Consider the following 53,119-nt stretch of genomic DNA (forward strand, 5'->3'; position numbering starts at 1 on the left):
CGTCCTGCTGGCCGCGCTGGCCGGGCCGGCGTTCCGCAGCTGGGCGATCGTGCTGGGCGCCGCGCTCTGCTTCAGCGCGGTACCCGACCACCTCGGCGGCACGGTGTGGAGCGTCCTCGCGGTGCCGCTCTGCCTGACGATCGTGGTCGTGGACGCCGTCCGGACCGCGATGCCGGCCCGGGTGAGGAGTTGGGTGGTCGAATCCGCGGCCGTGGAGCGCGCGTAGGGTTTGCGGGTGCAGACCGTTCCGCTCGCGCCGACCCTTGCCCGCGCGGTGCGCCGCCTCACCGAAGCGGGCGTCTCGTCACCGCGATTCGACGCCGAGGAGCTCGCCGCGTTCGTGCTCGGCGTCCCGCGGAGCCGGTTGCTGCTGGCCGACGGGTTCGACCGCGACCGGGCCGCGCGGTTCGACGAACTCGTCGGCGAACGCGCCCGCCGGGTGCCGTTGCAGCACCTCACCGGCGTCGCGGGGTTCCGGCATCTGGAGCTCGCGGTCGGCCCCGGTGTGTTCGTGCCCCGGCCGGAGACCGAACTGCTGGCCGGCTGGGGGATCGCCGAAGCGAGCCGGCTGAACGGTCCGGTCGTCGTCGACCTGTGCTCGGGTTCGGGTGCGATCGCGCTGGCGATCGCGAACGAGTGTCCGGCCGCGACGGTCTACGGCGTCGAGCGCGAGGAGATGGCGCTGGCCTGGGCGCGCCGCAACGCCGAGAGCCGGGCCGCGGCCGGCGACCGACCGGTGACGCTGGTCCATGGCGACGCGACCGCACCGGACGTCCTGGCCGCGCTGGACGGGACCGTGGACGTCGTCGTGACGAACCCGCCGTACGTGCCGGACGGCTCGACGGTCAGCCCCGAGGTCGCCGACCACGACCCGGCCGCCGCGCTGTGGGGCGGCCCGGACGGTCTGGACGTCGTCCGCCGCCTCCTCACCCGGGCCGCGGCGCTGCTGAAGCCGGGTGGCGTGATCGGCATCGAGCACGCGGACGTCCAGGGGGAATCGCTTCCCGCGCTGGTCCGGCGCCATGCCGCGTTCGAGGACGCGGTCGACCACCGGGACCTCGCCGACCGTCCCCGGTACACGACCGCGCGCCGCCGTAAGCTGGCCGGGTGACCCGGACTTTCCAGTGCTCCGACCCGGCCGAGCGGACGGCGGGTGTCGCGGCGGCGGTCGACGCCGTGCGCCGGGGCGATCTGATCGTGATGCCCACCGACACCGTCTACGGCATCGGCGCCGACGCGTTCACCCCCACCGCGGTGGACTCGCTGCTGACCGCGAAGCAGCGGGGCCGGGACATGCCGGTACCGGTGCTGGTCGGCAACCGCCGGACGCTCGACGGCCTGGTGATGGCCGTGCCGCCGGCGGTGCACGACCTGGTCGACGCGTTCTGGCCCGGTCCGCTGACGATCGTCGTCGAACAGGCGCCATCGCTGGCCTGGGATCTCGGTGACGCCGACGGCACGGTCGCGGTCCGGATGCCGCTGCACCCGGTCGCGCTCGAGGTGCTGGAGGCCACCGGCCCGATGGCGGTCTCCAGCGCGAACGTGTCCGGGCAGCGGGCCGCCACCACCGCCGAGGAGGCCCGCGACCAGCTCGGCTGGCTCGTCGAGGTGTACCTGGAGGCCGGTTCCTGCGGCGATCCGGTGGCCTCGACGATCGTCGACGTGACCGGCGAGGTGCCGCGGGTGCTCCGCCAGGGTGCGCTCGACCTGGCCGCGCTGCGTGCCGTCGTGCCCGCTGCTCTCGACAAGGACGGCCGCGGCCCGGACGAGGAGCCGGCCGTCCCCGTGGTCACCGAGGCATGACCGACCGCTTCAGCGTCCTGATGGTCTGCATGGGCAACATCTGCCGGTCGCCGATGGCCGAACGGCTGCTGCGGTTGCGCCTCGACGAACGGCTCGGCGACAGCGACCTGGTCGAGGTGCACGGAGCCGGCACCGGGGCATGGCACGAGGGCGAGCCGATGCACCGCCGATCGGCCGACGAGGTGCTGGCTCGCGGTGGCGACCCGTCCGGCTTCCGGGCCCGGATGCTCACCGAGGAGATGCTGGCCTCCGATCTCGTGCTCACCGCGACGATCGAGCAGGTGTCGTTCGTGGCCGAACTGGTTCCCTCGGCGGCGTCCAGAACGTTCGTGCTCGGAGAGTTCGCCCGGCTGGCCGCGCAGGCCGACGACGACGGCCTGCCCCCGCCCACGGACCTCGCGGCCCGTGGACGCGCGCTGGTCGCGGCGGCCGACCATCTGCGCGGCGGCGTCCCGAGCGGTACCGCCAGGTATTCCGACGAGGTGCCCGACCCCTGGGGGCGGGCGCCGGAGTACTTCACCGCGGTAGCCGATCAGATCGACGAGGCGGTCACGGTGCTGGCCGATCGCCTCACCGCGGAGTGAAGGGCCCGTCCCCCCACGAGTAGCGCGGGGCGAGTACGGTGGCCCGAGCCACTCGCGAGAGCGGTCCTCCGGCGTGCCCGGGGACCCCCCGAAAACACGGTACGAGCGTTCGTGATACGTTTCACGAGCTAGTCAGCTACGCGATTTGGCCCGCTGAACGCCGCCCTGACGACCCCGACCGACGAACTCGGCGCACTGGTGCGCCGCGCCGACCGGAGCCGCCCTATGTCTCGCACCGAGCCGTCCCCGTCCCGGGGTCCCCGAACGACCCGACCGCTGCTCATCGCGGCGGTTGCTGCCGTTTTCGTGCTGGTGCTGGCGCTTGTCCTCGGTGGCACCGAATCGCTGGCCGGCGCTGCCGTCGGGTTGGTACTGGTGACGCTTTTCCTGATCGCCGGTCGGCTCCCCTTCGTCGTCGACAATCAGCTCGGCCCCGGCATCGCATATCTCGTACTCGGCATCAACTACCTGTTCCGGGTCGTCCTCCTTCTGGTCGCGCTCGTCGCGCTCAAAGACCAGCCGTGGTTGGACGCCCGGGCGCTCGGACTCGTCGTGATCTCGGGCGCGCTCGTATGGAATGCGATAGCGCTCCGGAAGCATCTCGACGGGCTCGGAAAAGTGAACTCCAGTGAAACGGAAACGGGCTCCGACGAGAGCATTCCGTCCGCTAGTCAGACCGGAGGGAGTAGCCGATGACGGCCTCCGCCGATCACGAAGAACGGTCACCGAAGGTCGCACCCGTACCTGCACAGAGTGATGCGCCGGAAGATGCACGTAATCGCTGGTCAACGCAGGACGACGTACCTCACGTCGACCCTTGGGCCGTGGTCAGCTATCTCATTTCCGGCGTGACGCTTTGGGGCCTGATCGGATGGGCGGCGGCGCGTTGGCTGGACATTCCCGCACTCATCGGAGTCGGATTCGTCATCGGGGGGGTGCTCGGAATCTGGCTGACATACATCCGGTACGGTAGGCCGCAATCCGGGTCATCATCTTCGATGGCCCCAGCCAAGCCTGATCTGCCCCGCGCCTCGGCATCGTCCCCCTCGCAGAACGCCGAGGGAGCACAGCGCGAGCAGCGACCGTCAGGGCCGCCGTCGTCGTCAGACACCACCGCCGAGGAGGAGAAGCCGTGAGCACCCAGCTCCTTGCCGCCGGCCCCGGATTCGAAGCGCCGGGCCCCGGCGACTTCGAGTTCCCGCCGCTTTTCGGCGAGGGCACGTTCGTCACGAAGCCGATGCTGATCGTCGTACTCGGCTCGATCGTGGTCGCGGCGTTCTTCTACGCCGCCGCCCGTAACCCGAAGCTGGTTCCGGGCAAACTGCAGTTCGCCGGTGAGTCGGCCTACGGGCTGGTTCGCAACAGCATCGTGATCGACTCGATCGGCACCAAGTACGGCAAGAAATTCGTGCCGTACATCGTCACGCTGTTCTTCTTCATCCTGGCGCTGAACATCTCCGGCATCATTCCGGTGCTGCAGTTCCCGGCATCGTCGAAGATCGCCATTCCGGCGTTCCTCGCGATCATCAGCTGGATCATCTACAACTGGGTCGGCATCCGCAGGCAGGGCTTCGTCGGCTATTTCAAAGCGATGATGTTCCCGCCCGGCGTCCCGTGGCCGATCTACTTCCTGCTGGCCCCGCTGGAACTGTTCTCCACGTTCATCATCCGGCCGTTCACGCTGGCCCTCCGTCTCGCGATGAACATGTTCGCCGGCCACCTGGTGCTGCTGCTCTGCATCCTCGGTGGCGAGTACATGCTCACCGAGGGCACCGGCGCACTGCCGTTCCTGAGCCCGATCGGGTTCCTCGGCGGGATCGTCCTGACCTTCTTCGAAGGCTTCATCCAGATCCTGCAGGCTTACGTGTTCGCGCTCCTCTCCGCGTTGTACATCGCCGGCGCGATGGAAGCCGAGCACTGATCTGACCTCCCCGCCGCCGCGGTCCACCTGAAGTGGCGGCCTATTACCCATCGAGAAGGGAACGCAGTTATGGACGGCAGTCTGAACATGGTCGGTTACGGCCTGGCAGCCATTGGCCCGGGTATCGGTATCGGCCTGATCTTCGCCGCCTACATCTCCGGTGTGGCACGCCAGCCCGAGGCCCGCGGCACGCTCCAGGGCATCGCGATCCTGGGCTTCGCCCTGGCTGAGGCGCTCGCCATCATCGGTATCGGTCTCGCGTTCGCGCTCTGACGACCATGTCTGCGACGACGGAGATCGTGACGACCTTCCTCGCGTCCGAGGACGGCGAGGTCAATCCGCTCCTCCCGCACACGTCCGAGCTCATCGTCGGACTCGTCGCTTTCGCTCTGCTGTTCTGGTTCCTCTCGAAGTTCGTCTACCCGATGTTCGAGAAGACCTACACCGAGCGTTCGGAAGCGATCGAAGGCGGGATCAGGCGGGCCGAAGAGGCCCAGGCCGAGGCCAAGGCGACGCTCGAGCAGTACCGGGCGCAGCTGGCCGACGCACGGGCCGAAGCGGGCCGCATCCGCGAGGAGGCGCGCGCCGAGGGCGCTCGCATCGTCGAGGAGATGCGCGCCGAGGCTCAGGAGCAGTCCGCTCGCATCGTCGAGCGCGGCGAAGAGCAGCTGGCCGCCGAGCGTCAGCGCCTGGTCACCGAGATCCGGGCCGACATCGGCCGTATCGCGGTCGACCTGGCCGGTCGCATCGTCGGTGAGTCGCTGGCCGACGAGGCCCGGCGGGCCGGGACGGTCGAGCGCTTCCTCGACGACCTCGACACCACGACCAGCAGTGGAGGGCGGAGCTGATGCAGGGCGCTAGCCGGGAGTCCCTGGCCGGTGTCCGGGCGCAGTTCGCCGAGACGATCAGCGCTGTCGGCTCCGGCAGTGCTGATCGCGCGGCGCTCGCCGCCGACCTGCGGGCGGTCGCCGACCTGCTCGGGCGCGAGCCCGGGCTGCGACGCGCGCTCGCCGACTCCAGCAAACCGACGGAGAACCGCACCGGTCTCCTCGAGGCGCTGGTGGGCTCGCGGATCGGGGCCGGTGCTCTGGACGTGCTCAAGAGCGCGGTTTCGGCCCGCTGGAACAGCGCGCACGACCTGGTGAACACCGCCGAGCTGCTGTCCGTGGACGCCGAACTGGCCGACGCGGCCGACCGCGACGCGCTGTCCGACGTCGAGGATCAGCTGTTCCGGTTCGGACGGATCGTCGAGGGCACACCGCGGCTCTCGCGGCTGCTGTCGGACTCGTCGGCGCCGGTCGCTCAGCGCACCGAGCTGGCGACCGGGCTGCTCGAAGGACACCAGGCCGATCCGGTGACCGTGCGCCTGGTGGGCGCCGCCGTCCACGGGCTCGGCGGCCGGTCTTTCGACGGCTCACTGCAGAGGCTGATCGAGCTGACGGCCGCGCGCCGTGACCGCGAGATAGCGTATGTGGTAGCGGCCGCACCACTCTCTCCTGCTCAGGAAGAGCGGTTGGCCGCACGTCTCGCCGCCATCTACGGGCGAACGGTCTCCTTGAAAGTCGAGGTCGACCCTTCGCTGCTCGGTGGGGTGACGGTGCGGGTCGGCGACGACCTGTACGACGGGAGCGTTGCCCGCCGGCTGGAACAGGCGCGCGGCGCGCTCACGAACTGACCCACCGCAGCACCCCACTACTTGATGTGCTGGCTCGGTCAGCGCAGTTGCTGACCACAAGACGAGATCGAGGACCTATCAGATGGCCGAGCTGACCATCTCCTCCGAGGAGATCCGCGGCGCGATCGAGCGTTACGTCTCTTCCTATTCACCCGAGGTCTCCCGCGAGGAGGTCGGTGTGGTCGCCGATACCGGCGACGGCATCGCCCACGTCGAGGGCCTCCCCTCGACGCTGACCAACGAGCTGCTGCAGTTCGAGGACGGCACCCTCGGTATCGCGCTCAACCTCGAGCCGCGCGAGATCGGTGTCATCATCCTCGGCGAGTTCGGGGGCATCGAGGAGGGCCAGACGGTCCGCCGTACCGGGCAGATCCTGTCCGCTCCGGTCGGCGACGGCTTCCTCGGCCGGGTCGTCGACCCGCTGGGCAACCCGATCGACGGCAAGGGCGAGATCCAGGCGGAGTCGCGCCGGATCCTGGAGCTGCAGGCCCCCTCGGTGGTGCAGCGCCAGCCGGTGAAGGAGCCGCTGCAGACCGGCATCAAGGCCATCGACGCGATGACCGCGATCGGCCGGGGCCAGCGGCAGCTGATCATCGGTGACCGCCAGACCGGCAAGACCGCGGTGGCGATCGACACGATCATCAACCAGAAGGCCAACTGGGAGAGCGGCGACCCGAAGAAGCAGGTCAAGTGCATCTACGTCGCGGTCGGCCAGAAGGGTACGACGATCGCTTCGGTGCGCGGCGCCCTCGAAGAGGCCGGCGCGATGGAGTACACGACGATCGTCGCGGCTCCGGCGTCCGACCCGGCCGGCTTCAAGTACATCGCTCCCTACACCGGTTCGGCCATCGGCCAGCACTGGATGTACCAGGGCCAGCACGTCCTCATCGTCTTCGACGACCTGACCAAGCAGGCCGAGGCCTACCGCGCGGTGTCGCTGCTGCTGCGCCGCCCGCCGGGCCGCGAGGCGTACCCGGGTGACGTCTTCTACCTGCACTCGCGGCTCCTCGAGCGTTGCGCGAAGCTCTCCGACGCGCTCGGCGGCGGTTCGATGACCGGCCTCCCGATCATCGAGACCAAGGCCAACGACATCTCGGCCTACATCCCGACGAACGTCATCTCGATCACCGACGGGCAGGTCTTCCTCGAGACCGACCTGTTCAACTCGGGTGTGCGTCCGGCGATCAACGTCGGTACCTCGGTCTCCCGGGTCGGTGGCTCGGCGCAGGTCCGCGCGATGCGGTCGGTCGCCGGCCGTCTCCGCCTCGACCTGGCCCAGTACCGCGAGCTCGAGGCGTTCTCGGCGTTCGGCTCCGACCTCGACCGCGCGTCGCGGAACCAGCTCGAGCGTGGCGCCCGGCTGGTCGAGCTGCTCAAGCAGCCGCAGTACACGCCGTACCCGGTGAACGAGCAGGTCGTCTCGGTCTGGTCCGGCACGACCGGTCAGCTCGACGAGATCCCGGTCGCCGACATCAGCCGCTTCGAGTCGGAGTTCCTCGACTTCATGCGGCGGAACAAGGCCGACATCCTCAGCACCATCGAGACCACCGGCAAGCTCGAGGACGACACCGTCGCTTCGCTCACCGACGCGATCGGTGAGTTCAAGCAGCAGTTCGAGGTCGGCGCGAGCAGCGACCAGGTCATCGAGGCGAAGGACGAGGACTCGTCCGAGACCGTCACCCGGCACACCGACTCGGAGGGCTGATCCTTGGCCGCCTCGCTTCGGGTGCTGCGTCGCCGGATCAAGTCCGTCCGGCAGACCCAGAAGATCACCAAGGCGCAGGAGCTCATCGCCACCTCGCGGATCGCGAAGGCGCGCGCCCGGGTCGAGGCGTCCCGTCCCTACAAGGACGAGATCACCCGGGTGCTGACCGCGCTGGCGACGAACTCCTCGGAGCTCGATCACCCGCTGCTGACCGCTCGTGAGCACGTCAAGCGGGTCGGGATCCTGGTCATCACCAGTGACCGCGGCCTGGCCGGCGGGTACAACGCGAACGTGCTCCGCCGGGCCGAGCAGCTCGTGGCCCAGGTCCGGTCCGAGGGCCAGGAGCCGGTGCTGTACGTGATCGGCCGCAAGGGCGCCGCGTACTACCGCTTCCGCAACCGCGACATCGAGCGGTCGTGGACGGGCTTCTCCGAGTCGCCCGACTTCGACGACGCCAAGGAGGTCGGCGAGTTCCTCGTGCAGACCTTCGTGGCCGGTGCCGACGACACGCTCGACGGCCCGGGTCTCGACGGCGTCCAGGGGGTCGACGAACTGCACCTGGTCTCGACCGACCTGGTTTCGATGATCACCCAGCGTCCGGTCGCGCACCGGTTCGCGCCGATGGACGTCTCGGAACAGGAACACCCCGAGGGTCCCCGGCCGATCTACGAGTTCGAGCCGGAGCCCGAGCAGCTGCTGTCGGCTCTGCTCCCGAAGTACCTCAACACCCGCATCTACGCGGCTCTTCTGGAGTCCGCGGCCTCGGAGTCGGCAGCACGCCGGCAGGCGATGAAGTCGGCGAGCGACAACGCCGACGACCTCGTCAAGAGCCTCAGCCGCGAAGCCAACGCGGCACGCCAGGCCCAGATCACCCAGGAGATCAGCGAGATCGTTGGTGGCTCCAACGCCCTCGCTGCTGCAGGAAGTGACGACTGATGACTGCCACCACTGTTGAGAACACGGCCGGGACGCAGTCCGAGGCCGCCAGCGGCCGCGTCGTAAGCGTGCGCGGCCCCGTCGTCGACGTCGAGTTCCCCAAGAACGCGATTCCCGACCTGTTCAACGCTCTGAAGGTCCAGGTGGACGCGGAGAGCATCGAGAAGACGCTGACCCTCGAGGTCGCCCAGCACCTGGGTGACAGCGTGGTCCGGACGATCTCGATGCAGCCGACCGACGGCCTGGTCCGCGGCGCCGAGGTCATCGACACCGGCGACGCGATCACCGTCCCGGTCGGCGACATCACCAAGGGCAAGGTGTTCAACGCCCTCGGCGAGTGCCTCAACCTCGAGGAGGGCGAGACGCTCGAGGTCACCGAGCGCTGGGGCATCCACCGCGACCCGCCCCCGTTCGACCAGCTCGAGAGCAAGACCGAGGTCTTCGAGACCGGTCTGAAGGCGATCGACCTGCTGACCCCGTACGTGCGAGGCGGAAAGATCGGCCTCTTCGGCGGTGCCGGTGTGGGCAAGACGGTGCTCATCCAGGAGATGATCATCCGCGTTGCCAACAACTTCGGTGGTGTGTCGGTGTTCGCCGGTGTCGGCGAGCGCACCCGCGAGGGCAACGACCTCATCCTGGAGATGGACGAGAGCGGCGTGCTCGAGAAGACCGCGCTGGTCTTCGGTCAGATGGACGAGCCGCCGGGCACCCGTCTCCGGGTCGCGCTGGCCGCGCTCACGATGGCGGAGTACTTCCGCGACGTCCAGAACCAGGACGTGCTGCTGTTCGTCGACAACATTTTCCGGTTCACGCAGGCCGGTTCCGAGGTGTCGACGCTGCTCGGACGCATGCCGTCGGCCGTCGGTTACCAGCCGACGCTGGCCGACGAGATGGGCGAGCTGCAGGAGCGCATCACGTCGACGCGTGGTCACTCGATCACCTCGATGCAGGCGATCTACGTCCCCGCGGACGACATCACCGACCCGGCGCCGCACACGGTGTTCGCGCACCTCGACGCGACCACCACGCTGTCACGGGCGATCTCCGACAAGGGCATCTACCCGGCCATCGACCCGCTGGACTCGACGTCCCGGATCCTCGACGCGCGTTACGTCGGCGAGGAGCACTACCGGGTCGCGAGCCGCACCAAGGAGATCCTCCAGCGGTACAAGGAGCTCCAGGACATCATCGCGATCCTCGGTATCGACGAGCTCTCCGAAGAGGACAAGCTCCTCGTCGGCCGGGCCCGCCGGATCGAGCGGTTCCTGTCGCAGAACACCTACGCGGCCGAGCAGTTCACCGGTATCCCGGGCTCGACCGTTCCGGTCAAGGACACCATCGAGGCCTTCAAGGCGATTGCCGCCGGCGAGCTCGACAAGTTCCCGGAGCAGGCGTTCTTCATGTGCGGCGGTCTCGAGGACGTGGAGAAGAAGGCGGCCGAGCTCGCCAAGGAGTGAGACTCGCTGTTTCACCGCGGGTCCCGGGCTCCGGCCCGGGGCCCGCACCCCCACGAACGTTAAGGAGCAGTGGTGGCCGAGCTTCACGTCGAGGTCGTGTCGGTCGAGGAGCAGATCTGGTCCGGTGAGGCGTCGATCCTGATCGCCCGCACCACCGAGGGTGAACTCGCGATCATGCCGGGGCACACACCGCTGCTCGGCGAACTCGTCGATCCCGGTGAGGTGCTGGTGCGCAGCGCCGACGGCGAGCACCGGTGGACCGTTCACGGCGGGTTCCTGTCGGTCTCGAACGAGGGTGTCTCGGTACTGGCGGAGAACGTGAGTACCCCCGAGGGTTCTCGCGCCGGGCAGTACTGAGGCCCGGAGCAGGTACGGGGAGCGCGTTCCATGGCCACCGTGTTCGAAGCGGTTGCTCTGCTACTCGCGTTGGTCTTCGTCTTGCTGGCGGTGCTGTTCGTCCGCCGGTTGCTCATCGCCAGGAGCGGCGCGGTCGAGCTGTCGGTCCGTCTCTACCGGGCGCGTATGGGCCGTGGGTGGGCGCTCGGGCTGGCGCGGTTCGCCGGTGACCAGCTCCGGTGGTACCGCCTCTTCAGTTTCAGCCCGTGGCCGCGGCGGGTGCTGACTCGTCGCGAACTCGTCGTGGTCGGCCGCCGCGACCCCAGCGAGCAGGAGACGCTCGCGTTGCTGACCGGCTCGGTGGTGCTGGAGTGCACCGATCGAACCGGCCCGGTGGAACTCGCGATGAGCGGTTCCGCGCTGACCGGGTTTCTCTCGTGGCTGGAATCCGCCGCGCCCGGCTCGTTCCCCACGCGTTAGCTGTACTCGGCGGCCCGGCCAGGGCGCCAGGTCACGGCGCGGTGGCCCCGCCGGGACGCCAGAGCACGTCGCCGCCGGGGTTGGCGATCCGGGACAGGATGAACAGCAGGTCGGAGAGCCGGTTGAGGTACTTGGCCGGCTTCTCGTGGGTGGTCTCCGGCTCGGCTTCCAGCAGCGTCCAGGTCGAGCGCTCGGCGCGCCGGACGACAGTGGTGGCCTGGTGGAGCAGCGCCGCGCCGGGCGTCCCGCCGGGGAGGATGAAGCTGTCGAGTTTGGGCAGCCGTCCGTTGAACTCGTCGCACCAGCCTTCGAGGCGCTCGACCTGCGCCTCGGTCACCCGCAGCGGCGGGTACTTCGGCGTCTGGGCGACCGGCGTCGCCAGGTCTGCTCCGACGTCGAACAGATCGTTCTGCACTGCCTTGAGGACGTCGCCGACCTCGCCGGAGAGCTGCCCCAGCGCCAGGGCGACGCCGATCACCGCGTTGGATTCGTTCACGTCGGCGTAAGCCCCGATCCGGGGATGCGTCTTCGGCACCCGGCTCATGTCGCCCAGGTTGGTCGTACCGGAATCGCCGGTTTTCGTATAGATGCGGGTCAGGTGTACGGCCATCCTCCGAGCATAGGCACTGGTCATCCTCCGGACGGTCGGACCGTTGTGGACATGACACGGACCACTCCCTCGGGACCCGTACGATGGCCGGGTGGAGCTTTTTCGTGTGACAGGTGGGACCCCACTTATCGGTGAGGTCACGGTCAGCGGCGCCAAGAACAGCGTCCTCAAGCTGATGGCGGCATCGCTGCTCGTCGAGGGGCAGACCGTTCTGACGAACGTTCCCCGCATTCTCGACGTCACCATCATGAGCGAGGTGCTCCGGCGTCTCGGCTGCGAAGCGGCGCTCGAGGGCGACACGCTGACGATCGACGTGCCCGCCGTGCCCGGTACCGAGGCCGACTACAATCTGGTCCGGCGGATGCGGGCGTCGATCAACGTGCTGGGCCCGTTGCTGGCCCGCCGGGGCGAGGTGCGGGTGCCGCACCCGGGTGGTGACGCGATCGGTTCGCGTGGTCTCGATTACCACATCGCCGGTCTCGAGCGGATGGGCGCCGAGATCACCAGCGAGCACGGCTTCGTCGTGGCCCGGGCGTCCCGGCTGCACGGCGCGCGCATCTGGCTCGACTTCCCGAGCGTCGGCGCGACCGAGAACATCCTGATGGCCGCCGTCCTGGCCAAGGGCACCACGGTGATCGACAACGCGGCCCGCGAGCCCGACATCGTCGACATCTGCTCGATGCTCAAGGAGATGGGCGCCGAGATCTCCGGGGCGGGCACGTCGACGCTCGAGATCGAGGGTGTCGAAGAACTCCGTCCGGTCACCCACCGCACGGTGCCCGACCGCATCGTGTCCGGTACCTGGGCGTTCGCCGCGGCGATCACCCAGGGCGACATCACGGTCCGGCGGGGCGAGCCGCGGCATCTGGAGATCGCGCTCGACAAGCTCAACCAGGCCGGTGCGCACATCGATCTGCTCGACCCGATGCAGCCCAACGAGGGCTTCCGGGTCCGGATGGACCGGCGCCCGAAGGCCGTCGACATCGTCACGCTGCCCTACCCCGGCTTCGCGACCGACATGCTGCCGATGGCGATCACGCTGGGCGCGGTGGCCGACGGCCCGTCGATGGTGACCGAGAACGTGTTCGACGCCCGGTTCATGTTCATCAACGAGATGCTGCGCCTCGGTGCCGACGTGCGCACCGACGGCCACCACGCGGTCGTCCGCGGGAAGCACTGGCTGTCGGGTGCCCCGGTGAAGGCCACCGACATCCGGGCCGGCGTCGGGCTGGTGATCGCGGGTCTGCGTGCGGACGGCGTCACCGAGGTGGCGGACGCGTTCCACATCGACCGGGGCTACCCCGACTTCCTCAGCCAGATGCGTGGCCTGGGCGCGACGATCGAGCGCATCAAGGTCGAAGACGAGGAGTTCACGACCGTCTGAGCCGGTCTCAGTAGGTGCCGGGCCCGACCAGGGCCCGGGCCTGCTCCACATCAGCGGCGAACACGAGTACCCGGACGCGACCCCGCCCGGCATCGGCGGTGGTGGATCGGATGTTGGCGTCCGACAACACGGCGCGCAGCGCGTTTGCCTCGCCCCGTGAGGGCGCGACCGCGACCTCGTGGAGGAGACCGTAATCGGTGCTCTTCCCGTCCGGAGACGGGCCGATGGCCCGCTGGGTTCCGTACGTCCACCGCAACAGCAAAGCCAGGAACGCCACCACCAAGAGAGCGACGACTGGAGCCACGACACCCGTCACGCCCCCAGTGTGCCAGCCGGGAGCCGTGCTGACGACGGCCAAGAGGCTGCAGTTACGTACACCCGTATTGTCGTGAATAGGTGATAATGCGTGCTGACACGCTGTTCGCGGAGGGGATTCCGGATGGACCAGATCGTCACCGCCGGCTCCCGGCTCGACGCGACCACGGTGGGGGCGTTGCGTGGTCGTCTGGACGAGGCCATCGGCTCCGGGTCCGGCCCGCTCGTCCTGGATCTGGGTGCGGTGCAGACCGTCGACGCCACCGGGCTCGGCATGCTGCTCGGGGTGGAGCGCCGGGCCGCCGGAGCGCAGCGGGAACTGCTGCTCCGGGACGTCCCGCTGCGGGTGGCCCGGCTCCTGCGGGCGACCGGCCTGAGCCGCGTGTTGCGCCACGAGGTGCCCGCGGTGTTCATCTGATCCGATTCACCTGGCCGCTTGTGGCGTGCGTCATCGCCGCGGATCGGTTACCCGTCAGTAGAATTCGCGGCACCGACGTCGGAGGTGCCTGATGCCGTACCCGTCCTCGCCGGAGCGCGATCGCCCGTGGGTGATGCGGACGTACGCCGGCCACTCGTCGGCGGCCGCCTCCAACGCGCTGTACCGGCGCAACCTGGCCAAAGGGCAGACCGGTCTGTCGGTCGCGTTCGATCTACCGACGCAGACCGGCTACGACCCCGACCACGAACTGGCCGCCGGGGAGGTGGGCAAGGTCGGCGTGCCGATCTCGCACATCGGCGACGCCCGGGCGCTCTTCGACGGCATCCCGCTGGACCGGATGAACACGTCGATGACGATCAACGCGACCGCGATGTGGCTGCTCGCGCTCTACGAGGTCGTCGCGATCGAGCAAGGCGCCGCCCTCGACGACCTCACCGGCACGACCCAGAACGACATCATCAAGGAGTACCTGTCCCGCGGCACCTACGTGTTTCCCCCGGCGCCGAGCCTGCGGCTGATCACCGACACGATCGCCCACACGGTCGTCCACCTGCCGAAGTGGAACCCGATCAACATCTGCTCGTACCACCTGCAGGAGGCCGGTGCGACGCCGGTGCAGGAGGTGGCGTACGCGCTGTCCACCGCGATCGCCGTGCTCGACGCGGTCCGCGACTCCGGCCAGGTGCCGCCGGAGCGGATGGGTGACGTCGTCGCGCGCATCTCGTTCTTCGTGAACGCCGGCATGCGGTTCGTCGAGGAGATGTGCAAGCTGCGGGCGTTCGCGCAGCTCTGGGACGAGATCACCCTTTCGCGGTACGGCGTCGAAGATCCCAAGCACCGGCGGTTCCGGTACGGCGTGCAGGTGAACTCGCTCGGCCTCACCGAGGCCCAGCCGGAGAACAACGTCCAACGCATCGTGCTGGAGATGCTCGGCGTGACGCTCTCGCGCAACGCGCGGGCCCGGGCCGTGCAGCTGCCGGCCTGGAACGAGGCGCTCGGCCTGCCCCGGCCCTGGGACCAGCAGTGGGCGCTGCGCATGCAGCAGGTGCTCGCGTTCGAGAGTGACCTGCTGGAGTACGAGGACCTGTTCGACGGCTCCCGGGTCGTCGAGGTGAAGGTCGCGTCGATCATGGACGGTGCGCGGGCGGAGATCGCCCGGGTAGAGGACCGGGGCGGCGCGGTCGCGGCGATCGAGTCCGGCTACATGAAGGGCGAACTCGTGCGCTCGCTGGCCGAGCGCCGGGCCCGGGTGGAGGCAGGCGAAGACATCATCGTCGGCGTCAACGAGTACACCGAGACCGAGCCGAGCCCGCTGACGGCGGGAGGCGGTACCGAGAAGGCGATCTTCACCGTCGACCCCGACGTCGAGGAGACGGCGCGCGACCGGCTCGCGGCCTGGAAGGCCGACCGTGATCGAACCGCGGTGGACGCCACGCTGGCGGCGCTGGCCGACGCGGCGAAGAATGGCACGAACCTGATGGAGCCGACGATCGCCTGCGTGCGGGCGGGCGTCACGACGGGGGAGTGGGCCGACGTGCTCCGTGACGTGTTCGGCGAGTACCGGGCGCCGACCGGCGTGTCGGCGGCGGCCGCGTCGACCCCCGGCGCGGAGACGGCGTCGGCACTGGGCGCGGTGCGCGAGCGGGTACGGCGTACCGGCGAAGAACTGGGTGGGCGGCTGCGGATGCTCGTCGGAAAGCCCGGCCTGGACGGGCACTCCAACGGCGCCGAGCAGATCGCCGTTCGAGCCCGGGACGCCGGGTTCGAGGTCGTCTACCAGGGCATCCGCCTGACCCCGGCGCAGATCGTCGCGGCCGCGGTCGCCGAGGACGTGCACGTGGTCGGGCTGTCGATTCTGTCGGGCGCGCACGCGCTGGCGGTACCGGCCGTGATCGACGGCCTCCGCGCGGCCGGTCTGGACGACGTCCCGGTGATCGTCGGCGGCATCATCCCGGCGGACGACGCGGTGATGCTGAAAGCCGCGGGCGTCGCGCGGGTGTTCACGCCGAAGGACTACGGGCTCAACGAGATCATGGACGAGATCGTGACGGTGATCGCGGAGGTTCACGGGCTCGCTACGGTCTGAGGCTCCTCGTCGTTGGATCGTTCGGCCAGCGCGTCCAGTGCGGAGCCCCGGAGCATCCCGTTGCTCGCGGACGCGACCCGGCCGGACGGGGGAAGCGCGCTGACCGTCTCGACCAGGTAGTCGGCGAGCGCGGCCGCGCTGCGCCGCTCGTAGTCGGAGTCGGGGTTGTAGCCGGCGACGCTCCATCCGACCAGGCCGGGCGCCCCCAGCGCGGCTCTGGTCAGCGCGGCGAGCTGCTCCCAGTTCAGCCCGCCCGGCAGCGGCCGGTCGGTGGCCGGCAGGGCCTGCTCGGAGAGCACGCTCAGGTCGACGTGGAGCCACCACTGCTGGCCGGTGCGCCGGATGTGCTCGATCGCCTCGATCGCGTGCCGGACCAGCGCCGCACCGGGCACCGGGTGCGGGCCGGCCAGCCCGAGGTCTTCGCCGGACCGGATCCGGATGCTGCCGGAGAGCGACGGGATGCCCGCGGCGGCGAGTTCGGCGCCGTCTCGGGTGCCCAGGACCGCGACGGCGCCCGGTGGCACCAGCGGCAGCCGCCGGGACAGTCCGTTGGAGAGCACGGCGTTCGTCTGCGCGAGCAGGGCCAGGCCGAGCGTGCAGTCGGACGCGACGCCGGTCGGCGACTTGTCCGGCGGCCACGCACACTCGCGCCCGGACAGCACGAAGAGCCCGGTCGGCCCCTCGGGACGGTGCCCGGTCGCGACCAGACCGCCGAGCAGGATCGGGTTGTCGCCCCCGAGCAGGAGCGGCAGGTTGCCCTCGGCGTGGCTCGCGGAGACCGCGTCGGCGACGCCGTCGATCATCGCGGCGAGAGCCAGCTCGTTGAGCAGACCGGTTTCGACGTTGCGGGTCAGCGACCGATCGCCGACCTCGACCGGCTCGGGCTCGTGCGGCGTCCAGCCGGACGGCAAGGCCGCACGGACGCGCCCGACCAGGCCCTGGGCGTGGACGGCTGCCGGCGCGGCCGAGGCGCCCCCCGCGCGCCCGGATGCGCTGAACGGCACGCTGACGATGTCGATCTCCATCGGACCCCCCTGCCGGTTCTGACCGGGCACGCAGTACCCGGCCAGCTGACCGTGACACGTCGATTCCGCGGCGGCTACACCTCGAGGAATGAGCTGTCCAATATGTTACCTAAGCGAGGTATCGGTCCGAATAGTGGCACTCTGGGCGGCCAGATTCCGGGCGGTCTTGCGGCGGCGCCGGGCGCGGATCTTCCGGAACGCCCAGACGAAGACCGCCACCATCGCGGCCAGCACCACGACGACGAGCAGCGGCGCGAGCAGCGCCAGCAGCGAGAGCCCGATGCTCGCGACGTCTTCCAGGACGCTCACCACCGGTGCGGCGAAACCGGCGCTGGCCCCGTTGAGCGCGGGGCGGGCAGTGGCCTTTCCGGCGTGGACGACGAGCGCCAGCACGACGCCGACCGCGATCGGCACCCAGGCGCCGTGCGCGACGAAGCTGCCCGGGTCGCTGACCGTGACCGCGTCGGACGTGGCGGTGGCGCCGAATGCCAGGCCGCCCGCGGTGGGGCGCACGACCGTCTGCAGGACGTCGTTCAGCGAGTCGACGACCGGCACCTTGTCGGCCACCGTCTCGACGGCCAGCAGGAGCGCGAGGACCAGCAGCGCCCAGCCGCTGTCGAGCCACTGCCAGCCGGCCGGCAGGCTGACGGTGTCGGTGAAGCGGGAGAGCACCCCGAGCGTCAGCAACGGGATGTAGGCGTTGAGACCGGACGAGGCCGCGAGCCCAGTACCCGTCAAGAATTCCAGCACGCTTCCACAGTTGCACGGCCCGTCCAGAACGACGCTGCCGAGCGGGCGCGACGACTTGAGTATTCAGGCTATACGCGGCGTCATCGCGCCCGATCGGCAGCGTCGTCCTGGACGGGCTCCAGGTCAGAACCTAGGACGGGGGCGGGACCGGCTCGGGGTTGGGCTGGGGCTCCGGGTCGGGCGGGAGCGGTGACGGTCCGGGCTCGGGCGAGGGCTCCGGCCCGGGACCCGGGAACGGCCCCGGACCGGGTGGGGGCACCGGGACCGGCGCGGGTGCCGGCGGCGGCACCGGCGGGCCGGGCATCGGCAGCGGAGGCACTCGGCTCTGGAACGGATCGGACGTCATGCGCACGAGCGTGGCACGCCCGCGTCCCGGTGTCGACGCGACCGGCCCCGGCCCGCGCCCCTCACTCGGACGGTACGATCTCCGCCGGGAGGCGTCCGAGCCGCACCGCGGCGGCCAGCGCGTCGTGGTCGGCTTCGGTCTGATCGGCGTAAGCGACCGCGAACGACGCGACCGCGTCGTCGAACGGCTCGCCGTCGCCGGCGCCCAGCGGACCGTCCACGTAGCCGCTCAGCAGCCGCGGATCGGCCGATTGCGCGTGCGACCGCGCCAGCACGGCCCCGACCACGCGGGCGTAGTCGTCGAGCTGGTTCGGCTTGAGCAGCACCGGGTCGATGCTGCCCTTCATGTCACGGAACTGCCGGACCAGGAACGGCCGGCCGTCGACCGTCGTCCAGCCGAGCAGGATGTCGCTGACCGTCTGCATCCAGCGTTGCCCGCGGACGATCCGCTCGCCGTTGTGGGCGTACGGCGTCGCGGCCACGTACGGCGCCAGTGCGGACGGACCGGCCTCCTTCACCTGCAGGACGAGCGCGTCCTCGCCGTTGCCGTGCAGCAGGACGATGTAGCTGCGCCTGCCGACGCTGCCCAGCCCGACGACCCGGTGCGCGATGTCGGCCACCGAGTACCGCTGGAGCAGCGCCTTGAGCTCGTCGTCGAGGCAGCCGTCCGCGTACTCCTCGAGCCCGTCCAGCACCGACTGCTCGACCGCCGGGCTGACGTGCGTCAGGATCGGCGGGGCGTCGACGAACCGCCACTGGGCGGTCTCGGCCTTCTCGGCGAACTTCTCGACGACGCGACGGCTGGTGTTCTTCCGGGCCTTCTTACCGATCCGCTTGAACACCTCGCCGAGCTGATCGACGTCGAAATGATCGATCGTCTTCTCGTCGGTGGTCAGGTAGAACGCGTCCAAGATAGGTAGTTGGGAGAGCTCGCGCAGAGCGGCGCGGTAGGTGCGGGCCGCGTCGGAGGCGGCCTCCCGGGCCCGGTCTTCGCCGACGCCGGCCTCGCGGCCGGCCACCACCAGGCTGGCCGCCAGACGCTTGAGATCCCACTCCCAGGGTCCGACGACGGTCTCGTCGAAGTCGTTGACGTCCATCACCAGCCGACGCTCGGGAGAGGCGTACAGGCCGAAGTTGGACGCGTGCGCGTCACCGCAGATCCAGGCGGTGATGCCGGACGTGGGAGTCGGGGCCAGGTCGGCGGCCATCAGGCCGGCGCTGCCGCGGAGGAACGCGAACGGGGACGCGACCATCCGCCCGACGCGCAGCGCGATCAGGCGGTCGTCCCGGCCCTCGTTCGTGCGCTCGACGAACTCGACCGGGTCGGGCCGGTCGTGGCGGCGGCCGTAGCGGGAGTGCGTGGTGATCGGGGTCTTGTCGCGCAGTGCGACGCCGGTGGCGTGCACCTCCAGCGGGTCGGCCCAGGTTCCGAAGACGTGACTGACGAATCTACTGGTTGGTGCGCTCACGGACATGACCGTAGCGCTGGCGGGGTTGCTGCCTGCAGTGATGTCCGCCTCCCGACTCGCCGCGTCCTGAGTGGGGCGCGCGGGCGCGCCCGGGCGGGCCCGGCGGCTGTGGCCGGGCGGCTGTGGCCGGGCGGCCTGGCGGCTGTGCCCGGGCGGTCGACAAGGACTAGCGTGTCTCGCCGTGCGCCTGGTCATTGCCCGTTGCTCCGTCGACTACATCGGTCGGCTCACCGCCCACCTGCCTCCCGCGACGCGGTTGCTGCTGGTCAAGGCCGACGGGTCGGTGTCGATCCACGCCGACGACCGGGCCTACAAGCCGCTGAACTGGATGAGCCCGCCGTGCCGGCTCGAGGAACAGCCTGGCGTCTGGACGGTCGTCAACAAGGCGGGCGAGGAACTGCGGATCACGATCGACGAGGTGCTGCACGACTCCTCGCACGAGCTGGGGGTCGACCCCGGGCTGGTGAAGGACGGCGTCGAGGCCGATCTGCAGCGGCTGCTGGCCGAGCACATCACGACGCTCGGCGAGGGCTACACGCTGGTCCGGCGGGAGTACCCGACCGCGATCGGGCCGGTCGACATCCTGTGCCGGGACGCAGCCGGCGGGACCGTCGCGGTCGAGATCAAGCGGCGCGGCGAGATCGATGGTGTCGAGCAGCTCACGCGGTACCTCGAGCTGCTCAACCGCGACCCACTGCTGGCGCCGGTGAGCGGGGTGTTCGCCGCCCAGCAGATCAAGCCCCAGGCGTCCGTACTAGCCCTGGATCGCGGTATTCGCTGTGTTGTTTTGAATTACGACGCTTTGCGGGGGATCGACGACTCGGACGGAAAGTTGTTCTAGCCGGGCGGTGTCGAGAAGGCGCTGCCTGGGTTGTTTGTCGCTCATGGTGATGGCGTCCGCCGGGTAGTTCCGCGCGTAAAGGTCCGCATCTGCCGATAGCGGACGTTCGTCGAGATCGGTCGTTCGCTGATTGTGGACGCGCGCGGCGCGCAGCGGGCCTGGTCGTTGACTCTCGAGTTCTCTCTGCGCCGGATTGACAACCATTGCCTGTGGTGCGGCGTGTAGGGAGGAGGAGCAGGCGACGGCGATGAGGCGGGTGGATGGCGCGGGATGCCGAGTACGTGGCGTTCGTCGAGGCGAACTGGGAGCGGTACCTGCGGCTGGCTCGGCTGCTGAGCGGTGACCGCCATCGCGGCGAGGAATTGCTGCAGGACTGTCTGGTCCGGCTCTACGTGCGATGGGCCGGCGCCGCGGTCAAGGGAGATCCTCATCCGTATCTGCGCCGGATCCTGGTCAACGCGAACATCAGCTGGTGGCGGGGCCGGCGCCGCGAGTACCTGGTCGAGACGCCGCCAGATCAGACGCAACCGGAAACGACGGGCGACGAGTACCGCGAGGACCTCCGCCGGGCCCTGCTCCAGCTGCCCGCCCGGCAACGTGCCGTCGTGGTGCTGCGCTACTACGAGGACCTGACCGAACGGGAAACGGCCGCCGCCATGGGCTGCACCGTTGGCACCGTCAAGAGTCAGAACGCGCGGGCGCTGCGCCGGCTCCGCGAACTGCTGGACGCACACGAGCCGCCGAGAAAGGTGTTCCTACGATGATTGGCGAGAAGGCGCTGTCAGACGCGTTGCACGATCTGGCTGACGCGGATGCGGCCGGGGTGGCTCCGGTCGCAGGCTTGTTGCGCCGCGGCCACCGCGCGCGGCGCGGCCGACACGCCCGCGCGGCCTTGGTGACCACAGCGGTCGCCGGCCTGGTCGCGACTCTTACGGTCGCGTCCAGGCCGATGTCCGACGGTCTCCGTCCAGTGCCGCTTGCACTCGCCGCGCAGACGACCGCGCGCACCAGCTTCCACCTCAGCGTCGAGATGACCGTCGGCGACGATCCCGCAGACCCCGTGGTAAAGATCCCGGCGGAGCAGGGCAAGTACGACCCTGTGCACGACCGCGGGTATCTCCGGTCGCAGCCGATCGGTCCAAAAGGCTTGGTGAGTGAAAAACGGCAGATCGGCAAGGACTGCTATGAAGTGATTACGCCAGGTCATTGGTTCCCCAGCCAGGCCTGCTGGATGTTCGGGAAGTCACCCCAGACTGCGGGGCTAGGGGTCTCCGCCAGCCCGCGGGAGCTTCTGGCGGAGTTGCGGCAGGCCGGGAAGGTCACCTACACCGGCCGCACCGGCGAAGGAGGACGCGCCCTCGACACGTACCGGTTCAGCTACCAGAACATTTCCCACACGGATTCCCGGACAACGGCCGGGACCGTGGAGATCGACGTCGCGACCCGCCGGATCGTGAAGGTGAGCTATCAAGTCTCTGAACCGGTACGGAACGCCCATCAGCCTGCCCGTATTTTGCCGACCAACGTCGTGATCCGGCTCGACGATTTCGGTACGCCGGTCGACGTCCAAGCTCCGCCGGGCATGGTCCAGCGACCGGCGGTAACTCCGAGCTGACTGACGGCGGGCGTCCCTCGGAAGGCCTCCGCGTCCGGCTGCCGACGTTGGGTGAGACCCGGGTCGGCGAACCGGCCACCGGCTGCTCTGCGCGTCGGCAACGATCAGCCGACATCCGATCATGCCGCTGACCGTGATTCCGGTCGGCGGCTGGACGGGTCCCGGCCGTCTCTATGTCGTGGCCTGGGTGAGTGCGTCACGGACGATGTCGTGGATCGCCGCATCGTCGAGGGATTCGCGGGAGAACCAGCGGCGGTAGAAGAGGGGCGCGGCGATCGCGGCGACGAGGTCGGCCGGCTCCCGGTCCGCTGCGAGTTCACCTCGGGCCTGGGCGCGTTCGGTGACCGTGGTGAACGGTTTCATGATTTCGGCGTGGAGGGTTGTGTGCAGGCTGGCTAGGTCGGGGTCTCGTTCGGCGGCGTCGATGATCGAGGGCAGGACGGTGGCCCAGCGGGCGGTACGTAGTTGCTCGGCCAGCCGTTCGGCCAGGTCGGTGAGGTCTCCCGCGAGGCTTCCGGTGTCGGGCGTCTCCGGTGGGGCGCCGATGGTCGAGCAGGCTTCGAGCAGGAGCGCGACCTTGGACGGCCAGTGCCGGTAGATCGTGGTTTTTGCCACTCCCGAGCGGCGGGACACTTCCTCGATGCTGACGCCGCCGATGCCGCCCTCCGTCAGCAGTTCATAGGTCTGCGCGAGTACCGCCGCTTTGGATTTCTGCACGCGGCTGTCGGGGGCCATCAGCGAACTCCGATCTCCCTTTTGCTATTTCGCTACGCTACTGTAGCGTAGCGAAGTGACCATCCGCGTCCGCAGGAGAGTCCAGATGAAGCTTGCATCGGTACGGCTGGTGACTGATGATCTCGCCGCGCTCACGGCGTTCTACCGCGTCCTCCTCTCCACTGAACCGGTGACTCCCTTCGGTGGTGAGGACTACGTCGAGATGCGCGCCGACGGGGCGGTCCTGGCGCTGGTGACTACCTCGGGGGTCAACCGCTACAACAACGGGGCGGCTTCGGCCCGGGCCAACCGTTCGGCGATCCTGGAGTTCCAGGTCGAGGACCTAGATGCCGTGCGTGCGCGACTTGCCGGCCACGTCACCGACTGGGTTCAGGAGCCGACCAGCCAGCCGTGGGGCAACCGCTCGATGCTTCTCCGCGATCCCGACGGGAATCTCCTCAACATCTACTCGTCCGCCAACTAGCCACCCGGCGGCACTGCGTGCACGACCTCAAGGCGCGTCACCGGCAGGGGGCCGGTGTGCGCCGCCCTAGTGAACGGGTGGCTGGACCTGGCGACTTCTCAGAACTCGCGGTACATCAGAGGCAGGCCGGCGCGGCCCAGTGTGGGATGAGCGAAGGCCCTTGGGACCGTGCCCTCGTCTTCGGCCCAGTCCAGCGCGAAGCGGCATAACCGCGCGCCGACCCCGCGACCGCGCGCCTCCGCGGCCACCATGAAACGTGCCGTCGAGACATGGGAGCCAGGCCCTGGCCGGTTCGGCCCCATCTTCGCCGAACCGACGATCCTGCCGTCCACACCTGCGGCCAGTCGGCTTCGTCGAATTCCCGGATGCGCTCCAGCGGAAGCTAGTGGCGCTCGATTGGCGAGTCGAACCAATGCCTTGACGGTCGTTCACGGTGACATGGCTGTAGGCCGGATACTCCGGACCGCCGCGGCAGTTCAACACGCTGCTCCGGCGCGCAGAGTTCAGAGCGGGTCTCTTGGCCTGGACGTGGTGCGGCCCGGAGCGCGGGTTTCGCGTTCCGGGCCGGGGGTGCTGGGTGGTTCAGTTGCAGTAGTTGTAGTCCCAGCAGTCGTTGTAGTGCTTGCGGTGGTGGCGGCGACGGGGGCGGCAGTCGTAGTCGTACGAGTTGTCGTTGCAGTCGTACGAGTAGTCGTAGTCGTAGCAGCCGCTCATGTCGTCCAGCCTCCTGAGGTTGTTCGGCGGGGTGTGTCCCCGTCCTGGGACTACCTTCTCGCTGGACGCGCGCCGATTCGATCGTCGGGATGACGCCGCGAACGTTCGGTTCACAACACTCCCTCTTCCCGCGTTCGGCGTTCGGCGTTCGGCGTTCGGCGTTCGGCGTTCGGCGTTCGGCGTTCGGCCGGGCGAATTGTCGGCTGCCTTGGCTCGGGCGGGGTGTCAAGTGGTCTCCAGGGGTCCGCGCTGGAGAATTTGTTCGGTGAGTTGGATGTCGGTGTCGAATCGTGCGGGCGAGCGGGCCGTCGATCAGGCCGAGGCGGTCGCCGATGAAGGGATGCCTTGTCCTCGTCGAGGAAGCTGAGGTGGGCCCGGCGCGTGTCCCGGGGTGGGGTCGGCCATGACGTTCACGTCCGGTGCCGATGGTCGGACGTGGCCGAGTGCGGCACCAGCCGGGTCCCTGCGGTGTCGATTCGTACTAGCCGGTCGCGTGGAGCAAGGGATGTCCAGCGTCATCGCGTTACGGCGGAGCATCCCCGTAGGAATTAACGCTCCATGGCGATGGTCTGGGAGCCGCCGGTCAGCGCAACACGTCACGGCCGGACGGGTCAGCCGGTATAAGTCGTCTCGTACTGGAGTTTTACCGCGCCGTTGGGGAAGTTCAGCGAGTCGGTCAACAACAGCCTCATACCGGTGGTGTCGACGTTCTCGAACAACCTGCGGCCGGCGCCTACCGCGATGGGGCTGTAGATGAAGTCGTAACGGTCGACCAAGCGGCCCCGGATCAGGTCGGTGTCCAAGTCGCTGACCCCGTACTTGATCAGCCGGACGCCGGCCTCCTTCAAGGCTGCGATCGCCTCGATCGGGTCACCCGTCAGCGCGGTGGAGTTCCAACCCAGGTCTTCGGGGTGATGGGTGACTATCCGCTTCGGCATCAAATTGATCGCGTCGATGTAAGGGTCGCCCGACAGTGGAGCCCAGCTTCGGGAGAGGTCGTCGAAGGTGCGGCGGCCGAGCAGGAACGCGTCGTAGGCGGCTAGCTGGTCCAGCGAGTGCTCCCGGGCCGCGTCGTCGAACATCGCCCATTGCCACGGGCTCTCGACCACTCCGTCGAGCGAGACAAGCGTGCTGACCACCAACGTCATGATGTCTCCTCGGTATCTGGTTTTGCCGACCTTACACTTGGAAAAACCAACTAACGCTGGAGTCGGCTTGAAGACCTACAGCGACGCGTGCGCCGTCGCCCGGGCGCTCGATCTGGTCGGCGACCGCTGGGCGCTGTTGATCGTGCGCGAGTTGATGCTGGGTCCGAAGCGGTTCGGAGCGCTTACGGACGGGCTGCGAGCGGCGGGGCCGGACATGGTCGCCAAGCGGCTGCGCGAACTGACCGACCACGGGATCGTGGTGCGCCGATCGCTGGGAGCACCGGCCAACGTCGACGTCTACGCGCTATCGCAGCGCGGCCTGGCGTTGCGCCCGGTGCTGCGTGAACTGGGGCGGTGGGGAGCGACGGCCGACCTGCCGCCGGACCATCTCGGGCTCACCGACGATGCGTTTCTCCTGGCGTTCGACGTCGTCTTCGAGGGGCACCGAGATACCGACCTGGAGCTGACCGTCGAGTTCCGTCTCCCGGGCGGTCCCGCTGCTGCGCGGGTCGCCCAGGGCGGCATCGAGGTCGGGTGGGGCGCGGCGGCCGCACCGGACCTGGTGCTCGAGGGCGATCCGGACGACCTCGGTTCGGTCTTGTGGGACGCGGCCGACCCCGACGTGACCGGCGTCCAGGTCATCGGTGACAGACCCCTCCTCAACCGGTTCCGTGCGATGACCCTGGTCGGCTGATGGCCCGCCGGCTAGGAGGAGGGATCGAACGCGGAGGTCACGTCGAAGGTGGCGGCGGGGACCATTCCCTCACGAAGCGACCAGGCTAGTGACGCGGCGCGGGCGCGGCATCGTGCTGCCGGGTGGCCCAGACCGCAAGTAGGCGCAGATTGTCGTATGAGGGGCTACCGGGATCGGTGGTGTAGAGGAACAGGGTCTGATCCTCGTCGCCGGGCAGCGTCAGGGCCTCGTACTTGACGGTGATGGGCCCGACGGCGGGATGCGTCATCCGCTTGGTGCCGTGGGTTCGCTCGTGCACCCGGTGGTCGTTCCACCCGGTCCGGAATTCGGGACTTTTGATGGTCAGCTCCCCGACGAGTTCGTTGAGCTGCGGGTCGTCGGGAGCCCGGCCGGCGTAGAAGCGGAGCGTGCCGACAACCTCGGCCGCGACGGTGCGCCAGTCGAGGAAGGCTTCGCGGGCGTCCGGGTCGAGGAATATCCATCGAGCGTAGTTGCGATGCCGGGGCGGGAGTTTCGTCCAGTCGGTGAGCAGCGCCCGGGCCAGCGGGTTGGCGGCCAGGACGTCGGTGCGGCGGCCGAGGATGAGGGCGGGGTGTTCGGTCATCGAGGCGATCATCTGCAGCATCGCCGGCCGGACCCGCTGGGCCGGCAGTTTCCCGATGCGGCGCCGGGCGGGACGGGCCAGGTCGGCGAGGTGAGCACGGCCGGCGGCCTCGAGTTGGAAGACGCAGGCCAGCGCGTCGACCACCGCCTCGGAGGGCGTGCTGTGCCGACCCTGCTCCAGACGGGTGTAGTAGTCGGCGCTGACGCCGGCGAGCTGGGCGACCTCTTCACGGCGCAGGCCGCTGACCCGCCGATCGGTTGCCGACGCCGGCCGCGTGATCCCGACGGTCTCCGGCGCCGTGCCGGCTCGGCACGCGCGCAGGAACTCGCCCAGGTTTGCGTTCGCCGCCATGTTCCCATGATCGCGCCGTGGAACGCCTGCTCCAAGGGGCCGGGTGGGCAGGTCGTTCCCTGGTACGGCTGGGCCAGCTGAGGGGTGTGAGGGCCGGAGCCCGCGCCGCAGGCTGGATCCGTCAACGGAATGTTTGAGGAGATCCCGATGTCTTATCCCGCCACCGGCCCGGCCACGTGGTTCGTCACCGGCACGTCCCGCGGCCTCGGCCTGGAGCTGATTGCCCAGCTGCTGCGGCGCGGCGACAACGTCGTGGCCACCACTCGCTCGCTCGAGCGCCTCGAGACGGCCCTGGGTTCGGCGGACCGGTCCCGGCTGCTGCCACTCGAGGTGGACCTGGTCGACGAGGCCGCAGTCGCCGGGGCGGTCGAGGCGGCCAGGGAGCGGTTCGGCGCGATCGACGTGGTGGTCAACAACGCCGGCTACGGCTTCCTCGGCGCGGTCGAAGAGGTCACCGACGCCGAGGCCCGGCAGATGTTCGACGTTCAGATCTTCGGAGTCTGGAACGTGCTGCGCTCGGCACTGCCCGCGATGCGGGCCCGGCGAAGCGGCCACATCATCAACATTTCCTCGATCCTCGGGCTGACCGCGTTTCCGGGCTGGGGTCTCTACTGCGCCGGTAAGTACGCCCTGGAGGGACTGACCGAGTCGCTGGCCGCGGAGGTCGCCGGTTTCGCGGTGAACGTCACGCTGGTCGAGCCCGGGTACACCCGGACCGATTTCCTGCGTGGCTCCTCTCTGGGTCTGCCGTCCAGCACGGTGGACGGCTACGACGCCATCCGGGAGATGACCAAGACGCACCTGGCGATGCCCGGCACGCAGCTCGGAGACCCGGTCAAGGCGGCCACCGCCATCATCGGCGTCGCCGTGTCAGGCAAGGCGCCGATGCACCAGCTGCTCGGTTCGGACTCTTATGGCCTGGCCAAGGCCCGGATCGAGTCGCTCACCAACGACGTCGAAGCCGGCCGCGAGCTGGCCTTCACCACCGACGTCCCCCACGCATGACGCTTGAGCCGGACGCGGCCCCGCCGCGGCCTTCGACCGTCGACCGGATCTACGTTTTGGACGGCGGTCAGGCCCACGTCCGGGACATTTCCCCGTGGTCGCCCGGCGTCGGGGTCCGGGAGTCACGCGTCTTCAGCGACAACGCCTACCTGATCGTGCATGGCGGCGACCTACTCGTGTGGGACTCCGGCGTGGACGACGCGCTGATCGACAGTCCCGGGGGCGAGGTCGTCGCCCACGACGTTCGCGGCGTCAAGCGACGCTCGCTCGTCTCCCAGTTCGCCGAACTCGGCGTCGACCCCGCCAGGGTCACCGACGTGGCGTTTTCGCACGCGCACTTCGACCACGTCGGGAACAGCCGGCTCTTCTCGGGCGCCGTCTGGTACGTGCAGCGTCCGGAATACGAGGCGATGTTCGGCCCCGACCCCGGCGCCTACGGCTTCCTCCCGCGTCTCTACGAGACGATGCTGCACAACCAGACGGTGCTCTTGGACGGCGATCGCGACATCTTTGGCGACGGCTCAGTCACCGTCCTCTCGACGCCCGGCCATACCCCAGGGCATCAGTCGCTGCTGGTCCGGCTGCCCCGAACCGGGCCGGTGATTCTCAGCGGCGACGTCGCCCATTTCGCTGAGAACTTCGAGCAGCGGCGAGTGCCCACCTTCAACGCCGACCACGCCGCCAGCCTCCGCTCGATGGAACGCATCGACGCCCTTTGCCGCGACGAGGGCGCTCAACTGTGGATCAATCACGACCTCGCCCAGAGCGACGCGCTCCCGCACGCCCCCGCGCCGATCGAGTGAGGCCCCTGTCGAGCGCAGCCGACCGGGCCGCGGCCAACGCCGACGAGCCGGCGCTGCTCGCCCCGGCAGCACCGCGCGACAACACCGCCGTCGCGCCAGGAGGGAGCGCGCCCCCCAGCTGAGACGGACGGCGCCCAACACCGCTGATCGACCGGGGACCACCCCTCCGAACATCCGCAATTCCGACGCGGAGAGCGTTGATCGACGACAAATCGTTCCTACGGTCGCCGGTGGTAGGAACGATTTGTCGTCGTGCACGAACGTCCAGTCGAGAGTGGCCGGTCAGACCACTAGCGGGACCGCTCCGGAGGTGACGTCTCGGACGCCCTTGGCCGCGGGTGCGCTCCGGACGCGCTCGAAGGTGGGGCTCAGGTGCTCCGCGCCGCCCGACACCGTGCGGGGCCCGTCGGGTGGGCGCCGTCACGGTGCGAAGCTTCGCCGGAGTTCGCGCTGTCATCCGGCCGCGCGCACGGGGGCCGTTCCCACAGGCGTCCGAAGGCGTCCGCGACCTGTTCCCGGATGCCGACGGCGCCCGCGCCGAGGTCCCGTGGCCGGTGCACCCCGGCCTGGCCACCCTCTGCCGCCGGTCCCTGATGCCCGGTCCCTGACGCCCGGTCCCTGACGCCCGGCCAGGCGGAGGCCCCAGTCGACCTCGCCCGCCGCAGGCTCACTCGGCAGGAGACGCACTGACAGGCACCTTCATCAAGCCAGTCGCTATTTCAGGTGGCGAGAAGGCGAGATCAGTCCCTCGGGATCAAGGGTTCGACGGACGGTATCGAGACGAGCTGCGACGACGGGCGGATAGGCCTCGGGAACCTGGACCCGCCCGTCGCAGAACGACGCCACGCTCTGGCCGGCGTCCACGGGTTTGGTGGTGGCGAGCACTCGGGTGAGCGCCGCTTCGACAGGTCCGGTGGTCGTATCGTCCTTGGCCGGACCAAGTGCGTGCAGTGTCAAGTCTCCGGGGCAGGACGTCAACGCTCCTGAAATGTCCGACGGGGGAGCGGTCACGTGGCGCAGTTCCACTTTGACGAGAGGCGAGTCAGGAGAGATCTCAGCCTCGGCGAGAATCGTGAGCGCATGCTCGCCGGCCTCGGCGCGGAGCCATCGTCCGGTCCCCAAGGCAGGAACCGGTACGGGCGGATCGAGGTGGATGGTCGTCAGTCGCTTGTCGTCGCAGGCGCCGAGCGTATCGAGCGAGGGATCCGGTAGCGATGCCAGCGCATGGCGCAGCGTCTGCATGGCGGCCTCCCCGCCGATCGTGGCGGCGGACAGGTGCACGACCGGCTTTCCCCGCAGATGCTCCGGGACGAACGGAGCGTCCGGGGCTTTCAGAATTCCGAGTGCGCTGGTCAGCGAGGGGTCGAGGTCGGGGAGCGCCCGACCCCAGGCCGGGATGATCGCCTCGGCGTGATCTGCACTCCAGAGCATCAGGCCGGCATGAAGATCGTTCGCGGGGAACAGGCGGAGCTCGAGTTGGGTCGCGATGCCGACGCCGCCCCCTCCGCGCCAACCCCACAACACTTCGTCGTGGTGCGTGTCGTCGGCGTGGAGCCGGCGACCGGTGGCGTCGATCACGTCGACGGACAGCAGTGAGGCGCTGGCCAGCCCGTGGGGACGCGTCATCCAGCCGACGCCCCCGAGTGCCGTGTATCCGGCCACACCGACGTCACCCGCGGTACCGCCTGGCGCGAGCAGGCCGTGTCGAAACGCGGCGGCGTTGATCTTCGCGAATGTGGCGCCCGGCCCGGCACGGACCACCCGGGCCTGAGCGTCGACCTCGACGTTGTCGAGCGCGGAGAGATCGAGCAGCACCTGGTCCGACGTGATGTCGACGGCCGCACCGTGGCCGGTGGCCTGCACCGCGACCTTCACGCCTGCGTCTGCCGCGGCCCGCACGCAGACGGTGACGTCGTCCGGGTGATGAGCCCGCACCACGGCTAGCGGGCGCTGTACCGAACGCGCATTACGAGGAGTCGTTGCGCGCTCGTAGGGCTCCGAACCGGAAGCGAAGACCCGGCCTGGTAACAGCGCGGCCCCGAAATCAGTCACGGTCCTGCACCCCTCTTCCGGACGGCATTATATGAACGCTCCGTACAGTAACTCGCCCCGTCGTGATCGTCCATCGAGCGCCGGCTTGTAGGCTGCGTATGTGGGTGGGCAACCTCCCGAGGTCACCCCTCGGCCAGGCCGGGGCCGACGGCCGTCCCAGCAAGTCCGCGCGCGGATTCTGGCCGCCGCCGACGAACTCCTGCGACGCGAGGGCATGGCGGGCTTCACGATGGAGGGCGTGGCCGCGCTCTCCGGTGCCAGCAAAGTGACGATCTACAAGTGGTGGGCCACGAAAGGTGTCCTGGCGCTGGAGGCTTACGCCGCGAGTGTCGACCCCGTTCTGGGCATGCCTGATACCGGCGACATCGAAGCCGACATCGTGGTGCACTTGAAAACCTTCGTCGGGCTGCTGCGGAATACGACCGCAGGAAAGGTCACGGCCGAGTTGCTCGGCGCGGCCCAGACCGATCCGGAGATGGCCGCTGCCTTCCGCCGCATTTACCTCGAGCCACGACGGTCGATCGGCATCCGTGCTCTTCGCGATGCCCAGGAAAGACGGCAGATCCGCATCGACGTCGATCTCGAAGTCGTATCCGACCAATTGTGGGGAGCCTGCATGTACAGACTCCTCACCGGGTCGGGGCCGTTGGACGACGACTTCGTCGGAATGCTGGTCGGGAACGTCATGGTCGGCATCAGACCCGGGAACGGTCGCGCGCCGAGTCCGTCCCCAGCCCGTTGATCAGCAGTCGGTGGCAAGGGGCTGCCTTCCCGTCGCGTCACCTCAACGGGGCTACCCGAGCTCCCACAGTCGGGCGACCCCATCGTCGCCGCCGGTGGCCAGGAGGGTCCCGTCGGGGCTGAATGTCACCGTTCGGGCCGCTTGGACCAGGTCGTCGTGGCCTCTCAGCGGAGCGCAGACCTGTTCACCGGTCGCCGGATCCCACAGCAACACCGTCCCGTCCTCGCCGGCGGAGGCGAGCAGTGAGCCGTCAGGGCGAAACGCCACCGCGTTGACGCTGCTCCGATGGCCGGTGGGCGAGGACCGGATCCGCTCGCCGGTCGTGGGATCCCACCATTGCACGGTGGAGCCGACAGTGCCGAAAGCCAGCAGAGTGCCGGCCGGATTGAACGCGACCGAATTGACGCTTCCGTCGTTGCCGTCGAGCGGAGAGCAGAGCAAGCCGTGCCTGGCCAATTCCCAGAGCCTGACGGTGCCGTCGAAGCCGCCGCTGGCGAGCACGGTGCCGTCCCGATTGAATGCCACCGTCAGGATCCAGTGCCCATGGCCGCGGAGCGGGGTTCCGACTTTGGTCCGAGTTTCGGGGAGACGGCCGGCCCGTCGGCTGTTGCGGTCCGGGGATTCTGACGGCAGGCCCGCGGCGGGGCCTGCCGCTCATGATTGTTGTCTGGCGTCTTCTCGGCGTTCTGCGTTGCCCAGGGCGATATAGAAGTCCCGCAGCTTTTGGTCGGTGTCCAGTTGTCGCGTCAGAGCATCGTCGGCGGCTGCGGCCGCCCGGGCCAGTACGCCGTCCAGGGCGTTGTCGCCTTCAGGGCCCATCGTGGACCTCCTCTCGTGTGGCCTGTCCGTGGCCGCGTATCAGCTTGCTCCGGAGTGCACGTCGGGCGAACCGGAGGTGAGACCTGACGGTTGAGGATGGCTTCTCGAGAAGCTGCGAGATCTCCTTCGGGGTGTAGCCGTCCATGCTCAGCGCTACGACGAAGCGTTGCGCCGGCGGCAGGCTCGCCAGGGCGGCTCGTACCTCTTGAACTTCGGCGCGGTACTCGAAGTGTGTCGTCGCCACGGGTTCGGCAGCGGTTCGCTCGGTTGGCTTCTCGCGTGCGGCTCGTGCGCGTTCGCGGAGGAAGTACCGCATCGCGACCTTGCGGACGTAGGGGTCCGGCGTACTGATCCTCGGCCAGTGGCGGAATGCTGCCTCCATCGCCGACTGGATGGCGTCGTGCGCCTCCACGCCGGTCGCGCCGGAGAAGATCAGCCATCGGACGAGGCGGACGTAGTTGCTGCGGAAGTACTCGTCGAAGTGGGTGTTCTGCTGGTCGGCGGCATGCTCGGGGGAGGTAGACATCGAAGGCTTCGCCTTCCTGTGAGGGGTGGACATGCGTCGTGCGTGGCGCTTGCCTCGGGCTGCCATCCGCACGTCCGGACCCCCTCGGACGTTTGATCGCTGCAATGGTCTTCCCGCGCGTAGCACCAGGACGGTGTGCACCCCTCCAGCGCACTATCCTGTAAAACCTTCATGACCCTAAGTGTCGATAGCGCTCGGTTCCGTGCAAGCCTCGGCGCGATTTCGGCAAGCACACGCGAACGCGATCGCGGTCCCGACGGATGCTGCCGCCGTGATCATGGTGATGACCAGCGACTCTGTCGCGAGATACGTCGCCGACAGGCCGGCTAGTACGGCGTTGCCCACCACGATGGCATCGTCCACTGTCGGGCGCTTCGCGTCCGTGTCGTCTTGGCGCACCGGTCCCGACATGTGCTCTCCCTCGTAGGTCGACCTGACCGGGAGAAGTGCCGTCGATCGCGCGCTCCGTGCAGTCCGTCGTCCGCGGTACGGCGCGGGAATCCGGGCGCGCGGAGGCGCCGAACCATGAATCGGCGCCGCGATCAAACCTCGACCAGGAGCTCCGCCAGCAGTTCGTACGAGCGCAGCCGGGCGGCGTAGTCCGGGGCCGGGGTGGCGATGATGAGTTCGTCGGCCTCGGTGGCGTCGACCAAGGCTTGAAGGCCCCGCGCCACGACATCGGGGGCGCCGACCGTGAGGCGGTCGGCCATCGCCTCGCGCGCGGCCGGGAACGACGGGGAGGCGGCGAACTCCTTGACCTCTTCCGGCGACGTCGGGGACGGTCGGCCGGAGCGCAGCTTGGCCATGTTCAGCGTCCAGAACGCGGCGAACTCGTCGGCGTCGGCCGGGTCCGTGGTCGCGAACGCGATCGTCGAGACGCTGCTGCGGGGCTCCGCCAGGAACTCCGACGGACGGAAGTCGCGCCGGTACGCCCGCAGCACGGGGCCGGCGATCTCCGGGTTGATCTGGTGCGCGAAGCTCGCCGCCAGCCCGTTCACGGCCGCGAACCGGGCGCCGTAGTCGCTGGAACCCAGCACCCACAAGTCGGGCAAGGATGGCACGACCGGTGTCGCCTGGACCCGCGCGAACGGGTGGTCGGCCGGGAACCCGTCGGTCAGGAACGCCAGCAGCTCACCCATGAGCTGCGGAAAGTCGTTCCCCATCACCTTCTCCTCGGAGCCCCGCAGCGCCAACGCGGTGAGCCCGTCGGTGCCCGGCGCGCGCCCCAGACCCAGGTCGATCCGGCCCGGGAACATCGCCTCCAGCGTCCGGAACATCTCCGCCACCTTGAGCGGGGCGTGGTTCGGCAGCATGATGCCGCCCGCTCCGACCCGGAGCGTCGAGGTCGCCGCCCCGATCCGGGCGATCAGGAGCTCGGGGGCGGTGCAGGCGAGCGTGGGCGAGTTGTGGTGCTCGGAGAACCAGATCCGCCGGTACCCCAGACGCTCCACGGTCTGCGCCAGCGAGACACTCGCCTCGATCGCGTCGTGTGCGGTACCGCCGTACGGAATCCCGACAAAATCCAGCACAGAGACAGCGTCCATGTCGATTTCAACCGCCCGCACCCGGCCGCATTCCCCACGCTAAGTTTCCCGGTATGAGTGCTGCTCCGGTCGCCAAGAAGGTTCCGTTCGTCCGTAGCTTCCACGGCGACGACGTCTCGGACGAGTACGCCTGGCTGGCCGACAAGGACGACCCAGACACGCTGCCGTACCTCAACGCCGAGAACGCGTATACCGCGGAGGCCACCGCGCACCTGGAAGGCCTCCGCGAGACGCTGTTCGACGAGATCAAGCGCCGCACGCAGGAGACCGACCTCTCGGTGCCCAGCCGCAAGGGCGACTGGTGGTACTTCTCCCGTACCGAAGAGGGCAAGCAGTACGGCATCCACTGCCGCCTGGCCGCCGACCCCGGCCAGATCGCCCCGCCCGACACGAAGGACGGCGCGTCCCTCCCCGGCGAGGTGATCCTGCTCGACGAGAACGCGGTCGCCGGCGACAAGGCGTTCCTGTCGCTCGGCACGTTCGACGTCAGCCCCGACGACCGCCTGCTCGCGTACTCCACCGACTTCGCCGGTGACGAGCGCTTCACGCTCCGGGTCAAGGATCTGAGCACCGGCGAAGACCTCGCCGACGAGGTGCCGAACACGTCCTACGGCACCGCCTGGTCCTCCGACGGCACCGAGCTCTTCTACCTCACGGTCGACGACGCCTGGCGTCCCGACAAGGTGTGGCGGCACACCGTCGGCACGCCCGCCGACCAGGACACGGTGATCTTCTCCGAGTCCGACGAGCGGTTCTGGGTCGGCGTCGGGTCGTCCCGCAGCGAGGCGTACGTCGTCGTCCAGACGAGTAGCAAGACCACCAGCGAGGTGCACGTTCTCTCGGCCGGGGCACCCCGGGACGAGCTGCGGCTGATCGCCGCGCGCCGTGACGGCGTCGAGTACTCGGTGGATCACCAGGCCGCCGCGGGCGCCCGGCCCGAGCGCTTCCTGATCCTGCACAACGACAACGCCGAGAACTTCGAGCTGGCGACCGCCCCGATCGACGACCCGGCCGACTGGACGCCGCTGATCCCGCACGACCCCGCGGTGCGCCTCTCCGACGTGGACGCGTTCGCCGGCCACGTCGTCGTCCACCTGCGCAAGGACGGACTGACCGGACTGCGGGTCCTCGGCGACGGCGAGTCGCCCCGCGACCTGTCGTTCCCGGAGGCGGTCTACACGGTCGAGCCGGCCGGGAACCCCGACTACCGCACGACCCAGTTCCGGCTGCACTACACGAGCCTGGTGACGCCGGACTCGGTGTTCGACTGCGACCTGGAGACCGGCGAGCTGACGCTGCGGAAGCAGCAGCCGGTGCTCGGCGGGTACGACCCGGAGCAGTACCAGCAGTTCCGCGAGTGGGCGACGGCGCCCGACGGCACGAAGGTGCCGCTCTCGATCGTGGCCAGGAAGGACACGCCGCGCGACGGCACGGCGCCGTGCCTGCTCTACGGCTACGGCGCGTACGAGATCAGCATGGATCCGTGGTTCTCGGTGGCCAGGCTCTCGCTGCTCGACCGCGGCTTCGTGTTCGTGGTCGCGCACGTCCGCGGTGGCGGTGAACTGGGGCGACACTGGTACGACGACGGCAAGCTGATGCACAAGATGAACACGTTCACCGACTTCGTCGCGGCCGCGCACGCGGTCGTCGAGAGCGGGTGGACGTCGGTGCCACGGTTGGTCGCGCGCGGCGGCAGCGCCGGTGGGCTGCTGATGGGCGCGATCGCGAACCTGGCTCCGGAGTCGTTCCGGGCGATCGTCGCCGACGTGCCGTTCGTGGACGCACTCACGTCGATCCTCGATCCGTCGCTGCCGCTCACGGTCACCGAGTGGGAGGAGTGGGGCGACCCGCTGCACGACCCGGAGGCGTACGCGTACATCCGCGCCTACGCGCCGTACGACAACGTCGAGGAGCGTCCCTACCCGGCGATCCTGGCGCTCGCGGGCCTGAACGACACCCGGGTGCTCTACCACGAGCCGGCGAAGTGGGTGGCTCGCCTGCGAGCGGTGGGAGCCGAGAACGTGCTGCTGCGGACCGAGATGGGCGCCGGGCACTCCGGGCCGAGCGGGCGGTACGACGCGTGGCGCGAGGCGGCGTTCGCCACCGCCTGGATCATCGACGTCGTGGGCTAGTTCATCTTCGTCTGGCACACTTCCGCTCGCTGAACGGACGGTGAACGCCAGGAGGAGCCCCGATGACACAACCGGTCGGTCGTGTGCACGCCGCGATCTCGCGCCGGATCCCGCATCTCCCGGATGCGGCCGGCCCGGTTTCCGGGCTGACCGGCGGGGACGGGCCGCCGCTGTCGGTGCTGTTCGTCGGGGACTCCTCGGTGGCCGGCGTTGGTGCCGGCCACCACGGCGAAGCGCTGGCCGGCCAGTTCTCGGCCGCGCTCGCCGAGCGCACCGGGCGACCGGTGGCCTGGGAGGTCCTGGCCCGGAGCGGCGACACGGTCCGCGGGATCACGGCGTTGGTGGGCGCGGCCGGGTCGGTCGACGCCGACCTGGTGGTGCTGTCCGCGGGCACGAACGATGCGTTGCGCTTCCGGCGCCCGTCTGCCTGGCGGGCCGACGTTTCGGTTCTGGTGGACGCTCTGCGAGCGCGGATCGGCCGGCCGGTGCCGGTGCTGCTGGTGAGCATTCCGCCGGTGCACCGGTTCGGGTCGCTGCCGCGCGTGTTCCGCTGGTCGATCGGCGGGTACGCGCGGCTGCTCGACCGGCAGCTGGCCCGGCTCTGCGCGTCGGAGCCGGGGTTGTGCCACTTGCTGACCGGGCCGCTACCGGTGGACACGGCCCAGTTCTTCGCGATCGACCGCTTCCACCCGTCGCCGCTGGGTTACCGCACCTGGGCGCGCCTCCTGGCCGCCGCCGCCGTGGTGCACGGCCCGGTGCGGACCACGCTGACGGCCGAGCGCGCCGCCCTGTGACAGCAGCGTGCCGTGCGCGTCAGCGCGAGCGCGCTCCTCGTCCGTAGAGGGAGCGCATCGTGCGCGTCAGGAGCGCGTTGGTCTTGTCGGTGCGGGTGAAGCTGTAGATCGCCATCGGGAGGCCGAAGCGCTGGCGGGCGATCGCCTTCGGGCGGGCGAACTCGCGCAGGCCGTCCTCGCCGTGGATGCGGCCGAAACCGGAGTCGCCGACGCCGCCGAACGGCAGCGACGCGACGCCCGCGAACGAGACGACCGAGTTGACCGCGGTCATCCCGGACCGGATCCGACGGGCGAGCTCGACCCCGCGACGCTTCGAGAACACCGCGGCGCCGAGGCCGTAGGGCGTGCCGTTGGCGCGCTCGACGGCCTCGTCCATGTCTTTGACCTTGCTCACGGTGAGCGTGGGCCCGAACGTCTCCTCCTGGACGGCCGCGGCGTCTTCCGGGACGTCGGTGAGCACTACCGGGCTGACGAACGGCCCGCTCACCGATTCGGCGCCGCCGACGACGGCCTTACCGCCGCGGGCGAGCGCGTCGTCGACGTGCCGTCGGATCACGTCGAGCTGCGACGGCATCGTGGCCGGGCCGTAGTGGGCGTCGGCGGCCTCGCCGGGCGTGACGCTCTGGGCGACGGCGGTGAGCTTGGCCAGGAACGGCTCGTACACGGCCTCGTGGACGTACACCCGCTCGATGCCGATGCAGGTCTGCCCGCCGTTCGACATGCCGCCCCAGACGGCGGCGTCGGCCGCGGCGTCCAGATCGGCGTCGGCGTCGACCAGCAGCGGATCCTTGCCGCCGCACTCGATCAGCACCGGCGTCAGGGTGGCCGCGGCGGCGGCCATGATCTTCTTGCCGGTCGCCGTCGACCCGGTGAACGCGATCTTGTCGACACCGGCCGTCGTCAGCGCCGCACCGGTCTCGCCGCCGCCGTGGACGCTGGTCAGCACCGGGTGCTCGGGGACGATCTCGGCGAACGTGTCGACCAGCCACTGACCGACCAGCGGGGTGTACTCGCTCGGCTTGAACACCACCGCGTTGCCCGCGGCCAGCGCGTACGCGATCGAGCCCATCGGCGTGAACGCCGGGTAGTTCCACGGCCCGATCACGCCGATGACACCCAGCGGCGCGTACTCGAGCGTGGCCGCGATGTTCGACGCGAGCATCCCGGACGCCACCCGCCGCGGCCCCAGCACTTTCGACGCCTTCTTCGCGGCCCAGTCGATGTGGTGGACGACCAGAAGGAGCTCGAGCATCGCGTCGTCGGTCGGTTTGCCGTTCTCGCGGTGCATCAGGTCGGTGATCTCGTCCAGGCGCTGGGTGATCGTCGCCCGCCACCGCAGCAGCCGGGCCCGGCGTCCGGCGTAGCCGAGGCCGGCCCACCAGACCGCGGCCGCCCGGGCCGCTTCGACCGCCGTGCCGACGCCGGCGGCGTCGCTGACCGGGACGCGGCCGACCTCCTCGCCGGTGACCGGGCTCGACGAGACGAGGAACCCGTCGACGAACGCCGGAGTGCCGGGACGTTCGGTAGAGGTCTGGTCGGTCACGGTCATCGGGACCTCCTGCGGAGGGAGTGGTTGGCCGCGAGTCTAGGACGCTTGCGTCGCGCCGGTGGGCCGAACTTGACTCGCGAGTAACCCAGGTGACTCGGTTCAGATGGGGGCAAGCCCCCGTAAGCGGTGTGATGCGGGCCATGGTTCGGCCCAGGTTACTGATCGGTATGTCAGGCTCCTCGGCATCCACGGCCAGCTAGGAGAGGGGCGACCGTGTCCAGGGACTTCACGCGCATCGGAATCATCGGTCTGGGAACGCTGGGAGCGGAACTCGCGGAGGTTCTCTCCCGCGCCGGCTTCGACGTAGTGGGGGTGGACACGGACGCGGCCGCCCGGGCACGGGTTTCCGTTCCGGTGTCGGCCTCGGTGGACGCGGTCGCGGACGCCGGCCTCGTGATCGAGGCCGTGCCCGAGCGGCTCGAGCTCAAGCAGCGAGTGCTCGGGGAGTTGTCGGCGACACTCCGGCCGGACGCGGTGCTGGCGACGACGGCGTCGGCGCTGTCGGTGACGGAACTGGCGGTGGCGGTCGAGCACCCGCGCCGGGTCCTGGGGCTGCACGTCGTCGGGGACACGTTCGTCGAGGTCGTGCGGACGGTGTTCACCGACCCCGACGTCGTCGACGACGTGCTCGACCTCCTCGCCGGTCGGCTGGGGCGGCAACCGCTGGTCGTCGGGGACCGGCCGGGGCTGATCACGTCGTCGCTGCTGTTCGGGTATCTGAACCAGGCGGTGTCGTTCGTGGAGTCCGGTTACGCGACCCGCGACGACGTCGACGCGGCGATGCGGTACGGCTGCGGACTGCCGTCCGGGCCGCTGGCCGTCGTCGACCGGATCGGGCTCGACACGACGTTCGACGTGCTGACCGCGTTGCACGCGCACAGCGGCGACCGGCGGCACGCGCCGTCGCCGCTGCTCAAGCAGATGATCGCCGGTGGTCTGCTCGGAGTGAAGGCCGGGCGCGGCTTCTATACCTATGTGGACGGCTCGGTGGCGCCGGATCCGTCCGCGGGCGCGGTGGACGCCGACCTCGTGCGGACCGTGCGGAAGGTCGGCGTGGTCGGGTCGGGGACGATGGCGACCGGCATCATCGAGGTGTTCGCCAAGGCCGGGTACCCGGTCACGTTCGTGACCCGGAGCGCCGCGAAGAGCGACGCGGTGCTGGCCGCGCTGACGAAATCGCTCGAGCGGGCGGTCGTCAAGGGCAAGCTCGCGTCCAGCGAAGAGGTCCTGGCGCGGGTGACCGGCAGCGCGACCTACGACGACCTGGCCGACGTCGACCTGGTCGTCGAAGCGATCGTCGAGGACCTCACGGTGAAGCGCGAACTGTTCGCGACGCTGGACGCGGTCTGCAAACCGGGCGCGGTGCTGGCGACGACGACGTCGAGCCTGCCGGTGATCGAGTGCGCGACCGCGACGAAGCGTCCGCAGGACGTCGTCGGACTGCATTTCTTCAACCCGGCGCCGGTGATGAAACTGGTCGAGATCGTCTCGACGGTGTCGACCGCTCCGGACGTGCTGGCGACCGCGCACGCGGTGACCCGTGTGCTGAAGAAGCATCCGGTCGATTGCCGGGACCGGTCCGGGTTCATCGTGAACGCGCTGCTGTTCCCGTACCTGAACGACGCGGTCGCGATGCTGGACGCGCACTACGCGGACGCGGACGAGATCGACACCGCGATGACGCTCGGGTTCGGGTATCCGATGGGGCCGTTCGCGTTGCTGGACGTCGTGGGGCTGGACGTGTCGCTGGCGATCCAGAAGGAGTTGCACGCGGAGTTCCACGAGCCCGGGTTCTCCCCGTCGCCGCTGCTGTCGCACCTGGTCGCGGCGGGGTATCTGGGACGCAAGACGAAGCGTGGGTTCCGGGACTACGCGCGGAAGTGACTTACCCGGGTGGCGGGAACGATTCAGCGATGCGGCACGCTGTGTAAGCGTGGGACGGCACAACCATCAGCGGCGCCGGGGGCGGGAGACCGACCCCGGTCCTCGCGAGCCCTACGTACCCGTCGTCGACACGGTCGAGGACGGGTGGGTCGTGCGTCAGCTGGCCGGTTCGTCGGCCGGGAAGACGTACCGGTGCCCGGGTTGCCAGCAAGAGGTCCGTCCTGGTACCGCGCACGTGGTCGTCTGGCCGGAGTCGGGAGCCTGGGCCGGCCAGGCCGGCCCCGACGACCGGAGGCACTGGCACTCGCCGTGCTGGGCGCGGGCGGCCCGCTCAGGACGACGCTGACAGGCGTCCGGCGCTCGGGGTGGCTGGTGGGAGGATCGACGGGTGGCCCGTATCAGCGCTAACTCTGTTCTGCCGGCCGAGCGCCGGGACATCACGTTGCAGACGGCGGACGGGCTGACGCTCGTCGGGGAGCTGGCCCTCCCGGTGGGCCGGCCGCCGGCGGCGACGCTGGTCTGCCTGCACCCGCTGCCGACCCACGGCGGCATGATGGACAGCCATCTCTTCCGCAAGGCCGCTCAGCGCCTCCCCGCGCTGGCCGGCGTCGCCGTGCTCCGGTTCAACACGCGGGGGACGACGTCGGAGCGGGGGACGAGCGAGGGAACGTTCTCCTCGGCCGTCGACGAGCGTTTCGACGTCGCGGCCGCCATCGAGTACGCGGAGTTCGAGGAGCTCCCGAACCCGTGGATCGTCGGCTGGTCGTTCGGCACCGACCTCGCGCTGATGTACGGGTGCGATCCGGGCATCGTCGGCGCGATCCTGCTCTCGCCCCCGCTGCGCTTCAGCCGCCCGGAGCACCTCCGCGTCTGGGCGGAGTCCGGGAAGCCGGTGACGGCCCTCGTACCCGAGTTCGACGACTTCCTGCGCCCGGACGAGGCCCGGGTCAAGTTCGAACCGCTCACCCAGGCAGAAATCGTCCCCGTGGCCGGTGCGAAGCACCTCTGGGTGGGCTATGCGGAGCGGGTACTCGACGAAATCGTCGCGCGAACCGTGTCAACCGACGTGGTGCCGCTCCCACGCGAATGGGACGGACCCATGGAAACTGGAGATGCCAGCCAGTACGCAGACCGGACCGTGGCTGCGTTCGCGGACGTGCCGCGACCGGAGCCGCAGGACTAACCAGGGGGAACCGTGACGGTCGAGCTGACCTACCAGGAGAGCGGGCACGGCACGCCGTTGGTGCTGCTCCACGCGTTCCCGCTCTCTTCGGCGATGTGGGCCACCCAGCACTGGCTGCTGGCCGACACGTGCCGGCTGATCACGCCCGACCAGCGCGGCTGGGGCGATTCCCCGCTCGGCGACGAAGAGCCCTCGATGGACGTCCTGGCGGACGACCTGGCGCTGCTGCTCGACGATTTGAAGCTCGAGAAGGTCGTGCTCGGGGGCTGCTCGATGGGTGGGTACGTCACGATGGCATTCCTGCGGCGGTATCCGGAGCGGGTGCTCGGGCTGGTGCTCGCGAACACGAAGGCGTCGGCCGACAACGAGAAGGCGGCGGCGAACCGGATCGGGATCGCACACGCGCTGGAGCACACCCGGTCGGCGGAGCCGCTGATCGAGAACATGTTCGGCAACCTGCTGGGCAAGACGACGCAGACGACGAAGCCCGCGGTCGCGGAGGCGGCGCGGGCGGCGATCCTGGCCGCGCCGGTGGGTGCGGCCGCGTGGGCGCAGTACGCGATGGCGTCGCGGGCCGACTCGTTCGAGGTGCTGCGGGGAGCGAACGTTCCGGCGCTGATCATCTCGGGCGAGGAGGACGCGCTGATCACCGACGCCGACGTGTCGGCGTTGGCTTCCGCGTTGCCGGACGCGCAGGTGGTCGAGATCCCGCATGCCGGCCACCTGACCGCGATCGAGGACCCGACCGCGTTCGACGGCGCGGTCCGTACGCTGCTGGCCCGCGTCTGAGCGGGCAGGCGTCTGAGCGGGCAGGCGTCTGAGCGGGCAGGCGTCTGAGCGGGCAGGCGTCTGAGCGGGCAGGCGTCTAAGCGGGTTTGCCGTCCCGACGGTCGTCCCGTCGGTCGTCGCGGCGGTCGGCGCGCCAGGTGAGGTCGAGGGTCGGTCCGACGCCGACCGTTGCACGCTCGTCGTCGAGCAGGCCCAGCGAGCGGGTCGTCCGCTGCCGCCCCGAGCGGTCTGCGTCGTCGGCCGCCCGGCCGTTTCCTGCCACTGCTTCCGATCCGGACGAGGGAGCAGCCGGCGTTTGCGGAGCCACCCCGCTCTCGGACCCGCCTCCGTGGGGGGAGGTGGCTTGAGAGGTGGCGGGTTGCGTTCCGGCGGGTTGCTGGCCGGTGGGTCGCGCTGCGGTGGGTTGCGCTCCGGCGGGGTGCGTTCCTCCGGGGTGCGTTCCTCCGGGGCGCGCGCCGGTGGGTTGCTCGCCGGTGGTTCGCGTTGCGGTGGGTTGCGCTCCGGTCGGTTGCGTTCCTCCGGGTCGCGTTGCGGTGGGTTGCGTTCCGCCGGGTCGCGCGGCGGTGGGTTGCGTTCCGCCGGGTCGCGCGGCGGTGGGTTGCGGGGCAGCGCGCTGGGCGGGAGCGGGGTGCGAGGGGGCGTTGTACTCAGAAGCGGGGTGCATGGAGGCACTGTGCGCAGGGGTGGGGTGCGCGGGGGCGTTGTACCCGGAAGCGGGGTGCATGGAGGCACTGTGCGCAGGGGTGGGGTGCGCGGAGGTGGGGTGCGCTGGGGTGGGGTGCGCCGGGGTCGGGTGCGCGGGGGCGGAGTGCGCGCCGGGGGTACGGGGTTGGTCGGCAGCGCGCGGGCCGGCTGATTGGGCGGCGGGCCGGGGGTCGGCCGATCGGTGGTCGGTGGGTCGCGGGCTGGTGGGGTGCGGGCTGGCGGCCAGCCGGGCGCCCAGGCTTTGGCGCGGGGGAGCGGGTTCGTCGCTCCCGCCCGGCCCAGCCGACATCCGGACCCCGGCCCTGCTCGACGCGGCCTCGTTCACCGCGCCGCTGGCCGGTGCGGCCCCGTTCGACGCGGCCCCGTTCGGTGCGGCCCTGTTCGACCCGGTCCCGTTCGGTGCGGCCCCGCCCGGCCCGGCTCCGTAGGACGCGATGCCGCTTGATGCGGCTCCGTTTGAGGCGGCTCTGTCCGACGCACCGCCGTTTGCCGCGCCGCCGTCCGGCGCGGTGCTGCCGCTGTCGGAGGTGGCCCCGTTCAATGCGGCGCTGTTAGGTGCGGCTCTGTTCGAGGCGGCTCTGTCCGAGGCGGCTCTGTCCGAGGCGGCTCTGTCCGACGCGCCGCCGTTTGACGCGCCGCCGTCCGGCGCGGTGCCGCCGCTGTTGGAGGCTGCCCCGTTCAGCGTGGCGCTGTTCGACGCGGTCCCGCCCGGCCCGGCTCCGTAGGACGCGATGCCGCTTGGCGCGATGCCGCTTGGCGCGATGCCGCTTGGCGCGATGCCGCTTGGCGCGATGCCGCTTGGCGCGGTCCCGCCTGATGCGGCTCCGTTCGATGCGGCTCCGTTTGAGGCGGCTCTGTCCGACGCACCGCCGTTTGCCGCACCGCGGTCCGGCGCGGTGCCGCCGCTGTTGGAGACGCCCCCGTTCGCCGTGGCGCTGTCTGACGCGGTCCCGCCTGATGCGGTCCCGCCTGATGCGGCGCTGTTAGGTGCGGCGCTGTTCGAGGCGGCCCTGTCCGACGCGCCGCTGTCCGACGCGCCGCTGTCCGACGCGCCGCTGTCCGACGCGCCGCTGTCCGAGGCGGCCCTGTTCGGCGCGCCGCTGTTCGGCGCGCCGCGGCCTGACCCGGTGCCGCCGATGTTGGATGCGGCGCCGTTTGACGCGGCGGTGTTTGACGCGCTGCTGTTCGACGCAGCGTCGTTCGCCGCGGCGCCGTCTGATGCGGCACCGTTCGGCGTGGGGGGGTCCGTCCGGAGCGTCCGGCTAGACGCAGGCCCGGACATCGACCCCTCAGGCCCATGCGCCTCAGGCCCGTGCGCCTCAGGCCGGTGCGCCTCGGACCCGTGCGCCTCAGACCCACGTGCCCCAGACCCACGTGCCTCGGACCCGCGTGCCTCAGGCCTCTGGGCCTCGGCCTTCTGGGCCTCGGGCTTCGCGGCCTCGGGCTTCGCGGCCTCGGGCTTCTGGGGCTCGGACGGTGTGTCGTCGTCGGCAGAGGTGTCCCTCGGCGCTTCCGGCTTCGACGCCTCGGAAGCCGCCGACGGCTCACCCTGCTCCCGCACGTCATCCCCCCGCGGCGCCTCAACCGAAGCCGAAGCCGGGGGCAGGGCCGGGGGCGGCGGTGCCATCGCGGAAAGACCGGCCAGCAGCCCCCCGCCGAGCCCGGACAGCGCGTCCTGCAGCCGGTTGAGCTCACCGTTGATCTGCTCGCGCCGCTCGATCAGCGCCGCGACCTCGGTGCGCAGCCGCTCCGCCTCCTTGCGCGCGCCGGCGACGGTCTTCTCCGCCTCCTCGCGCGCCTTTCGGGTGGTGGAGTGCGACTCCAGCCCCGCCTTCTCCTTCGTGTTGCGCGCCCGCAGCTCGGCGTCCCGCTGCATCGTCGCGCCCTTGGTGCGGGCGTCATCGAGGATCTTCTTGGCCCGCGAGTTCGCGTCCGCCGCGATGCGCTCCGCTTCGGCGACCGCGTTCGTGATCATCCGCTCGGCCCGGGCCGCCGCTTCCTCGGTCGCCGACCGCGACATCTCCTCGGCCTCGGCGTGCACCCGCGACGCGTACTCGTCGGCCTCGGCCGTCGCCGTCGTCGCCACCTGCGTCGCCTCCGACAGCAGCGTCGACGCCTTCTTCTCGGCCTTGCTCACCATCTCGGTCGACGACGCCTCGGCCGCCGCCGTCACCTCGACCGCCCGCTTCTCCGCGGCCGCCTGCCGGGCCGACGCCTCGGCCGTCACCCGGCGCGCGTGGTTGTCGGCGTCCCGGCGGGTCGTCGCCGCGTAGGTGTCGGCCGAACGCCGCACGGTGGTGCTGTGCTCGTCGGCCTCCTGGCGCGTGGTGTTCGAGTAGTCCTCGGACTCCCGCGCCACCCGCTCGGCGTGGTCGTCCGCGACCTTCATGGTCTCGTTCGCGATCGCCTCGGCCGCGGCGATCGTCTCGCCGGCCTTCTTCTCGGCCGCCTCGGTGAGCTCGTTCGCCCGCAGGCGCGCCACCATCTTGGCGCCGGCGACCGTCGTCGAGGCCTCCTGCTCGGCGGCGTTGAGCTTCTCCTGCGCCTCGCGGAGTGCGGACGCCGCCTCTTCCCGGTCGTCCTCGGCGTTCTTGATCAGTTCCTTGGCCTGGCCGCGCAGGTCGTTGGCCTTCTCTTGCGCCGTCCGGACCAGCTCGGCCGCCGTCGCCTCGGACTGCGCGATCGTCTCGGCGGCGGCCTCGTCGGCGTCGGCCACGGCCTGGGCCGCGGCGTCCTCGGCCTCGCGGGCGCGGCGGAACACGTCCGCGGTCGCCTCGGCGGCGTCGGCGGCCGCCTGGGCGGCCTGCTCGTGCGCCTCGGTGACGACCTCGTCGGCGCGCTGCTCGGCCTCGGCCGCCAAGGCCCTGGCCCGCTCCTCGGCGCCGGAGACCAGTGCGGCCGCCTTCTCTTCGGCGGCGCTGCGGACCGCGGCGGCGCGCCGCTCGGCGTCCGCCACCATCTCCTTGGAGCGCCGCTCGGCGCCGGTGACCAGGTCGCGGCCCCGGTCTTCGGCCACCGAGATGATCGTGCGGGCCCGCTCCTGCGCCTTGGCGACGGTGGACTCGGCGGTCGCGTCGGCGACGCGGGTGACCTGCGCGGCCTGCTGCTCGGCCGAGTCGATCATCGCCTGGACCTGCTCGTCGGCCTGCGCGGTGTGCGCGGACGCCGTGCGCTCGGCGTCGCCGACGATGCGGGCGGCCTCCTCGCTCGCCTGCGTCGTCAGCGCGAGCCGGCGGGCCTCGGCCTCCTGGGTGAGCTCGTCCGCACGCTGCTGGGCTTCCTCGGTGAGCCGGGTGGCTTCGGCGGCCGCCTCCGCGGTGACCCGGGCCGCCGCGGCGTTGGCCTCACCGGTCGTCCGCAGCGCGGCCTCGTCGGCCTCGCGGCGGGTGCCCCTCGAGTAGTCGTCGGCCTCGCGCGCGACCCGCTCGGCGTGGTCGTCGGCCTTGCGGTTCGCGGCCGCGACGTGCTCGTCCGCCTGCCGGCGGGTGGTCTCCGCGTACTCGTCGGCCGACGTCGAGGTGGACGCCTGGTACGAGTCGGCCTCGGCCCGCGTGTTGGTCGCGTAGGTCTCGGCTTCGCGGCGCGTGCTCTGCGAGTACTCGTCCGCGCCCAGCCGGACCGTGCTCTCGTGGTCGTCGGCGAGCCGGGCGACCCGCTCGGCGTGGTCGTCGGCCTCCTTGCGGGTGGCCTTGCCGTACTCGTCGGCGTTGAGCCGGGCGGTCTTCGCGTAGTCGTCGGCCTCGCGGGCGACGCTCTCGGCGTGGTTGTCGGCGTCTTTGACCACCTTCGCGGCCTGGACGGCGGCGTCGGCCTTGCGCTGCTCGGCCTCGGCGACCCGGTTCTCGGCCTGCTCGATCAGCGCGGCGGCGCGCTCGCGGGCTTCGGCCTCGATCGTGCCGGCGAGCTCCCGCGCCTCGGCGGCGAGTTGCTCGGCCTGCTCCTCGGCGTCGCTGATGGCGGCGGACAGCCGCGCGTCGGCCGCCGCGTGGATCTGGCTCGCGTAGGCATCGGCCTCGGACCGGCCCTGCGCCGAATAGGCGTCAGCTTTCGACCGGATCGTCTCGGAATAGTCGTCGGCGTCGGCCCGCACCTGTTCGGCGTAGGTCTCCGCGTCGGCCGGGATCTGGGTGGCCCGCTCCTCGGCCTCCTGCAGGATCGCGTCCGCCTGGCGGCGGGCCTCGGCGGTGTTCTCGTCGATGAGCTCCTGCGCGCGGGCGATTTCTTCCCGCAGCCCGATCAGGTGCTCGACGAGTTCGCGCTCGGCCTCTTCGCGCTGCCGGGTCATCTCCTCTTCGGCGTCGCGAAGTAAGCCCCTGGCGTCCTGGGCCGCGTCGTCGAGGACGCGGTGCGCGGCGGCCTCGGCCTCGGCGGCGGCGCGCTGGACGGTGTTGCGTGCCCCGAGCAGCTCGTTCTGGGCCGTCGACCGGAGCTCGGTCGCCTCCGCCTCGGCGAGATCGAGGATCTGTTGTACGCGGGCGCTGACTTCGGCGTGCGGGTTGCGGACGGCGTACTCGAGCTGCTGGCGGAGGTGGTAGATCTCGCCCCGGTGACGGTCGATCTCCGCGTGCAGACGCTCGACCTGAGCGCCGTACGCGTCGGAGCGCGCGTAAGCGGCATCGCGGTCAGCCGCGATGGCGCCCAGCTCGCTTTCCAACCGGCCGAACGCGTCCTCGACCTGACGTCGGTCGTATCCGCGCAGCACCACCTCGAACGACGGCGAAGGTTCGCCGCCGCTCACGGGGAGAAGGCCGTGCCCGTCCTCCTGCGACATGCAGTCATACTCGCATCGCTCCGAGCCAGACCCCCGTAACGGCGGTCAGGCATCCGTCAACGCCGGTGATGGGAATCGCCTCGTCGGCGATCCACCGCCACATCGTTCCACGCCCGAGCCGTTCCCGCCGCCTCTGTCGGAAGCTGTCGGAAAGCGTTTGGTGACCCGGTGTTTCCACCGGGTCACCACACCTTCGACGGGGTGCAGCCACCCGCACGAGCACCCGGCCACATCGTCGGGGCCCGGTACCGATACAACTCGAAACGATCAGCCGCGGCCGTTCGCGCTCGGTGCCTCCACCGGCTCGACCTTGGCGGCTTCGGCCGCCTTGGCCACGGTGGCGGCCGCCGCGCCGCCGCCCACCAGGCCGGCCAGCATCTCGCGCAGTTGCCCGAGCTGCGTGGTGATGGCGTCCCGCTGGGAGGTGAGCTCGGAAACCTGGCGCTTGGCCTGCGTGGTGTTGTGCTCGGCGTTGGCCTTGGCGTCCGACATCAGGCGCTCGGACTCGGCACGGGCCTCGTTGACCGTCTTGTCGGCGAGCGCACGCGCCTTCTCGACGATGTCCTTGGCCTGCGCCTCGGCGGCCTTCCGCCGGGACTCGGTGTGGGCCTCGACCTCGCGGGCGCGGGTCTCGGCGACCCGGGCGCGCTGCTCGGCCTCGCCCACCAGCTTCTGCGTCTCGGCGACCGCGGCGGCGTGCCGCTGCGACTCTTCCTGCTCGGCCCGCTCGCGGCCCTCGGCCAGCTGGAGCTCGAGCGTCTGCAGGTCGTTGTCGCGCTTCTCGCGCGCCTCGGCCAGGATGCGGCTCGCCTCGCCGCGCTTCTGCTCGGCCTCGCGGGTGGCCTCGCCGCGCAGCTGCTCGGTCTCTTGCCGCACGGTGGTGCGGAGGCCCTCGGTCTCGGCCTTCACCTTGTTGCGGAGCTGCTCGGTCTCTTGCTTGGCCGCGGCCCGGAGCTGGGTCGCCTCGCGCTCGGCCGTGGCCTGCAGCTGAGCAACCTCGCGGTGCACGCGTGCCTTGAGCTCGGCGACCTCGTGGTCGGCCGTGGTGCGCATCTGCCGGGTCTCGCGGTCGGCGGTGGCGCGGTTGCCCTCGACCTCGCGGGTGACCTCGTTGCGGATCTCGGTCGCGTCCCGCTCGGCGGCCTCGCGCACGCCGGCGGCGTCGCGCTCAGCGGCGACCTTGACCGACTGCGCCTCGGCGCGGGCCTTCTCGGTCAGCTCGCGAGCCTGGAGGCGGGCGGCGGAGAGCGTCTCCTCGGCCTTCTTCTCGGCCTCGGTGCGGTGCTCGTTGGCCTGTTCTTCGGCCAGCCGCAGTAACTGCTCGACCCGGGTCCCGAGGCCGCTCAGCGTCGGCTTCGAGTTCTCCTGGAGCTGCTTCTGCTGGCTACGCATCTGCTGCTGCAACGCGGTGAGCTGCTGCTCGACGGCGCGGACCCGGTGCTGGGCCTCGGCGAGCTTCTGCTCGGCCTCACCCTTGGAGCTCTGGTGCTGGGTCAGCTCCGTGTTGAGTCGTTGCAGGTGCTCGTTCACCTGATGCCGGTCGTACCCGCGCAGCGCGATGGTGAAGCCCGGATCGGTGTTCGAAGAGTCGAAGAACGAGAGGTTGTTCTCGGTGGGGGTCGGCTGCATGCCGCCCACTATCGCAGACCCCAGGGGTCGCATCTAGCGAACCTTCTCTCACATTCGACACCAAAATCCCAAGCGACACACCGTACGTCGGTTCGGCTGATGCCCTACTCGGCAGAACGCCCCAGTCCGCGGTTAGCGGGAAACGACGCAGTGCGTCGATGTGTCCGAAGGGCCGGGGCGGACGGCCCCCACGGCGTCCGCCCCGGCCCCGGTGGTCAGCGCGAGCGGAACCGGTTGATCGCGTCGATGTGGCGGTCCCGCTTCTCCGTGTCCCGCACCCCGAGGCCCTCCGCAGGTGCGAGGCAGAGCACGCCGACCTTGCCCTGGTGGAGGTTCCGGTGGACGTCGAACGCCGCCTGCCCGGTCTGCTCGAGCGGGTACACCTTCGAGAGCGTCGGATGAATCTTCCCGGAGGCAATCAGATCGTTCGCCAGATAGGCCTCGCGGTAGTTGGCGAAATGCGACCCGATAATCCGTTTCAGGTTCATCCAGAGATAACGGTTGTCGAACTGGTGCAGAAACCCGGAGGTGGATGCGCAGGTGACGATCGTTCCACCTTTTCGTGCAACGAATACGGACGCGCCGAATGTCTCGCGCCCCGGGTGCTCGAACACGATGTCGGGGTCCTTACCTCCGGTGAGTTCGCGGATCTTCGCACCGAACCGGCGCCACTCCCGCGGGTCCTGCTCGTGCTCGTCCTTCCAGAACCGGTAATCCTCCGCGTTCCGGTCGATCACCAGATCCGCGCCCATCGACCGGACGATCTCCGCCTTGTCGGGACTGGACACCACGCAGACCGGCGTCGCGCCCGAGGCCAGCACCATCTGCGTCGCGTAGGACCCGAGGCCACCGGAGGCGCCCCAGATGAGAACGGTGTCGCCGAGCTTCATCGCCGCACCGTTCTTGCTGACCAGCTGCCGGTAGGCGGTCGAGTTCACCAGCCCCGGCGACGCGGCTTCCTCCCACGTCAGGTGCGACGGCTTGGGCATCAGCTGGTTGGACTTCACCAGTGCCACCTCGGCCAGGCCGCCGAAGTTCGTCTCGAAGCCCCAGATCCGCTGCTCCGGGTCGAGCATCGTGTCGTCGTGTCCTTCGTAGCTCTCCAGCTCGACCGAGAGACAGTGCGCGACGACCTCGTCACCGGGTTTCCACAGGTTGACGCCGGGCCCGGTGCGCAACACGACGCCGGCCAGGTCGGAGCCGACCACGTGGTAGGGCAGGTCGTGCCGTTTGGTCAGCGGGGAGAGACGCCCGTAGCGCTCCAGGAATCCGAACGTCGAGAGCGGCTCGAAGATCGACGTCCACACCGTGTTGTAGTTGACCGCGGACGCCATCACCGCGACCAGCGCCTCGCCCGGGCCCAGCTCCGGCATCGCGACGTCCTGGACGTGCAGGGACTCGCGCGGGTCTTTCTCGCGGGTCGTCCGGCCCGCGAACATGTCCACGTCTTCTTTCCGGACGACGACCCCGCGGTAGGACTCGGGGACCTCTAATCCGGCTACGGCGTCAAGCTCGTCAGACAGGATCGCTTCGAGGATCTGCTTCACGGGTCGGCGCCTCCAAAATCACGGGGGTCGGAGGCGCAGATGTTACTTACCAGTAGCGATTCAGATGGCCGCGCTGTGACCTATTCCTCTGCTGGTCAGTGACCGGGGCCCGGCTCCACCAGCTCGACCAGAACGCCGCCGGCGTCTTTCGGGTGGACGAAATTGATCCGCGATCCGGCGGTGCCGCGACGGGGTGCGTCGTAAAGCAGGCGAAGACCCTTGGCCCGCAGTTCAGCGCTGGTCTCCTCGACGTCGTCGACCGTGTAGGCCAGTTGCTGAAGGCCCGGTCCGGAGCGGTCGAGGAACTTGCCGATCGCGGAATCCGGACGCAGTGGCGCGAGCAACTGCAGACGGGCGGTGCCGGGATCGCCGTCGGCCGGGACCAGCATCGCCTCGCGGACGCCCTGCTCCTCGTTGATTTCCTCGTGCTCGGCGACGAGGCCGAACGTCTTCTCGTAGAACGCGAGCGCTTCGTCCAGGTCGGGAACGGCGATACCGACGTGATCGATCCGGCGAATGGCCATCGGTGGCCTCCTCTCAGCGTGACCGCGAACGTACGCATGCGACCTGCGAAAAGCTGTGGCCTCTCTCACGACTCAGTTCAAGCTACCCATCGGTATGGTGACGTGACATCCCCGTAATAACCACCTTTCGGAGGCGTCCCCATGACTTCGGTAATCGTCGCTGGCGCGCGGACCCCGATGGGGCGGCTTCAGGGCTCGCTGAAGGACTTCTCCGCCGCCGACCTCGGCGGCGTCGCGATCAAGGCCGCGCTCGAGCGCGCCGGTGTCGCGGCCGACCAGGTGCAGTACGTGCTGATGGGTCAGGTCCTGCAGGCCGGTGCCGGGCAGAACCCGGCCCGTCCGGCTGCGGTCAAGGCCGGTATCCCGATGTCGGTCCCGGCGATGACCGTCAACAAGGTGTGTCTCTCCGGCCTCGACACGATCGCGCTGGCCGACCAGCTGATCCGGGCCGGCGAGTTCGACATCGTCGTGGCCGGTGGCATGGAGTCGATGACCAACGCGCCGCACCTGCTGCCGAAGTCCCGCGCGGGGTACAAGTACGGCTCGATCGAGGTACTCGACTCGATGGCGTTCGACGGCCTGACCGACTCGTTCGACCACATCGCGATGGGCGCCTCGACCGAGGCGTTCGTCGGCCGGAGCGGCCTGTCCCGCGAGGACCAGGACGCGTTCAGCGCCCGCAGCCACCAGCGCGCGGCCACCGCGGCCAAGAACGGGCTGTTCGACGGCGAGATCGCGCCGGTGTCGATCCCGCAGCGCAAGGGCGACCCGATCGTGTTCTCGGCCGACGAGGGCATCCGGCCCGACACCACGGTCGAGGGCCTGGCGAAGCTGCGCCCGGCGTTCGACAAGGCCGGGACGATCACCGCCGGCTCGTCGTCGCAGATCTCCGACGGGGCCGCGGCCGTGGTCGTGATGAGCAAGGCCAAGGCCGAGGAACTCGGGCTGTCGTGGATCGCCGAGATCGGGGCGCACGGCAACGTCGCAGGCCCGGACAACTCGCTGCTGCCGCAGCCGGCGAACGCGATCAAGCACGCGCTCGGCAAGGAGGGCCTGGACGTCGCCGACCTCGACCTGATCGAGATCAACGAGGCGTTCGCCGCGGTCGGCGTCCACTCGGCGCGGGCGCTCGGGCTGTCGGCCGAGGAGATCGAGAACAAGGTCAACGTCAACGGCGGAGCGATCGCGCTGGGTCACCCGATCGGGATGTCCGGTGCCCGGATCGTGCTCCACCTGGCCCTCGAACTGGCCCGCCGAGGCGGCGGCATCGGCGCAGCCGCCCTGTGTGGCGGCGGAGGTCAAGGCGACGCCCTCCTCGTTAAGGTGGCGGCCCGCTGAGGACGAGCCTGACAGGCGAGCGGGCCTCCTTGAGACACCAAGGCCAAGGTCTCGGCGTCGGCCCGCTCGACTGTCAGACTCGCCCTCAGCGGGCTCCGGCGCCGTAGCAGGTACAAGGGCCAAGGCTTCTGCCTGGCGGCTCTTCCGGAGGTAGGGGAGCGCGTTTCCTTGAGAGGCTGGGGTCGAGGTCTCGGCGTCGGGCCGCTCGACTGTCAGACTCGCCCTCAGCGGGCTCCGGCGCCGTAGCAGGTACAAGGGCCAAGGCTTCTGCCTGGCGGCTCTTCCGGAGGTAGGGGAG

Annotated in this window: 53 protein-coding genes and 1 pseudogene (1 of these 54 running past the window's edge); 33 read left to right on the plus strand and 21 right to left on the minus strand. The window is 70.0% G+C overall.

All coding sequences use genetic code 11. From position 1 onward, the window contains the following. The 15 genes from mptB to ACIBZJ_RS23810 form a co-directional block, all read left to right on the plus strand. Positions 1–226: the 3' end of a polyprenol phosphomannose-dependent alpha 1,6 mannosyltransferase MptB gene (gene mptB, locus ACIBZJ_RS23740; RefSeq protein ID WP_395933005.1), read on the plus strand. It extends 1,250 nt beyond the left edge of the window; 226 of the gene's 1,476 nt are visible here — the last part of the coding sequence; its start codon lies beyond the left edge, outside the window; its stop codon occupies positions 224–226. 9 nt (positions 227–235) lie between these two features. Then, positions 236–1,111, plus strand: a complete 876-nt coding sequence (gene prmC, locus ACIBZJ_RS23745) for a peptide chain release factor N(5)-glutamine methyltransferase (RefSeq protein ID WP_395933007.1) — start codon at positions 236–238, stop codon at positions 1,109–1,111. Then, positions 1,108–1,803 (plus strand): L-threonylcarbamoyladenylate synthase, encoded by a 696-nt coding sequence (locus ACIBZJ_RS23750; RefSeq protein ID WP_395933009.1) that lies wholly within the window; start codon positions 1,108–1,110, stop codon positions 1,801–1,803. Before prmC ends, ACIBZJ_RS23750 begins: the two co-directional genes overlap by 4 nt. Next, positions 1,800–2,387 carry a phosphotyrosine protein phosphatase gene (locus ACIBZJ_RS23755; protein WP_395933011.1) on the plus strand — a complete coding sequence of 196 codons (588 nt, stop codon included), beginning with the start codon at positions 1,800–1,802 and terminating at the stop codon, positions 2,385–2,387. The genes ACIBZJ_RS23750 and ACIBZJ_RS23755 overlap by 4 nt, the downstream gene beginning before the upstream one ends. 306 nt (positions 2,388–2,693) lie before the next feature. Further along, positions 2,694–3,083: a hypothetical protein gene (locus ACIBZJ_RS23760; RefSeq protein WP_395933013.1), complete on the plus strand. Its 390-nt coding sequence runs from the start codon at positions 2,694–2,696 to the stop codon at positions 3,081–3,083. Then, complete coding sequence (locus ACIBZJ_RS23765; RefSeq protein ID WP_395933015.1) at positions 3,080–3,523, plus strand: hypothetical protein; 444 nt, start codon at positions 3,080–3,082, stop codon at positions 3,521–3,523. Before ACIBZJ_RS23760 ends, ACIBZJ_RS23765 begins: the two co-directional genes overlap by 4 nt. Next, a complete protein-coding gene (gene atpB, locus ACIBZJ_RS23770; RefSeq protein ID WP_395933017.1) occupies positions 3,520–4,308 on the plus strand; it encodes a F0F1 ATP synthase subunit A in 789 nt (262 codons plus the stop codon). Before ACIBZJ_RS23765 ends, atpB begins: the two co-directional genes overlap by 4 nt. A 69-nt stretch (positions 4,309–4,377) precedes the next feature. After that, positions 4,378–4,581, plus strand: coding sequence for an ATP synthase F0 subunit C (atpE, locus tag ACIBZJ_RS23775; RefSeq protein ID WP_395933019.1), 204 nt, complete (start codon positions 4,378–4,380; stop codon positions 4,579–4,581). A gap of 5 nt (positions 4,582–4,586) precedes the next feature. Next, positions 4,587–5,156, plus strand: coding sequence for a F0F1 ATP synthase subunit B (locus ACIBZJ_RS23780; protein WP_395933021.1), 570 nt, complete (start codon positions 4,587–4,589; stop codon positions 5,154–5,156). Then, positions 5,156–5,983 (plus strand): F0F1 ATP synthase subunit delta, encoded by an 828-nt coding sequence (locus ACIBZJ_RS23785; RefSeq protein ID WP_395933023.1) that lies wholly within the window; start codon positions 5,156–5,158, stop codon positions 5,981–5,983. Before ACIBZJ_RS23780 ends, ACIBZJ_RS23785 begins: the two co-directional genes overlap by 1 nt. A gap of 82 nt (positions 5,984–6,065) precedes the next feature. Next, positions 6,066–7,688 carry a F0F1 ATP synthase subunit alpha gene (gene atpA, locus ACIBZJ_RS23790; protein ID WP_395933025.1) on the plus strand — a complete coding sequence of 541 codons (1,623 nt, stop codon included), beginning with the start codon at positions 6,066–6,068 and terminating at the stop codon, positions 7,686–7,688. A 3-nt stretch (positions 7,689–7,691) separates the two neighbouring features. After that, entirely contained in the window at positions 7,692–8,624 is a 933-nt protein-coding gene (locus ACIBZJ_RS23795) for a F0F1 ATP synthase subunit gamma (RefSeq protein ID WP_395933027.1), read from the plus strand. Beyond that, entirely contained in the window at positions 8,624–10,081 is a 1,458-nt protein-coding gene (gene atpD, locus ACIBZJ_RS23800; RefSeq protein WP_395933029.1) for a F0F1 ATP synthase subunit beta, read from the plus strand. The genes ACIBZJ_RS23795 and atpD overlap by 1 nt, the downstream gene beginning before the upstream one ends. 69 nt (positions 10,082–10,150) lie before the next feature. Further along, positions 10,151–10,438 carry a F0F1 ATP synthase subunit epsilon gene (locus ACIBZJ_RS23805; protein WP_395933031.1) on the plus strand — a complete coding sequence of 96 codons (288 nt, stop codon included), beginning with the start codon at positions 10,151–10,153 and terminating at the stop codon, positions 10,436–10,438. A 30-nt stretch (positions 10,439–10,468) separates the two neighbouring features. Further along, a complete protein-coding gene (locus tag ACIBZJ_RS23810) occupies positions 10,469–10,897 on the plus strand; it encodes a DUF2550 domain-containing protein (protein WP_395933033.1) in 429 nt (142 codons plus the stop codon). A 31-nt stretch (positions 10,898–10,928) separates the two neighbouring features. On the opposite strand, the gene ACIBZJ_RS23815 is transcribed toward ACIBZJ_RS23810, so the two are convergent. Beyond that, positions 10,929–11,507, minus strand: coding sequence for a cob(I)yrinic acid a,c-diamide adenosyltransferase (locus ACIBZJ_RS23815; protein WP_395933035.1), 579 nt, complete (start codon positions 11,505–11,507; stop codon positions 10,929–10,931). 91 nt (positions 11,508–11,598) lie between these two features. On the opposite strand from ACIBZJ_RS23815, the gene murA reads away from it, so the two are divergent. After that, the gene (gene murA, locus ACIBZJ_RS23820) at positions 11,599–12,891 is read left to right on the plus strand and encodes a UDP-N-acetylglucosamine 1-carboxyvinyltransferase (RefSeq protein ID WP_395933037.1); all 1,293 of its coding nucleotides are present in this window, start codon (positions 11,599–11,601) and stop codon (positions 12,889–12,891) included. A gap of 7 nt (positions 12,892–12,898) precedes the next feature. Here murA and ACIBZJ_RS23825 read toward each other — a convergent pair whose 3' ends face one another. After that, complete coding sequence (locus ACIBZJ_RS23825; RefSeq protein ID WP_395933039.1) at positions 12,899–13,207, minus strand: hypothetical protein; 309 nt, start codon at positions 13,205–13,207, stop codon at positions 12,899–12,901. 123 nt (positions 13,208–13,330) lie between these two features. Between ACIBZJ_RS23825 and ACIBZJ_RS23830 the strand changes: the two genes are divergently transcribed. Together ACIBZJ_RS23830 and ACIBZJ_RS23835 are read left to right on the plus strand one after the other, a co-directional pair. Continuing rightward, positions 13,331–13,624 carry an STAS domain-containing protein gene (locus tag ACIBZJ_RS23830; RefSeq protein WP_395933041.1) on the plus strand — a complete coding sequence of 98 codons (294 nt, stop codon included), beginning with the start codon at positions 13,331–13,333 and terminating at the stop codon, positions 13,622–13,624. A 91-nt stretch (positions 13,625–13,715) separates the two neighbouring features. Further along, a complete protein-coding gene (locus tag ACIBZJ_RS23835; RefSeq protein WP_395933043.1) occupies positions 13,716–15,731 on the plus strand; it encodes a protein meaA in 2,016 nt (671 codons plus the stop codon). Here the strand turns inward: ACIBZJ_RS23835 and ACIBZJ_RS23840 are convergent. The 3 genes from ACIBZJ_RS23840 to ACIBZJ_RS23850 all read right to left on the minus strand — a co-directional run bounded on the left by ACIBZJ_RS23840 (position 15,710) and on the right by ACIBZJ_RS23850 (position 19,326). Then, on the minus strand, positions 15,710–16,756 hold the full coding sequence (locus ACIBZJ_RS23840) for an arginase family protein (protein WP_395933045.1): 1,047 nt from the start codon (positions 16,754–16,756) through the stop codon (positions 15,710–15,712). The two genes, ACIBZJ_RS23835 and ACIBZJ_RS23840, sit on opposite strands and share 22 nt — an antisense overlap. 105 nt (positions 16,757–16,861) lie before the next feature. Next, positions 16,862–17,506, minus strand: coding sequence for a DUF4126 domain-containing protein (locus ACIBZJ_RS23845; protein ID WP_395933047.1), 645 nt, complete (start codon positions 17,504–17,506; stop codon positions 16,862–16,864). A gap of 407 nt (positions 17,507–17,913) precedes the next feature. Continuing rightward, entirely contained in the window at positions 17,914–19,326 is a 1,413-nt protein-coding gene (locus tag ACIBZJ_RS23850; RefSeq protein WP_395933049.1) for a DUF2252 domain-containing protein, read from the minus strand. A 175-nt stretch (positions 19,327–19,501) separates the two neighbouring features. On the opposite strand from ACIBZJ_RS23850, the gene nucS reads away from it, so the two are divergent. The 3 genes from nucS (at position 19,502) to ACIBZJ_RS23865 (ending at position 21,776) form a co-directional block, all read left to right on the plus strand. Then, positions 19,502–20,161 (plus strand): endonuclease NucS, encoded by a 660-nt coding sequence (gene nucS, locus ACIBZJ_RS23855; RefSeq protein WP_395933051.1) that lies wholly within the window; start codon positions 19,502–19,504, stop codon positions 20,159–20,161. 260 nt (positions 20,162–20,421) lie between these two features. Further along, entirely contained in the window at positions 20,422–20,925 is a 504-nt protein-coding gene (locus tag ACIBZJ_RS23860) for a SigE family RNA polymerase sigma factor (RefSeq protein ID WP_395933053.1), read from the plus strand. Further along, complete coding sequence (locus ACIBZJ_RS23865; protein ID WP_395933055.1) at positions 20,922–21,776, plus strand: hypothetical protein; 855 nt, start codon at positions 20,922–20,924, stop codon at positions 21,774–21,776. Before ACIBZJ_RS23860 ends, ACIBZJ_RS23865 begins: the two co-directional genes overlap by 4 nt. A gap of 171 nt (positions 21,777–21,947) precedes the next feature. On the opposite strand, the gene ACIBZJ_RS23870 is transcribed toward ACIBZJ_RS23865, so the two are convergent. After that, the gene (locus ACIBZJ_RS23870) at positions 21,948–22,511 is read right to left on the minus strand and encodes a TetR/AcrR family transcriptional regulator (RefSeq protein ID WP_395933057.1); all 564 of its coding nucleotides are present in this window, start codon (positions 22,509–22,511) and stop codon (positions 21,948–21,950) included. A 55-nt stretch (positions 22,512–22,566) separates the two neighbouring features. Between ACIBZJ_RS23870 and ACIBZJ_RS23875 the strand changes: the two genes are divergently transcribed. Beyond that, positions 22,567–22,974 carry a VOC family protein gene (locus ACIBZJ_RS23875; RefSeq protein ID WP_395933059.1) on the plus strand — a complete coding sequence of 136 codons (408 nt, stop codon included), beginning with the start codon at positions 22,567–22,569 and terminating at the stop codon, positions 22,972–22,974. 98 nt (positions 22,975–23,072) lie between these two features. Here ACIBZJ_RS23875 and ACIBZJ_RS23880 read toward each other — a convergent pair. The 3 genes and pseudogenes from ACIBZJ_RS23880 to ACIBZJ_RS23890 all read right to left on the minus strand — a co-directional run. Next, positions 23,073–23,321: pseudogene (locus tag ACIBZJ_RS23880) on the minus strand (GNAT family N-acetyltransferase); the annotation flags it as partial. Positions 23,322–23,556: 235 nt separating this feature from the next. Continuing rightward, positions 23,557–23,688, minus strand: a complete 132-nt coding sequence (locus ACIBZJ_RS23885) for a hypothetical protein (protein ID WP_395933060.1) — start codon at positions 23,686–23,688, stop codon at positions 23,557–23,559. 611 nt (positions 23,689–24,299) lie between these two features. Beyond that, positions 24,300–24,836 (minus strand): dihydrofolate reductase family protein, encoded by a 537-nt coding sequence (locus ACIBZJ_RS23890; RefSeq protein WP_395933062.1) that lies wholly within the window; start codon positions 24,834–24,836, stop codon positions 24,300–24,302. 67 nt (positions 24,837–24,903) lie between these two features. Between ACIBZJ_RS23890 and ACIBZJ_RS23895 the strand changes: the two genes are divergently transcribed. Beyond that, positions 24,904–25,530 (plus strand): winged helix-turn-helix transcriptional regulator, encoded by a 627-nt coding sequence (locus ACIBZJ_RS23895; protein WP_395933064.1) that lies wholly within the window; start codon positions 24,904–24,906, stop codon positions 25,528–25,530. A gap of 85 nt (positions 25,531–25,615) precedes the next feature. Here the strand turns inward: ACIBZJ_RS23895 and ACIBZJ_RS23900 are convergent, their stop codons facing one another. Beyond that, entirely contained in the window at positions 25,616–26,485 is an 870-nt protein-coding gene (locus ACIBZJ_RS23900; RefSeq protein ID WP_395933066.1) for a helix-turn-helix transcriptional regulator, read from the minus strand. A gap of 147 nt (positions 26,486–26,632) precedes the next feature. Here ACIBZJ_RS23900 and ACIBZJ_RS23905 point away from each other — a divergent pair, with 147 nt between their 5' ends. Beyond that, on the plus strand, positions 26,633–27,490 hold the full coding sequence (locus ACIBZJ_RS23905) for an SDR family NAD(P)-dependent oxidoreductase (protein ID WP_395933068.1): 858 nt from the start codon (positions 26,633–26,635) through the stop codon (positions 27,488–27,490). After that, the gene (locus tag ACIBZJ_RS23910; RefSeq protein WP_395933070.1) at positions 27,487–28,293 is read left to right on the plus strand and encodes an N-acyl homoserine lactonase family protein; all 807 of its coding nucleotides are present in this window, start codon (positions 27,487–27,489) and stop codon (positions 28,291–28,293) included. Before ACIBZJ_RS23905 ends, ACIBZJ_RS23910 begins: the two co-directional genes overlap by 4 nt. A 714-nt stretch (positions 28,294–29,007) precedes the next feature. Here ACIBZJ_RS23910 and ACIBZJ_RS23915 read toward each other — a convergent pair. Continuing rightward, positions 29,008–30,345, minus strand: a complete 1,338-nt coding sequence (locus ACIBZJ_RS23915) for an FAD-binding oxidoreductase (RefSeq protein ID WP_395933071.1) — start codon at positions 30,343–30,345, stop codon at positions 29,008–29,010. A gap of 175 nt (positions 30,346–30,520) precedes the next feature. Here ACIBZJ_RS23915 and ACIBZJ_RS23920 point away from each other — a divergent pair, with 175 nt between their 5' ends. Beyond that, entirely contained in the window at positions 30,521–31,087 is a 567-nt protein-coding gene (locus ACIBZJ_RS23920; protein WP_395933250.1) for a TetR/AcrR family transcriptional regulator, read from the plus strand. A 51-nt stretch (positions 31,088–31,138) separates the two neighbouring features. Here ACIBZJ_RS23920 and ACIBZJ_RS23925 read toward each other — a convergent pair whose 3' ends face one another. From ACIBZJ_RS23925 to ACIBZJ_RS23945, 5 genes are all read right to left on the minus strand, one after another. Then, a complete protein-coding gene (locus ACIBZJ_RS23925) occupies positions 31,139–31,720 on the minus strand; it encodes a WD40 repeat domain-containing protein (protein ID WP_395933252.1) in 582 nt (193 codons plus the stop codon). Between the two features lie 21 nt (positions 31,721–31,741). Beyond that, entirely contained in the window at positions 31,742–31,906 is a 165-nt protein-coding gene (locus ACIBZJ_RS23930; RefSeq protein WP_395933072.1) for a hypothetical protein, read from the minus strand. Then, positions 31,896–32,465, minus strand: coding sequence for a sigma-70 family RNA polymerase sigma factor (locus tag ACIBZJ_RS23935; protein ID WP_395933073.1), 570 nt, complete (start codon positions 32,463–32,465; stop codon positions 31,896–31,898). Before ACIBZJ_RS23935 ends, ACIBZJ_RS23930 begins: the two co-directional genes overlap by 11 nt. 144 nt (positions 32,466–32,609) lie before the next feature. Then, positions 32,610–32,843, minus strand: a complete 234-nt coding sequence (locus ACIBZJ_RS23940; RefSeq protein ID WP_395933074.1) for a hypothetical protein — start codon at positions 32,841–32,843, stop codon at positions 32,610–32,612. A 131-nt stretch (positions 32,844–32,974) separates the two neighbouring features. Further along, the gene (locus tag ACIBZJ_RS23945; RefSeq protein ID WP_395933075.1) at positions 32,975–33,976 is read right to left on the minus strand and encodes an LLM class flavin-dependent oxidoreductase; all 1,002 of its coding nucleotides are present in this window, start codon (positions 33,974–33,976) and stop codon (positions 32,975–32,977) included. Between the two features lie 53 nt (positions 33,977–34,029). Between ACIBZJ_RS23945 and ACIBZJ_RS23950 the strand changes: the two genes are divergently transcribed. Both ACIBZJ_RS23950 and ACIBZJ_RS23955 read left to right on the plus strand, forming a co-directional pair. Then, positions 34,030–36,108: a S9 family peptidase gene (locus ACIBZJ_RS23950; protein WP_395933077.1), complete on the plus strand. Its 2,079-nt coding sequence runs from the start codon at positions 34,030–34,032 to the stop codon at positions 36,106–36,108. A 62-nt stretch (positions 36,109–36,170) separates the two neighbouring features. Continuing rightward, a complete protein-coding gene (locus ACIBZJ_RS23955; RefSeq protein WP_395933079.1) occupies positions 36,171–36,902 on the plus strand; it encodes an SGNH/GDSL hydrolase family protein in 732 nt (243 codons plus the stop codon). Between the two features lie 19 nt (positions 36,903–36,921). Here ACIBZJ_RS23955 and ACIBZJ_RS23960 read toward each other — a convergent pair whose 3' ends face one another. Next, positions 36,922–38,451, minus strand: coding sequence for an aldehyde dehydrogenase family protein (locus ACIBZJ_RS23960; RefSeq protein WP_395933081.1), 1,530 nt, complete (start codon positions 38,449–38,451; stop codon positions 36,922–36,924). A 213-nt stretch (positions 38,452–38,664) separates the two neighbouring features. Here ACIBZJ_RS23960 and ACIBZJ_RS23965 point away from each other — a divergent pair, with 213 nt between their 5' ends. The 4 genes from ACIBZJ_RS23965 to ACIBZJ_RS23980 are packed head-to-tail and all read left to right on the plus strand — an operon-like array spanning position 38,665 to position 42,307. Then, on the plus strand, positions 38,665–40,335 hold the full coding sequence (locus ACIBZJ_RS23965; RefSeq protein ID WP_395933083.1) for a 3-hydroxyacyl-CoA dehydrogenase family protein: 1,671 nt from the start codon (positions 38,665–38,667) through the stop codon (positions 40,333–40,335). A 49-nt stretch (positions 40,336–40,384) separates the two neighbouring features. Further along, positions 40,385–40,681: a hypothetical protein gene (locus ACIBZJ_RS23970; RefSeq protein ID WP_395933085.1), complete on the plus strand. Its 297-nt coding sequence runs from the start codon at positions 40,385–40,387 to the stop codon at positions 40,679–40,681. A 42-nt stretch (positions 40,682–40,723) separates the two neighbouring features. After that, positions 40,724–41,518 carry an alpha/beta hydrolase gene (locus ACIBZJ_RS23975; RefSeq protein ID WP_395933087.1) on the plus strand — a complete coding sequence of 265 codons (795 nt, stop codon included), beginning with the start codon at positions 40,724–40,726 and terminating at the stop codon, positions 41,516–41,518. A 12-nt stretch (positions 41,519–41,530) separates the two neighbouring features. Next, positions 41,531–42,307: an alpha/beta fold hydrolase gene (locus ACIBZJ_RS23980; protein WP_395933089.1), complete on the plus strand. Its 777-nt coding sequence runs from the start codon at positions 41,531–41,533 to the stop codon at positions 42,305–42,307. A gap of 76 nt (positions 42,308–42,383) precedes the next feature. Here ACIBZJ_RS23980 and ACIBZJ_RS23985 read toward each other — a convergent pair whose 3' ends face one another. From ACIBZJ_RS23985 to mce, 4 genes are all read right to left on the minus strand, one after another. Then, on the minus strand, positions 42,384–47,783 hold the full coding sequence (locus ACIBZJ_RS23985) for a hypothetical protein (protein ID WP_395933091.1): 5,400 nt from the start codon (positions 47,781–47,783) through the stop codon (positions 42,384–42,386). A 267-nt stretch (positions 47,784–48,050) separates the two neighbouring features. Then, the gene (locus tag ACIBZJ_RS23990) at positions 48,051–49,412 is read right to left on the minus strand and encodes a cell division protein DivIVA (RefSeq protein WP_395933093.1); all 1,362 of its coding nucleotides are present in this window, start codon (positions 49,410–49,412) and stop codon (positions 48,051–48,053) included. 215 nt (positions 49,413–49,627) lie between these two features. Beyond that, the gene (gene ccrA, locus ACIBZJ_RS23995) at positions 49,628–50,959 is read right to left on the minus strand and encodes a crotonyl-CoA carboxylase/reductase (protein WP_395933095.1); all 1,332 of its coding nucleotides are present in this window, start codon (positions 50,957–50,959) and stop codon (positions 49,628–49,630) included. A gap of 95 nt (positions 50,960–51,054) precedes the next feature. Further along, positions 51,055–51,483, minus strand: coding sequence for a methylmalonyl-CoA epimerase (gene mce / locus ACIBZJ_RS24000; protein WP_395933097.1), 429 nt, complete (start codon positions 51,481–51,483; stop codon positions 51,055–51,057). Positions 51,484–51,624: 141 nt separating this feature from the next. Between mce and ACIBZJ_RS24005 the strand changes: the two genes are divergently transcribed. Beyond that, complete coding sequence (locus ACIBZJ_RS24005) at positions 51,625–52,821, plus strand: acetyl-CoA C-acetyltransferase (protein ID WP_395933100.1); 1,197 nt, start codon at positions 51,625–51,627, stop codon at positions 52,819–52,821. The last annotated feature ends 298 nt before the right edge of the window (positions 52,822–53,119 follow it).

The sequence above is a fragment of the Cryptosporangium sp. NPDC051539 genome, assembly GCF_044454545.1.
In the GTDB taxonomy this organism is placed as follows: domain Bacteria; phylum Actinomycetota; class Actinomycetes; order Mycobacteriales; family Cryptosporangiaceae; genus Cryptosporangium.

Bases quoted from the DNA above. Each gene is read 5' to 3' on its own strand.
- ACIBZJ_RS23905 (WP_395933068.1), top strand. From the start codon at position 26,633: ATGTCTTATCCCGCCACCGGCCCGGCCACGTGGTTCGTCACCGGCACG.
- ACIBZJ_RS23830 (WP_395933041.1), top strand. From the start codon at position 13,331: ATGGACCAGATCGTCACCGCCGGCTCCCGGCTCGACGCGACCACGGTG.
- ACIBZJ_RS23815 (WP_395933035.1), bottom strand. From the start codon at position 11,507: ATGGCCGTACACCTGACCCGCATCTATACGAAAACCGGCGATTCCGGT.
- ACIBZJ_RS23850 (WP_395933049.1), bottom strand. From the start codon at position 19,326: ATGTCCGTGAGCGCACCAACCAGTAGATTCGTCAGTCACGTCTTCGGA.
- ACIBZJ_RS23930 (WP_395933072.1), bottom strand. From the start codon at position 31,906: ATGGGCCCTGAAGGCGACAACGCCCTGGACGGCGTACTGGCCCGGGCG.
- ACIBZJ_RS23960 (WP_395933081.1), bottom strand. From the start codon at position 38,451: ATGACCGTGACCGACCAGACCTCTACCGAACGTCCCGGCACTCCGGCG.
- ACIBZJ_RS23810 (WP_395933033.1), top strand. From the start codon at position 10,469: ATGGCCACCGTGTTCGAAGCGGTTGCTCTGCTACTCGCGTTGGTCTTC.
- ACIBZJ_RS23785 (WP_395933023.1), top strand. From the start codon at position 5,156: ATGCAGGGCGCTAGCCGGGAGTCCCTGGCCGGTGTCCGGGCGCAGTTC.
- ACIBZJ_RS23940 (WP_395933074.1), bottom strand. From the start codon at position 32,843: ATGTCGGGACCGGTGCGCCAAGACGACACGGACGCGAAGCGCCCGACA.
- ACIBZJ_RS23755 (WP_395933011.1), top strand. From the start codon at position 1,800: ATGACCGACCGCTTCAGCGTCCTGATGGTCTGCATGGGCAACATCTGC.
- ACIBZJ_RS23890 (WP_395933062.1), bottom strand. From the start codon at position 24,836: ATGACGTTGGTGGTCAGCACGCTTGTCTCGCTCGACGGAGTGGTCGAG.
- atpA (WP_395933025.1), top strand. From the start codon at position 6,066: ATGGCCGAGCTGACCATCTCCTCCGAGGAGATCCGCGGCGCGATCGAG.
- ACIBZJ_RS23950 (WP_395933077.1), top strand. From the start codon at position 34,030: ATGAGTGCTGCTCCGGTCGCCAAGAAGGTTCCGTTCGTCCGTAGCTTC.
- ACIBZJ_RS23765 (WP_395933015.1), top strand. From the start codon at position 3,080: ATGACGGCCTCCGCCGATCACGAAGAACGGTCACCGAAGGTCGCACCC.
- ACIBZJ_RS23865 (WP_395933055.1), top strand. From the start codon at position 20,922: ATGATTGGCGAGAAGGCGCTGTCAGACGCGTTGCACGATCTGGCTGAC.
- ACIBZJ_RS23835 (WP_395933043.1), top strand. From the start codon at position 13,716: ATGCCGTACCCGTCCTCGCCGGAGCGCGATCGCCCGTGGGTGATGCGG.
- ACIBZJ_RS23990 (WP_395933093.1), bottom strand. From the start codon at position 49,412: ATGCAGCCGACCCCCACCGAGAACAACCTCTCGTTCTTCGACTCTTCG.
- ACIBZJ_RS23910 (WP_395933070.1), top strand. From the start codon at position 27,487: ATGACGCTTGAGCCGGACGCGGCCCCGCCGCGGCCTTCGACCGTCGAC.
- ACIBZJ_RS23900 (WP_395933066.1), bottom strand. From the start codon at position 26,485: ATGGCGGCGAACGCAAACCTGGGCGAGTTCCTGCGCGCGTGCCGAGCC.
- ACIBZJ_RS23780 (WP_395933021.1), top strand. From the start codon at position 4,587: ATGTCTGCGACGACGGAGATCGTGACGACCTTCCTCGCGTCCGAGGAC.
- ACIBZJ_RS23860 (WP_395933053.1), top strand. From the start codon at position 20,422: ATGGCGCGGGATGCCGAGTACGTGGCGTTCGTCGAGGCGAACTGGGAG.
- mce (WP_395933097.1), bottom strand. From the start codon at position 51,483: ATGGCCATTCGCCGGATCGATCACGTCGGTATCGCCGTTCCCGACCTG.
- ACIBZJ_RS23955 (WP_395933079.1), top strand. From the start codon at position 36,171: ATGACACAACCGGTCGGTCGTGTGCACGCCGCGATCTCGCGCCGGATC.
- ACIBZJ_RS23870 (WP_395933057.1), bottom strand. From the start codon at position 22,511: ATGGCCCCCGACAGCCGCGTGCAGAAATCCAAAGCGGCGGTACTCGCG.
- ACIBZJ_RS23840 (WP_395933045.1), bottom strand. From the start codon at position 16,756: ATGGAGATCGACATCGTCAGCGTGCCGTTCAGCGCATCCGGGCGCGCG.
- ACIBZJ_RS23885 (WP_395933060.1), bottom strand. From the start codon at position 23,688: ATGAGCGGCTGCTACGACTACGACTACTCGTACGACTGCAACGACAAC.
- ACIBZJ_RS23935 (WP_395933073.1), bottom strand. From the start codon at position 32,465: ATGTCCACCCCTCACAGGAAGGCGAAGCCTTCGATGTCTACCTCCCCC.
- ACIBZJ_RS23945 (WP_395933075.1), bottom strand. From the start codon at position 33,976: ATGGACGCTGTCTCTGTGCTGGATTTTGTCGGGATTCCGTACGGCGGT.
- atpD (WP_395933029.1), top strand. From the start codon at position 8,624: ATGACTGCCACCACTGTTGAGAACACGGCCGGGACGCAGTCCGAGGCC.
- ACIBZJ_RS24005 (WP_395933100.1), top strand. From the start codon at position 51,625: ATGACTTCGGTAATCGTCGCTGGCGCGCGGACCCCGATGGGGCGGCTT.
- ACIBZJ_RS23985 (WP_395933091.1), bottom strand. From the start codon at position 47,783: ATGTCGCAGGAGGACGGGCACGGCCTTCTCCCCGTGAGCGGCGGCGAA.
- atpE (WP_395933019.1), top strand. From the start codon at position 4,378: ATGGACGGCAGTCTGAACATGGTCGGTTACGGCCTGGCAGCCATTGGC.